We start from the raw sequence: 57671 nt of genomic DNA, 5'->3' as shown, positions 1-57671 counted from the left end.
CGTGCTTCATAATTCTTGCTTTGTCTAATTTCCACTCACGTTCGCGGATGTCATCGCGTTTGTCGTGTTCTTTCTTACCTTTGGCAATGCCGATTTTGACTTTACACCAGGCGTTTTTCCAGTACAGCGACAGTGCGACCACGGTGTGTCCGTCACGGTTGATTTTGCCGTACAGACTGTCCAGTTCACGCTGGTTGAGCAGCAATTTGCGTGTCCGGGTCGGGTCGCAAACAACGTGGGATGATGCCACGCTGAGCGGTGTGAAGTTGGCACCAAACAGGAAAGCTTCGCCGTCACGGAGGATGACGTAGCTGTCCCCCAGGTTGGCTTTACCTGCGCGTAATGATTTGACTTCCCAGCCCTGCAGCGCCAGACCGGCCTCTATCTCTTCTTCGATAAAGTAGTCGTGGCGGGCGCGTTTGTTCAGCGCGATGGTGGCAGAGCCTGGTTTGTGAGCTTTTTTCTTTGTCATAATGTTCACTATTATACGTTATGCACACCCGAAATAAATTGCTTATTTATCCGTCGCACAGTAAATGCTGATATTTTAAGCGCCGTTACGGGTTTTCTGTCCCTGTACGCTGTTTTTAACATGTCAGCGGGATTTGGCAAGTGCTTTTTGTGACAAACATCTTTGTTGTCATTAAGATACATTCTGTCATCAGCACACGCCGTATTGTGCATTTATCTCCGCGCCGGAGCACAGTATAATAGGATTTGACAGGCGGCGATAATTTCCGCCGTTTCGTGATTTTTGACCGCAGGATATGTTATGCCGCAAATTAGCCGCTCCGCACTGGTTCCGTTCAGTGTGGAACAGATGTACAACCTTGTGAATGATGTCCGTGCGTATCCGGAGTTTTTACCCGGTTGCGTGGGAAGCCGTATTATCAGCCTCGATCAGGATGAAATGACCGCGTCCGTGGATGTGTCCAAAGCCGGTATCAGTAAAACCTTTGTGACCCGTAATCAGCTGACCAGTAATGAGCATATCCGTATGCAGTTAGTGGAAGGTCCGTTCCGTAAACTGATGGGCGGCTGGTCGTTTATTCCGCTGAGCCGGGATGCGTGCAAAGTTGAGCTGAATCTGGATTTTGAATTCACCAATAAGCTGGTTGAACTGGCTTTCGGCCGTATATTTAAAGAGCTGGCCGGTAATATGGTGATGGCATTTACCAAACGGGCAAAAGAGGTTTACCGTGTCTGATATTTCCGCTGAAGTCTGTTATGCCCTGCCGGATAAACAGTTTCTGATCCCGGTAAAAATACGTGAAGGTGCCACCGTGGAGGCCGTTATTCTTGCCTCCGGTATTTTGTCGTTACGGGATGATGTGGATTTAACAAAGAATAAAGTCGGGATTTTCAGCCGCCCGGCGAAACTGACCGATATTGTCAGTGATGGTGATCGCGTGGAAATATACCGTCCGCTGATCGCTGACCCGAAAGAAATGCGCCGCAAACGGGCAGAAGACGCCAGCCGCAAAAAGAAAGAAGGCTGATTGCATACCTCCCGGGTAAATCACGCCGGGAGGCAATACAAATACCCGCTGCCACTATATCAGTCAAAGCGGATAATATATTCCGCTGTTCCCGAGAACGCTCCCGGTTCAACCTGACTTTTCAGTTTATAAATGTAGGCGGTTACAGACGCACTTAACTGTTTTTGCATATCGCCGATATACGTCTTATTCTTCGCGGTAATCTGTTCATTATCATGATAAAGCACAAACCCGATAGACGGATTCGTTGAGGCGATAACCGCTTTATCTGCATGCGCGAAACGGGTTGCCCCGCTCAGTGTGATCGAAACGCTTTTGGTGGTTTGAGCATTCGTGCAGCTGACTGAAAGCACATTCGTGGCGTGAATTGTTGTTTTGCCTGTTTCTTCAGGAAAATCAGCAAGCTCCAGATTACCGAAATTATAAACTATCTGAGGGACATCAATGGTACAGGTTTCAACAGTATCAATATTGGCTGATAATTTAAGCCTTGCGACTGTTTCGTACCGGTCATTCTTTATCAACCCGACCTGTGATGAGGATAATCTCAGCGGCTCCGGATTATCTTTTGCCGCATAAACGGAAATAGTGACACGGGGAATGTACATCACGCCATTCCGGTTTTCCGCAGAGAACGGAATACCCTTTGATGAAGAAGGCTGTACGCCGTCCAGACGGACAGAATAAGCATAATCCTTGTTAAGGTAATAGGCAGGCGCCCCGTTTATCATCCTGAAAAAATCAGGGGATGCATCACTGTTCCGCTGCGTCGCTACCAGTAATAACTCCTCATACACACTGTTACTACAGGCGGAAATATCATCAACCTGTAATATATCCGTCGCCATCAACGTACCGGCGCTGATTTTACCCTCAACACGTGCCAGAAGATGTGATTCTGCTGTTTTCAGCACTGCTGTACTTTTACCGCAATCCGCTGCTGCCGCCGGTATTGAAAACATGAGTAATGTCAGCATCAGCCATTTATTTTGACTCTTCAGTATCATGATAACCCCACTAAATGCTAATTACCGGCTGCCTCCGCCGATAGGGTAATATGCCGGTCAGTGACAAGCTGCATCGAAAAGATAAAATCCGTTTACTTTCCGTTTTCCGTCAATGTCGTAAGAAAAACTGCACTGATATTGATTTTCGTCTCCCCAGGTGATCCTGACAGTATCTTTATCTTTTGCCCCGGTGAGATAAAGCCGCCCGTGATTACTGACATACACACGTTCCTGTTCACCGTCACCGCCGGTTTCCGCATACGCACCAAACGGGATCAGCTGGCCATCTTTTCCGCGCAGTGTAACCAGAATTTTTGTTCCGATCGTTGTGGCGTAATCAATTAACACAATGGCACCGCGGGTCGGGTATATTTCTTTTATCGTGGCGCCAATTTCCGCATTTTCCGGAAGCGTCAGGTCATTAATCCGGACACTGTTATTACGGTAAGGAATAAGATTAGACACGATAGCCAGGCCGGAACCATCCGTTGCCACACCGGGACTATTAAGAATATGGATACCTTCAGCGCCCGGCGTGTATATCAGTCCGTTAGTATTACCGAGCGGTCGTGCCAGTGTAACGCCGTAACCGCTGGCAACCAGGGAACCGTTCAGACCATAAGAAAGCTGGTGGTTATCTTTCTTATAAGAATACCCGGCATTCACATCGCCGTACTGCCCTTTATATTTACCGTATGCGCTACCGTAGTAGCCATTTCCCTTGTTGCCATATCCCTGCTGAACGTTCCACGTGAGATTTTTTTCATCCAGAAGGAGGCCGCCGACCCCGGCGTAATTATCAAAGTTACCGTCCTTATTATAAGAGGCCCCGTAGGTTACCCACTGGTCTTTAAAGCGACCCTGTAAGGGAATACTGATATTCAGGGAAATAACATGGTCATTATTACGGTCTGTATCAAAAAGTTCAGATGAATTATTTTTCCGGTTGAGTGAATTTTTATAATAAGCATAGTTGACACTCATCGTTGCCCCGTAAAATACATTGCTATAGCCGATATTATAGGATTCAGTACTTTTTTCTTCATTATTATAATAGGTGTTGTACATCTGACGGGATACCGACGCATTTAATATCCCCAGTCCATCCGGTAAACTCTGGGTCATTGATAAATCAAGCTGACCTTTACGCATCAGATAAGCCGATGTATCCGCCCGTCCGCTGTAATAATCAAACATATCGGTCATGGTGAGATAATCACCACTCATATAGCGATACCCGGCAAAGCTGATACTCGTACCCGTCTCTTCCAGTGACTTGGAGTAGCGGAGACGAAATGCCCTGCCATTCATATCATTAAAAGAATCCGGTTGCGCCCGGGTGAACATAATATCCGTTGCTATCGCACCAACAACCGGAATATTGATACCGATACCGGCGTCATAGGCCTGATAGCGGGATGCAACCTGAACACCACCGAAGATAGTGGTATTACCGGTTAATCCGTAAAATGTATCTGCCTGAACAAATTTTGTTTTATTACCGGTATTCTCTGAAGATCCGTAATCATTCATTCTGTATTGACCAGCTGTAATACTGTATTTATAGCGATCCTTGCGCTGCATGAAATTAAGAGATGAAAAAGGAACAACAGAACGGAACTCACTGCCATCAATGCCTTTACGGACAACGTATAAATTTTCCCCGCTGTTCAGCGGAATAACATCGGTTAATTCATAAGGCCCGGCGGGGACATTAGTCCGGTAAATAACATAACCGTTCTGATATATCTCAATAGTGGAGTCTGTTGTGGCCACGCCACTGATAACAGGAGCATATAAACTGGCATATTGCGGATACATCTGATCATCTGACCATAGTTTTATTCCGCGAAATGCGACGTTATCAAAAATATCAGAATCAGAAAAATTATCGCCAACTAAAAAGTTACTTTTAATTGACCGCAGAGGACGTTCAATATAATTCAGCTGACTTTCCCATTTTTGCTGACCATCCGAACTTCTGTTCCAGGTACTGTTGTTACGGTAACGCCAGCTGCCGAGATTCACACCGGAACGCAGATTCAGATAAAAGGAATCGTCGGTATGATTATTTTTGCTGTCAACAAGATGCAGGCCTGAAAAACTATAATCAGTAAAAACAGAAGGAATACCGTCATCCCACAGTAACTCCTGCCGCGCATCCAGCGCTTTCTGATCAAACGTCACCTGCGGCATACTGAGATATAACCGGTTCTGATTCCCTTTAAATTCAGCATCAGCCCCCTGAATTCCGCTTAAATTGACGCAATTCCCGGATTTATCTAATAATGAATAATATTCCGGTTTTATACCGTAGTCCGCTAACTCTGTATCTGTAAAGCAAGGCCGCAATTTATGGGTATTTTTGTCCGTGTAGAACAAAATTTCCTGTGTATTGACATACTTATCATTCAGATAGATATCAACCCGGTAAGTCCCGGGTATAAAAGATGATTTTTCAAATGCGGTTAAATCGATATTAAGCGCTTTACCAGACGGGCTGGTAAGAAAATCAGGATCAAAATAGTCATCAGCACCTGCCGTGCTGATACCTGATAATGCAGCTATCAGAATTGAACTGTAACACAATGTTCTTTCTGATGATTTCATAATAATATCTCCATGAAAATCCCTATCATGAAAAGAAAATTTTATTTAAAAATCACAAATCAGCCTTAAATAGATTCAGCTTCCCTAAATCATCAATAAATGCATAGTTTACCGTTGATGGTTTTTTATTATTCTTTAACAAAATAAATTCCGATGATTCAGGTTTTATATAGCTTGGTGATTTCAAAACATCATCATTCACCTTAACCTCACTAATATTAATGAAATATTTTGTCGGGTTTTTAAACTCTATTTTTCCGTCAACATACCGGATGCTTACTTTTTTAAAAATATCCACAGGATCTGTAAAAGATAACGATTTTGGTCTGTAAATTATTTTAATTCTGTTGTTAACCGCAAAAGTAAGCTTGTTTATTTTCAGATTTTTATCCGTTGACGGAATAAATTTCACATTCAGCCAATACAGAGATTCGCGATCCGCAGGTGGTTCGCCGACCATCACCACCCGGATGCTGCTCGATGTATTACCCTCAAGCTTGAATAACGGGGGGGTTATTACAACATCATTGGTTTCCTGATCATTTTCATCCAGTACCCAGCTTTGGATAAGATAATTTAACTTATCCTTATTATGTATACTTGTACTACCTTCATTTTTATCGTCACTGATAACAACCCGGGTTGCTCCCAGGTATGTCTCGGCAACACTATGACTTATAAAAATACATGAAAATATAAATATAATTATCTTAATAAATTTAATCATGACCCCACCTGACAATAATTAACAGGGCAGACGAACCTGCCCTGTTATACATATATTTATTAGTTATACGTAATGGTATAATCTACTGCCGCATTAATTGTACCAGGTTGTAACGGATCTGCAGTTCTGAGCAGACGTGGTACATATTTAAATGTTGTTTCACCACCGGTAATCCGTTGTGTTGAGATTTCCGTACCATCTACCTTACGAACCTGATTTGATGACTTGTCATTTAAAACAATAACCAGGCCAGTGGCAGAAGTTGGTGTTACTTTTAAGCCAATCTGGTCTTCAGCACCGGCAACAAGATTCTGAGCCAGTAATGATACGTTTGCATTCTTACCGGTACATTCTGTCAGTTTCAGTTCGAATTCCGGCCCTATACTTGAGTCGCCGGCATTCGCAAATTCACTTGCATCGTGAGTACCCATATTAACATAAATATTTCTGGCACCATTATTCACTTTACAGGTCGATGCATTAATCTTTCCTTTAAAGAAAATGGTACCTGTATTGTCAGCGAATGATGCAGCACTGAATAATAAAGCAAGCGCAGTTGGTAAAACAGCATGTTTCAGTTTCATAATACTTCCTTTTATAGAAATTAACAGTAGTAATTTACAACTCCATTTTTAATTCCGGCTAACCGCCGCAAACTAATCATTAGCTATGCGCATAGGAATATTAACATCAGGCATATATTACCTGATAACATCAAATAACCATTTTTTATATTTATTCAAATTTTATTTTACGTTGTTGATTCTTTCACTCCGGATACAACCCTATTATAAAAGCACTGACCACCTGAGAAAAATGAACACTATCATCTATTTTCCGTTTCAGTCCAGAATAATTTCAGCGGTAATATCAAATCAGTATTCATACTTTGCCATTTAACCAATGTTAAATTAATTTAATGTGGGACACATATAACAAGACAGAATGCTGTTTATTATTAATACATGAGTTTTTATTAAATAAGATACAATCAAACACACTTACCAGGCAGAAATAAACGCGATAATGCCGTGATTAATAAAGCAAAATGCATTACACCATTAGATTTATGACGATAAACAACCCGTAAATCGAACGTGATAATAATTAAAAATCACATAAAAAATTGAAATGAACATTAATAGCCATAAAATAGGAATGGGCTTAATTCATTACATTTAATTTCATCTTGTCCGGATAATAATCGCCGGGATATTCTCTGTATCAGACAGTTTCGTGAACACATTGTAAAATACAGAAAAACCACATCCATTATTAAGATTTATCTCACCCAAAGAAAAATCATCATTAAGTCGTCAGTTCATAATAAATACGTAATTTTTCATCGTAATATCTCCATCTCCGGACCGGTTCTTTTAGCCCTCTTATCTGACAGAAAAAAACAACCTTCATTAATATTTACGGGAAGGCAGGAAAGTGAACCGCAAGACTCAGGAATAATAATCTTTCAGATTGTTCAACCCTTGTTTCTCCTGAGAAAACGCAACACTGATTTCCTTTTCCCCTCTGACAATATTCAGTACCCACAGGCTGTCAAAATCATCACGCGGCCAGGCCGGCATACCGGAATAATCTCCGCCGGTTTCTTTCAGAATATCCCTTACCACCTTCACCAGATTGTCATGTTCCCAGACCACAAACACCGTATGCCGGTGATGTGTTTTATCCAGCAATGCATCGCGCAGTGCTTTGGTTTCTTTGGCGTGAAATTCCAGGTGAACCGGCAGAGATAAGCGGATAGCCACCGGCGTGATGGTCTGAAGAGAACGCAGGGAATGACCAAGCTTACTTTGTTTTGGTGCCGCGGCGTACAGCGCATCCGCCCTGCCGTAACGGGAAATAAGAAGATCCGCCAGAGCCAGCGCGCGGTTTAATCCTTTGCCGGTTAACTGGCCGCTGTCATTATCCGGTTTTTCGCCGTGACGCAGAAAAACCAGTGTCTGTACTGAATGAGTCATCCGGCTGATACCTGATTTACGGAACACGGATTTAAGAAACCGGTTGTCCATGACAATCCCTTTTGTTTCCGGAAAGATTAAGTGTAATCGCCCGCCGGCGGTTAGCCTACTTTTTTGCGTAAATTTTTACTTTTCAGAGAAACCGTACTTTCCGTCTTATGTCAGTATGTTACCCCGCCTGTTTTACCGCCGTCTTTCATTCTCAGTCAGTTTGATCCGTGAAAAAGAAAATAACAGGGAAAAACACGGTGACTTCATTTTCGCTTTCCCGCTCAGGCTTTTTGTCACGTTGACGGATACACTGTATCGGTGCCATTAATAAGGAAATATAATCGTATTACACAAGGGATATTATTTATGCGTCAAATCACCATCCGTTTAGCCGAGCCGTCGGATGCCGCAGTACTGTTTGATATGCATCAGGATTTTACAGCGTATGCCAATACCTTACAGATGCCGTATACCTCACGGAAATTCTGGGAACAACGAATGAGTCAGAGTGATCAGTCCGCGACCCGTTTGGTGGCGATTATTGACGGTGCCGTAGCCGGGCTGCTGGTCATTAATCAGAACAGTAATCCCCGCCGCCGCCATGTGGTGAATTTTGGTATTACGGTAGATAAAAGCTACCGGCGCCAGGGGGTCGGCAGTGCATTAATGCAGGCGATGATTGATTACTGCGATAACTGGCTGGGTATCCGCCGTATTGAATTAGAGGTATTTGCCAATAATCCTGACGGTCTGTCTTTGTATGAAAAATTCGGTTTTCAGCGCGAAGGCATTGCCCGTGATTATGCATTCCGCGACGGACGTTATGTGGATGCGGTTCTGATGAGCAGGATAAACAATCAGCCCAAATAACCGGGTAACCCGGAAAGATTAAAACGGAAATACGTTATGGAACAAAAATGGGTTTGTATTCAGTGCGGGGAAAAAGAGATACCGCAGTACGCGGAATATTGTGATGAGTGCGCGGAAAAACGGATGTCGCGGATCGGCGGCTGGCTGTGGCTGCCGTTAATCACCCTATTTTTATCACTGGGTGCAGGTGGTTACTCGCTGAGTGAGTGGTATGATTTATATCAGCAAAATGCGGGGTTTATTCCTGACCGCGTATTGCAGGTCATGTATATTAATATTGCTTTTACCATACTGACCATGCTGCTGATACTGACAACGCTGTATTATTTCTTCAGGCTCTCCCGTTATCTGCCGAAGCTGTTTATTGCCTTTATTCTTTTTGCTATCGCCTCGGAAGCCATTCAGGAAATAGTGCTGGTTAATCTGCTGGATGTTAATGTGGACTTCACTCTCTATTATCCGCTGATAAGATTGGTCATTTACGCTATCATCTGGATCTCGTATTTCCTGGTATCTGAGCGGGTCAAAAGAACCTTTATTCATTAAATTAAAGGAAACAGCATGAATAAGTTTATTTTTCCGGCCATATTATGTGCCGCCACGCTGGTTACACTGCCTGCCAATGCAGGCAAATTGCCGGATAATCCTTATTTATCGACTGCGGTGCTCAGTAGTGCGGGCAGTGTCTACAGTTCGGTGATGATAAGCGGTGCAATTTTATCACCGATCATTTTACCGGCTCAGCTGAGTGCGGAGTCTGTGGAAAATAATAAGAAAGAAAAAGTCACCACAATCACCGGTAAAACTGATAAAAATGAAGATGTCGCCCTGCTGGTCGCCACCGAAAAACTGGAGAAAAACCCGGTGAATCCGGGTGATAAGCTGACTCTGGAACCGGCGGAAAAAGGCCCGGGGGCTTATCTGAAAAAGGACGGGAAGATTATTTCCCATATGGTGACACAGGACGATCGTGAATTAACCCATCAGGAGAAGATGCCTTAATATGCGACTGCTGAAAACCGTTTTTGCAGCTGCCCTGCTTACTGCGTCCGGCCTTGCATACAGCGGCAGTCAGAACTGTGCGGATAAATCCCCGCCCTCGCCGCAGGAAGCCGCACAACGTACCGCACAAGCTAAAGTGCTGAATGACTGGCTGGAGAAACAGGGCGACCGGGTCGTCCTGCTGGTTCGTCAGGGTCAGGCGCTGAGTGACTACGGGCTGAGTTTTTCCCATGCCGGTTATGCCGTACGGGAAAGAAATGGTACCTGGCGGGTGTATCATAATCTCAACACCTGTGGTACCGCACAGTCTGAACTGTGGATCCAGGGGCTTTATCAGTTTATTGATGATGATCTCGCCGGAAATACCATCGCCACCCTGCATTTTCCGCCTGCATTGCAATCGCAGCTGCTGAAAGTTCTGCGTGATCCGGAACTGCGCAAAGCCCTGCATAATCCGGATTACAATATGGTGGCACATCCGTTTGCAACCGACAGCCAGAACTCCAACGGCTGGGTGCTGATGGTGTTTGCCGCCGCCCGCTCTCCGGGCGTGAATTCGTTTTCTGCCGGGGTAAACTGGCTGAAATCAGAATTCTATATCGGCTCTTCCGCCGAAGCCGGCCTGGTCAAACGGGCACTGGCGGACAGTCTGATGCCGCACATGTCCACTGACGGGCAGCCGGTGACCGGGATTGTCACGTTTAACTCCGGCGACAGCCTGCTCGGGTTTCTCAGCCGTTACGGAAAATTCCGTGTCGAGTGCAGTCACGGCAGCTTCGGCAGTGCCGTTTGTATGGTGCCGCTGCCGGAATAATTACCACACCGCTTATTTTATATCCTGCTGTCATCACTTCCGGTGACAGCATTTTTCGTCGTTTTTTTGTTCACCCTCCCGTTTATATGATTTTCTTCCCCGTTTTTGCCGTCAACCTGTCCGTTATATTAAAATTTCTTTTCCTTTTATTTTCATTAATTTAGTTGCCAATAATTACTTTATCAGGCTAATAATAAATCATAACAAGAGCATGGCCTTTTATTTTAATAATACATTCAGCGGCAACTGCCAACACCACGCAAGACAGGGGAAATACCATGAGCAAACACGAAACGTCATCCGCGCCACCGGCGCATGACCATGATTTTATGTTTACGCCCATACCGATGACACACCGCCGCGAGACCTGGAAACAGGTACTTGTCTGGATAGGCTTCGGTTATGTGGCAACAGGATTATTTATCGGCGGCGCACTGGCCGGTGCCAACGGCGGGCCGGGAATGTCATTCCCGATGGCACTGCTGGCTATCGCCATTGGTATGGGATTGCTGTTTATTCTCACCTCGCTGCTCGGCATTATGGCGCAGCGCACGGGGCTGAGCCTGGCGCTGATCAGCCGGTTTTCTTATGGCCGATTCGGTGCGAACCTGCCGATGATAGCGATGGGACTGCTGACGCTCGGCTGGTTTGCCGCGATCACCGGTATGGTCGGAGATATCTGGGGAACGTTCCTGGGAAATCCCAGCGGGATCATCGTGTTTAACCCGGCAGAACACGGCTATAACGGTGTGCCGATCACCCTGGAAGTATTCCTTTCCTGTGTCGTCGCCGGTCTGCTGTTTACTTACACCTCATTGCACGGCATGAAAGGACTGGAAATTATCGCCATTCCGGTTTCCCCGATTATTATGATCATCGCCGTGATCACCGGTTATGCCATGTTGCAGGAAGGCGGCGGGTTATCTGTTTTTATCGAAAACTCTAACCGTAATGAAGGGCTGATGTTGTCCACGGCCATCACCATGGTCGTCGGCAGCTGGATTGCCGGGGCGGTGATGGGCGTGGATCTGTTCCGCTTTAATAAAAGTATCTCTGCGGTATTCTGGGGATCGGCCGCCTGTTTTATCTTTACCAATCCGCTGCTCAACGTGGTCGGTTATATCGGCACCATGACGGTCGGAATGCCGAACTATATTACCTGGATGATTGAGAAAAGTTTCCTGCTGGCTCTGCTCGGCGTGATCACCTGGACTCTGTCACTGTGGACCACCAATGATGCGGAACTCTACTGTAACTCACTCTATACCGGACCGGTGCTGGATTCCGCGGGTATAAAAGTCAACAAAAACGTCCTTATTCTGACTACCGGGATTATCGGTACTATTCTCGGCGCTATCGGTTTCTATCAGATCTTCTTTGCTGATTTTATTAACTATCTCGGCATTATGGCGCCACCGCTGGCCGGGCCGTTACTGGCGGATTACTACATCACCCGCAGATGCCGCTACGATATCACGCAGATCAACCATCAGCCGAAATACAACTATGCCGGGGTGATCAGTGCGCTGGCCGGGATGGCGTCCGGTCTGATCATGGCACTGAATAATATTCTGTCTGACTGGCCGACCGGTCTGCTGGCATTAGTTCTTACCGTTATTATTTATCTGATATTGCATCCGCTGCTGGCGGCAAAAGCCACCTCACCGGCAACAGGGAGATCATAATGAAAAAAGTCTATCTGAATGAATTCACCACCGAAGAGCTGAAAAATCTGTTTGATAAGGGCGGGATTGACAGCGCCATTACGATTTTCGGCAGCTGCGAGAGCCACGGACCACACCTGCCGCTCGGGCCGGATCTGTTTGTGCCGGAAGCCGTTGCCCGCCGGGCGGCACAGCGGCTGTCCCGCACTATTGTGGTGCCGGGTGTGCCGTTCGGCACCTCTGCACACTATAACGGCACGCCGATGGCGATTAATATCCGCTTTGAAACGGTGATTGCCATTGCGGAAGATATGTTTGAAAGTCTGATTCAGTACGGCATCAAACATATTTTTGTCTTCAATGGTCATGACGGAAACATTCCGTCACTGGATATCGCGCAGCGGAATGTCAAAGCGCGTCATAAAGATGTGGTCTTTGCATTCCTGCCGGCCTGGTGGTCAGTGCTCGGCAGCCGTCTCGGGGAGAATTTCTTCCGTGAATGGAACGGCCTGGGACACGGTGGTGAGGGCGAATCCTCGATTACCGCCGCCGTGTGTCCTGATCTGTGTGATCTGAGCAAAGCCGTGCGCCAGATGCCGGAAGACAGTATCCGCCACGGTGATAACGTGCAGATTATGTGGGATATTACAGAGGTTTCTGTCACCGGTGCCACCGGCGACCCGACTTACGCCAGTATTGAGAAAGGTGAAAAAATGCTGAATGCACTGACCGACCTGGTCGTGGAAAGCATTGAAGCGCTGGAAAAAACCAACTGGAATTACGATTTACGCGCTAAGTAAACAGTAAAAAGCCCCGCAATGCGGGGCGTTTTTCAGAGTCCGGCAAATTCAGGGATCGGCGGGCGTCCGTGTGATTCCAGGAAATCCAGCACCCGGCGCGGTGTGACATTCAGGATACGCGCTTCCGGAAACTCAATTTCCCGCAGCATAGTCACCACCCGCTCAAAGTTACCCAGATATCCGGCGTAGTGGGAATCCGATCCCAGAGAAATCCGGCCGCCGTGGTCACGCACCGCTTCGGCAATCGCGCGGCAATTTTTCTCACTGCCCGCCCGTGAGTGCAGAAATGAGGAGTTATTCATCTCCAGTGCCACATTACACTCTTTCGCTGCCTGCACCACTGCCTGAATATCCAGCGGGTATTTCGGGTTTCCCGGGTGGGTGATAATCTGCACTTTTCCGCTGCGGATAGTGGCAATCATGGCTTCGGTATTGGCCGCCTGTCCCTGCGGCGGCAAGACCGGTTCGTGAAAACCGGCGAGAATAATATCCAGCTGCTGCGCCATTTTATCTGTGCAGTCAGTTTCTCCGGCCTGATTTTTAATATTAGCCTCAATACCGTACAGCAGCCCGGCACCGTTAATCATACGCGGCAGAACCGGCATATTGGAAAAATGCCACGGATGCGGCCCGTCAGCCATGTCAGGGCCGTGATCGGTGATCGCAAACAGGGTTATGCCTTTTTCCGCGGCTTCCGTAAAATATTCACGCACGGTACTGTAAGCATGAGTACTGGCAACTGTATGGGCATGTAAATCAACCGGATATATCACTCTGCTCTCCTTTTCTGCGGCTAAACGCCTCTTAACCCTATCAGATTCTGAAACGGATCTTCAACCTGACACATCCGTAATCCGCTCTCAATGCTTATCGGCCCCCGGTATAAGCGGGCACCAAGGGATTCAAAATGCGACAGCGCCTGTGTGAGGGAGTCTGTCTGCCAGTACAGTACCGAGCCCCTCTTCCCGTTACTGACTTTGTCATCTGCCTGTACAATTTCGAGGTTAAAACCGGGCAGGCATAACAGGGTGAAATCAAATTCCGGCAGGTAGCGAACCTCTGCCTGAGGAAAAGCCAGCTGATACCAGGCCAGCCCTGCGGCCACATCCGGAACGTGAATTAACACGCTGGCGGGCGTCAGGGTTATCATCCGTTATTACCGTTCTGCAGCAGTTGTCCGATCAGTCCGGACAGCGCCGGGTGGTCTTCATGCCAGACGGTGATCCCGTTTGCCTCAAACAGTGCGGTTGCCACACCGTTACCGGATTTCAGTGAGCCGTCAAATGCACCACTGTAGATCCGGCCGCTGCCGCAGGACGGACTGTCAGCTTTCAGAATCACATGCGTGATATTCCGCTGTTTCAGATACTCAAGCGCCCGCAGTGCCCCCTGCTTAAAGGCATCAGTGACATCTTCGCCGTCGCTGCCGGTAACCCGGGCGGTCCCCGCCCAGACATCACAACCCTCACCGCCGGTGATTTCCGCCGGAGCGCGGGGTACCGGCAGGCCGCCGAGGATTTCCGGGCATACCGGAACGGCCATGCCGCTGTTCTGCAGGGCTTTCAGCGGGGCATATAATTTATGGCTGCCGTCGTAACGGACGGCTTCACCTGCCAGGCAGGCACTGATTGCAATCATCGTGCTCTCTCAGAGGTTACCGGTATAATTCAGATAGTGATAATCAATCACCTGATAGTAAATAATTTATGAAAACGGAACAAGCCGGGCAGATATCTCCTTTTGCCTGAAAAAATGCTAAACTCTGCACGATCACCTATTTAACCGGAGTATACCCCGTTATGCACGCACCATCCCCGTCAGAAAAACCGGTCTTATCCGTTTTTGATTTTGACGGCACACTGACCCGCCGGGACAGCTTTGTTCCTTTCCTGCGTTTTGCGTTCGGGAAACGTGTGTTTTCCCTGCGGATGCTGCGTCTGGTGCTGCCGACGCTGCGTTGCTTTTCACGCAAACTGACCCGCGATGAACTGAAAGAAGTGCTGATCACCACCTTTCTGACCGGTACTGATGCCCGCTGGGTGGAAAAGAAAGCACAGGAATTTTGTGAGCGTTACTGGCATAAGATGATGCGTCCGGAAGGTTTGCAGGCGGTGGCGGCAGAGATTGCATCGGGTGCGGAAGTCACTCTTTGTTCCGCATCACCTGAGCTGGTGCTGCGGCCGTTTACTGAACGGTTGGGGATCAAACTTATCGGTACTCAGCTGGAAGAGAAAGACGGCATTCTGACCGGGAAAATCAACGGCAATAACTGCCGTTGCGGACAGAAAATTGCCCGGCTGCAACAGGTTTACGGTGATTTATCTGCCTACCATATGCGGGCCTGGGGGGATTCACGCGGGGATTATGAATTGCTGTATGCCGCCGGAGAGCCTCACTGGCGTCATTTTCACCGCAATCCGGCGAAATATGAAAAACGCCGCAAACAGTTTTCATCCCGCTGAAAGCAAAAACGGGCTGTATCATACAGCCCGTCAAAAATAACAGCGGCTGTTATTTTGCCATTTGCTGTTCCATCATTGTCTTAGCCTGCGCTAACGCATCAAGACCCTGCTTACAGGCTGTATCCTGAGCATCCGCAGGTAATTGCATAAACTGTTTTTTAGAATCAGCATACTGCTGTTTCATGGTATCAATCTGACCTTTCATTGCATCATTTTTGGATAACAGGTCAACATACTCATCAACCTGTTTAAAGTAATCTTCACAGGCGGAAGATAACTGAGCAGAAAATGCAACTGAAGAAAGTGATAATAACCCGGCAGCCATAATTAACTTTTTCATTAAAAATCCCTTTAATCCATTGTTATTGAGCCTGTAATGTAATCATTAACAATTTTGCGGACTATCAGTTTTCTCTTAATTAGCATTACCATAAAGAGGATAATATATACGGTGAAATAGTTTACACATCAATAATAATTAATATCATTGATGATTAGTCATTTTCTCTGTTCAGCCTGAGGAAATAAAATAATTCCGGATCATCGTCATCGAGGTTATCCACCTGACCGCTGAGCACAAACCCCTGACGCAACAACAGCGCCTGCATACCGGTATTCGAGGCATTCACCGAGGTAAACAGTTTTTCTGTCCGGCACTGCTGCTGCAATGCCGCCAGTAATGAGCTGCCGATCCCCAGCCCGCGCAGTGCGGGATCGACCATCAGTAACTCAATAAATCCGCAGCCGAAAAAGTGATAATGCAGCACGCCATAACCGGCAATTTTCCCTTCATGCCGTGTCACAAAACAAACGTTCTGTTCAATCCAGCCGCCGATTGCCTCACGACGCTGCGACTCCCGTGCTGCAATAGTGTCAAGGGCGATCAGCTGCGCAAGATCCTGTTCTGTTGCCGGGACAACAGCCCCGGCAGTTCTGTTATGTGTCATGATGATTTTCAGCTGTTCTCCGCTGCGGTATCTGTTTTTTCCTGCTCCTGCTTTTGTGAAGCCAGCAGTTCCAGCAGCGCATACTGTTTTACCGTCCGCTGTTCTGCTTTTTCTGCCAGAATGGCAGCTCTCGCAGGGTCACTGCTGTTCAGCCGGTTAAACCGCTGCTCCTGATTCATCACTTCTGCCAGTGATTGTGACGGCGGACGGGAATCCAGTACCAGCGGTGCTTTGCCGGTTCCTTCCCTGCGCGGGTCAAACCGGTACAGCGGCCAGAATCCGCTGGCGGTCAGGGCTTTCATCTGATCATAGCTGAATGCAAGGTCATAACCATGCTCCTCACACGGGCTGTAGGCAATAATCAGGGACGGACCGGGATAGGATTCTGCCTCCTGAATCGCTTTTACCGTCTGATTCATCTGTGCACCAATCGCAATTTGTGCCACATACACGTTGCCGTACATCATCATGGATACGCCCAGATCCTTGCGGGATTTGCCTTTACCCTCCTCACCGAATTTGGTGACCGCCCCCATCGGCGTGGCTTTTGACTGCTGGCCGCCGGTGTTGGAGTAGCATTGGGTATCGAGTACCAGTACATTCACATTCTCACCGCTGCTCAGTACATGATCCAGCCCGCCGAAGCCGATATCATAAGCCCAGCCGTCACCGCCAATCAGCCAGACGGATTTCGGCAGCAGATAATGTGCGTCCTCTGACAACTCACGTGCACGCGGGTCAGGATTATCCGCCAGTAACGCCCGCAATTCAGTGATGGCCGCACGTTTCTCATCCGCGGACAGCGCCTCATCCGCCAGCCGCTGCTGTAATTCATCCGGCAGCTGAGTGGCAAACGTCATCAGCAGCCGCCGTACCCGTTTTTTATGCTGATCTGCCATCAGGCGGAATCCCAGACCGAATTCAGCATTATCCTCGAACAGCGAGTTCGCCCAGGCCGGGCCGCGTCCCTCTTTGGTGGTGGTGTACGGCGTGGTCGGCAGGTTACCGCCGTATATAGAAGAACACCCGGTGGCATTGGCGATCAGTAACTGCTCACCGTACAGCTGGGTCAGCAGTTTGATATACGGTGTTTCCCCGCAGCCCGCACAGGCGCCGGAGAATTCAAACAGTGGTGTGATAAGTTGTGATGTCCGGATATCAATGCGCTCAAGCTGCGATGCCGGGAGGTCCGGCAGTTGCAGGAAGAAATCAAAGTTGGCTTTTTCCTCTGCCAGATGTGCCAGCCGCGGCTGCATATTTATCGCGCGGACAGCCGGGTCTTCCCGGTCTTTCGCCGGACAGACCTCATAACAGAGATTACAGCCGGTACAATCCTCCGGGGCGACCTGAAGGACATAATCCATCCCTTTCATATCGCGGGCTTTGACCGGCAGGCGCTGCAATGTGTCCGGCGCGCCGCTGAAATCGGCGGGATCAGCCACTTTGGCACGGATAGCCGCGTGAGGACAGGCCGCGACACAGTAGTTGCACTGGGTACAGAGGGACGGTTTCCAGACGGGGATCATCTCCGCGATATTGCGTTTTTCCCAGCGGGTGGTGCCGGAAGGCCAGGTACCGTCCGGCGGGAATGCCGATACCGGCAGAGCATCGCCGCGTCCGGCCAGCATCATGGCAGTGACAGTTTTGACAAAGTCCGGCGCGTTATCCGGCACGACCGGCGGACGCGGCAGGCTTTGCGGATCGACTGCCTGCAACGGCACGCGATGCAGGGCTTCCGGGGTACGGGCTATCGCCATCAGGTTATCCTGAACGACACTTTCCCCTTTTTTACTGTAGCTGCGGATAATCGCCTGCTGTAAATAAGACTGAATTTCAGCCGCCGGCAGCAGTGCCGTCAGATGGAAAAAGGCCATCTGCATCACCGTGTTAATCCGCGCACCGAGGCGGCATGCACGGGCAATACGGTACGCGTTGATGACATACAACTGAGCCTGTTTCTCTGCCAGAATCGCCTGAACATCCTGCGGAATATGGTGCCAGACCTCATCCGCCGGATACGGACTGTTCAGCAGGAAAATCCCGCCCGGCGCCAGTTTTTCCGCCATTTCATATTTATCGAGGAACTGCCACTGATGACAGGCAATAAAATCCGCCTGCCTGATCAGATACGTGGCGCGGATCGGCTGTTCACTGATGCGCAGATGAGAAACGGTCAGGCCGCCCGCTTTTTTCGAGTCATAAACAAAAAAGCCCTGAGCATAGTTATCCGTATGACTTCCGAGGATCTGAATAGCATTTTTGGCCGCCGAAACGGTACCGTCGCTGCCCAGCCCGTAAAACAGTGCAGTGAGACGATGTGTGACCGGCAGTTCCGCCGGAACCGGTGTCAGGGAAAGCCCGGTAACATCGTCAATAATCCCGGCAGTAAAGCGCCGTTTCGGCGATGTTAGTGTCAGTTCACGGAAAATAGCCATCACGCAATCCGGATCGAATTCTTTGGATGACAGCCCGTAGCGTCCGCCGATAATGCGCGGCAGTTGTGCCCGCTCACCGTTCTGATACGCTTCGGCAAAGGCAGTCATCACGTCCAGATACAGCGGCTCCGCCTGCGCACCCGCTTCTTTGGTGCGGTCAAGCACAGCAATGTGCTGCACGCTTTCCGGAATAGCATCAAGGAAATGCTGTGCGGAGAACGGCCGGTAGAGATGCACTTCCAGCACGCCGACTTTTTCGCCCTGCGCCATCAGTTTGTCCGCCACTTCCTCTGCCGGGCCAGCGGCCGATCCCATCAGGATAATCAAGCGCTCTGCCTGCGGATGTCCGTAATACGTAAACGGCTGATAATAACGGCCAGTAACATCACCAAACGCCGCCATGGCATCAGTGACATGCTGATAAACCGCGTCATACCACGGATTCGTGGCTTCGCGGGACTGGAAATAGGTGTCCGGATTTGCGGATGTACCGCGTATCACCGGATGTTCCGGCGACAGTGCTCTGTCACGGTGAGCGCGGATCGCCTCCGCAGGGATCAGTTTACTCAGTTCGGCACGGCTGACCGAGATGATCTTGTTCATCTCATGGGAAGTACGGAAACCATCAAAGAAATGAATAAACGGCACGCGGCTGTTCAGCGTGGCTATCTGTGAAATCACAGCAAAGTCCTGAGCCTGCTGGACGCTGTTGGCGCACAGCAGTGCACAGCCGGTCTGACGCACCGCCATCACATCCGAGTGATCACCGAAAATAGAGAGCGCGTGGGTCGCGACTGTCCGCGCCGCCACATGCAGGACAAACGGGATCAGCTGTCCGGCGATTTTATACAGCGACGGGATCATCAGCAGCAATCCCTGGGACGATGTGAACGTGGTGGACAGTGCACCGGTCTGAAGTGCACCGTGGACAGTGGCGATGGCCCCGCCCTCCGACTGCATTTCCATCATGCGCGGCACGTCGCCCCACAAATTCGGTTCCCCGGTTGCGGACCAGTGATCGGCATATTCAGCCATGCCGGAGCTCGGGGTAATAGGATAGATGGCGATCACTTCATTCAGCTGATACGCCATCCGGGCCACCGCCTGATTCGCATCAGTGGTGATCATGCTATGTATTTTTTTGCTCACAATAAGACCCTGCATTTTTTATTATTTTTTACAACATAGCAGAATAAAAAATGCCGGATTATCGTGATTGTGGTTTGTTATACGTGTGTAAGGCGCGTTTACTGTGTCACTGTCAGCACATAGTCTTCCGCCTCACAGCGGTATATTTCACTGACCTGCGGGCATCCCCGCAGTGCCGGAAGGCGATCATCACTGACACTGAGCCGTATCCCCAGACCACAGGCTTTACCGAGTGACGGCGGGATATCCGTCACCGTAAAAGGCTGCCCGGCTGCCGTGAGATGTTTGCGCATCGCCACCACACCGAGCATATTTTCAAATAAAATCAGATAGTCATTCATAAACGGAGATCCCTGCCGGTACCGCTGCCTGTTTCTGTAACTGACGGATACCGTAAATGGCCGCGCCGATAGCACCGGCAAACTGTCCGTCCGGATGCGTGATCACCTCAGTTCCCAGATGCTGCGACAGCCGCTCACAGAATACCTGACTGCGGCTGACTCCGCCGCTGAACAGTACTGACGGTACAGTGCTCAGCCGCTTGGCAAAACCGGCAGTACGTTGTGCCATGGAATTAACAATTCCCGACAGAATTGACTCAGGCTCCACCCCGGCGGAACGCAGGCTGATCACTTCAGATTCAGCAAAAACGGTACACATGCTGGAGATAGCATGCGGCTCAATCCCGCGGATGGTGTTATCCACCGCAGTGATGTCGGTACCGAGTGTCCGGCTGATCACATCCAGAAAACGACCAGTTCCGGCGGCACATTTGTCATTCATCAGAAAATCCGTGAGATGTCCCTGCTCATCGAGCCGGATCACCTTACTGTCCTGGCCGCCGATATCAATCACTGTGCGGGTCTGCGGATGCAGCCAGCGCGCCCCGATACCGTGACAGGAGATTTCTGTGACCTGTTTGTCAGCAAAATCCGCCAGTTTGCGGCCATAGCCGGTGAGAGTCAGATACGGTTTGGTGTCACATTCACCGCAGAGGGTTTCCCAAGCTTCCAGAATCGCCGATTGCGGCCGGAACGGTGTCGGGATCAGAAAGCGGCGCAGGATCACGCCGCCGTCTTCATCACTGAATAAAACCCCTTTGGTGGCAGTCGAGCCGGAGTCAATACCAATACTCAGCATGACGCCTCCTTATAACATCTCAATAAAGGCGGCAATGCGGGTCGCAAGCTGACCGGTGTCAGACGTGGAATAATCTGTCTCAATAGCCATATACGGAATATCGTGTTTTTCACGGATGTGCCGGTTTATCAGCAGCGATTCCACCGCATAGGTGTGACAGGCCTGGAGGATCACATCAATCACCCCGTCCACCTGATAGTCCTGCACCATCTCACTGAGCATATTCAGGCGCTGTGTGTTCGGTGAAATACAGGAACAACCGATAGCGAGGTATTTTTCGGTCAGGGCGTCATAAACATCGGCCTGCGGATTTTCATCCACACACTGCTCGGTTGCTTTCGCACCGGTGCAGTTTTCATAACCGACAACCCAACCGCCGTTTTCTTCGATAATCCGCACCACTTTTTCCGCCGCACCGCCAATCGGACAGCCGGTGATCAAAATACGCGGACGCGGGTCAAGCCGTTTACCTGCGGCATATTCCGCCCGTACTTTGGCGGTCAGTGTTTCCAGTTCGCCAATCAGCGCGCGTTTATCAAATTTGAAGGTAGCGCCATACACCACACTCAGAATTTCACGGCCGGTCATTGCAGGTGGATTGAGCTGCCCGAGGCGGTAGAATTCCGTCAATGCACGGCGTTCGCGGTTACGCAGATCGATAGCATCGCGTATCCCCTGCTCCGTGATTTCACAACCGAACTGTTCTTCCAGCCGTTTCTGAAAACGGATAATTTCCGAACGCCAGAGTGCGACAGATTCCGCACTTTCACTGTTATTCGGTAACTGCATCACATGGACAGGTTTGAATTCCGCCATGTATTCATACATTTTCTTTTTGCCGTCGCAGGTGGTTTCACCGACCACGATGTCAGAAAAATAGAAGTAGGGGCATTTATCGGTTTTACCGAATCCGTAGCTGCTTTTGATCAGGGGACATAAGTTGCGGGGTAAGGTTTTTTCCGCTTCTTCAATGGTTTCATCACTGGTTGAACAGAGAGAGACAACCGCGGCACCGGCAGCCATGGCAATTTCCTGCGGCATAAAGGTGCAATAGGTTCCCACCAGTGGGATACCCTGCTCTTTCAGTTCCATAACAGTGAGAAAGCCCTGTTGGCGGGCATCGGAGAAATCAGAAAAGATCGACGGAAGTTCTGTGACTAATGACATAAGTAGACCTACCATTATCATTATTAAAGTGTGGCGCCAGAGTAGACCTATTAATAATAAGGATAATTGAGGTAAATCATATTCAGGGTGAATATCCCTGACGGAACTAAATTAACGTGATCTTAAATCACAACGCCCGGCAACGGAATTATCTGGCACCCTGCGTTGTCAGTCAGTAAGCTTCAGGGTAATCATAAACCTGACTGATACTTTTCCCTGAGAGCTTCCCGATAATGTTAACCGGAATAAATCATCTGACCCTCGCGGTCGCCGATTTGGATCGCAGCCTGCATTTTTATCACGGCATTCTGGAAATGACTCTGCATGCCCGCTGGAAATACGGAGCGTACCTGACCTGCGGGGAGCTGTGGATCTGTTTATCCGCAGACCCTGAAATCATTCACCGCCCCGTTCATCAGGGTTATACCCATTACGCTTTTACGCTTCCTCCTGAACGGTTCCCGGCCTTTCGCGCACTTCTGGCCTCTCATCAGATAACGCTCTGGAAACATAACCGCAGTGAGGGGGATTCCGTCTATTTTCTCGACCCAGACGGCCACCAGCTGGAAGCGCATTCCGGCGGGATAACGCAGCGGCTGAATGCCTGCCGCGAGGCTCCGTATGAAGAGATGATATTTCCGCCATCCGGGCAGATAAATGTGTAAGATGGGGAAAACCTTATCTTACGGAGATACTGCTATGTCTGATTATCCTGCCGTTCCCGGTGTGCTGTTTGTCGCCGGTTTTGGTCCGGTGACCCGCGAGCCCGCCCGCAGCAAACACTTTTTTGCAGATACTGTCGGCCTGCCGCTCACTGAATCTGAAGGCGCGCCCGATTACCTGACAGCGGATCACAGTCTGCACGGTGTGAAGCACTTCGCACTCTGGCCGCTCAGCCAGGCAGCCGTCTCCTGTTTCGGGCAGGACACCTGGCCGTCGTCACATCCGGTGCCGCAGGCCTGGGTCGAATTTGAAGTGAACGACCTGGCAGCGGCCACGGAATTTTTACAGTCACGGGGCTATCCGCTGCTGGTGGCAAACAGAACCGAGCCGTGGGGGCAGTCCGTCACCCGTCTGCTCAGCCCGGAGGGTTTACTTGTCGGGCTGACTATCACGCCATGGCTGCGGGATAACACCGGCGAATAACCGCCGGTGCCGGGGTTGCCGTTATCCGCTACTGACGCAGACTGACAGCAACCCGGTTAAACGCATTCATCAGGCCGGCAGCGATAGTCAGGTCACTCATTTCCTCATCGGAAAAATGTGCCTTCACACGCTGCCAGACAGCATCATCCGTATTTTGTGCAGATAATAACGTGACGGACTCTGTCCATTCCAGCGCCGCCCGTTCACGATCGCTGAAGCGCTCACTCACACGCCAGCCTGCCAGTGCGTCGAGTTTTTCCTGAGCCGTTCCCCGCTTACGCAGCGCTGCCGAGTGCATTTCCAGACAAAATGCACAGCCGTTAATCTGTGATGTTCTCAGATAAACCAGCTCAACCAGTTCAGATGATAATGAACTGGTTTCCAATGCATTTTTACAGGCAATCAGTCCCGCATACGCCGCCGGACTGAGTTTCGGATAAGATAAACGAAGTAATGACATAACGGACCTGCCTTTGTCAGAAGTGAAAACGTGTCTCCCGGACACCGGGAATAATACCTGGTGATATAACCAGTCATGCCGTTATGTTATGGATAAATTTACAGTATCGTTATCGACATTGTGTGATGCCGGTTAAAACGGTCCCTTAAAAATAAAGAACGCACCGGCAGCAATAAACCCGAAACCGATAAGGTGATTCAGCGTGATACTCTCACCGAGGTAAGCCACTGAGAACACCATAAAAACACACAGAGTGATCACTTCCTGCATCGTTTTCAGTTCAGCCGCACTGTAATACTGATGTCCCAGCCGGTTAGCCGGTACCGCCAGACAATATTCCGCCAGGGCAATCAGCCAGCTGAAAAAAAATAACCGCAATAAGCGGTTTACCGGTAAATTTCAGGTGTCCGTACCAGGCAAACATCATAAAAATATTCGAGATAACAAGCAGAAAAATCGGGAGAAACTTCGCCAGCATGGGGTGTCCGTCAGTAAGAAAATGATATCGGCCGCTATTTTACGCCTGTATCAGATAAACGGATATATGATCCGGATAATAGTTTCAGAAACTGAATTTCTCGTCATCTGCTTATAAAATTTGAATTTTACGCGTATTCAGCCCTTTATTCTTTCCGCTGATTTCCGGAAGATTGAACTGAACTGATTGTGCGGATAACTGCATCCGTTTACACTTAATATTTGTAGAAACCATTATCGTGTTTATGCGTTTATTAACTTTCTTATTATCATCATCGTTCTGCATATCCGGCTACGCCGCCGGAGGAGCACTGAACGGTTATTACAATTGCGATATTCCATCCGCCAGTTATCAGCGAAAACAGGGCGCGATGCGTGATTTTTATTTTCCGGATAAACAGCGCAAGGCTGTCGTTTTGTTTCACGATGACCGTTTTACAGTGCTTGATACGAAACCAACCCCTTACCACTCTCCGGTGCTGACACCGATTACGCAGTTTGCCACCATGTCAAAGCAGGATTTGCAGGAGATCGGCGAAGATACGCTGGTTTATGCCGGGATCAGTAACGGGCTGGCCTATTTCACCCCGTCAAAACAGCGATTTGTCTTCGGACTGAACAAACGCGGCGGCGGCAATAACGGCTCTTTTCTGCTGGAACTGCAAAACTGCCGCCGGACAGCACACTGAGCCGCCCGTCAGTCACACACCTGCATTACCGCTTCCCGCAGCCAGCCTAATGCCGGGTCACCCTCACTGCGCTGGTGCCATAACATCTGAAAACTGAGCGGTGCGATAGTCAGCGGCGGTTCAAACACCTGTAATGACGGGCTGAGTATTTCCGGCAGTGCCCGTTGTGCCACTGTCAGGATCAGGTCAGTTCCTTCCGGCAGCTGTGAGGCTATCTGCCAGTAAGGCACAGAAACCGCAATACGCCGCCGGTAATTCAGCAACTGTAACTGCCGGTCAATCTCATTGGCTTCATACGGTTTCATACTCGCCAGAATATGCGGGTGTGAGAGCCAGTCCGCCATCGGCATCGTGCCGTTGGTGCAGTACTGTTTATCCGCAACACTGACCATGGTATCCGTAAATACGGTCTTCGTCCGCAGAGTGTAATCCGTGGCATTAAACACCCCGAACGCCAGGTCAAGACTGCCTTCCTGTAATTTTCCCTGCATCTCTTCACGGCTGCCCTGCCAGATTTGCAGATCAACCTGCGGAGCCGCATTGCGCAGATAACGGATTAATTTTGCACTGAAAATAGCCGCTCCGTAATCGGACATCGCAATATTAAAACGCCGGTTGCAGTTTTCCGGACGGAAATCCTGTTGTGCTATCAGGTCATCAAGCTGGCCCAGCGCCTGTGTCAGCGGTGCATACAGCGCTTCCGCTTTGCCGGACAGGTGATAGCGCCCCTGCCTGCGGATAAGCAGCGGATCCTGAAATAAATCCCGCAACTGATTCAGCGTATGGCTGACCGCGGGCTGACTGCGGTGCAGCGCCGTCGCCGCCCGGCTGACATGGCGTTCACGCAGCAACGCATGCAGAGTAACCAGCTGATTTAAATCCAGTTTCTTTATATTATTCATCATACGAATAGTGCTCTATAAAATTGTTCATTTCCTGTTCTTCCGGAAATCACCTATGATTGATGTTAATAAAACGTTAACCGGGGAGGTCACTATGTCAACCTTATCATTATCTGCTATTGCATTGATTGTTTGTGCTTTTTTTGCCGGTGCTATTGTACCGGTACAGGCGGTCAGTAATGCGGTATTAGCACGCCATCTGGGTCATCCGTTATGGGCCAGTCTTGTATCATTATTAATCAGTATTATTGTTTTAGCACCGTTATTATTTATTTTTAAAGTTCCTAAGCCGGTACTGAGTGCTGATTTGCTTCATCAGCCGTTCTGGATTTGGCTCGGCGGTATTGCCGGGATGCTGTACCTGACGTCTGCCCTGATCCTGGTACCGAAAATCGGCAGTATTACTTTTTTCGTTATGGTGATTGCCGGTCAGCTGGTCATTTCCGCACTGATTGAACACTTCGGTCTGTTCGGAATGCCAAAGCAGCCGGTTCAGATAGCAAAACTCGCCGGTATCGGTCTGGTGGTGGCAGGTGTCCTGGTGATGCAGTTTGCGGGTGAAAAAAAAGCCCGCGACAGTGACGGCGGGGCAGGAAATGCAACTCAAATCGAACAGACAATAAAAAGATAGGTTTGGTATCCCGGAATATTACTGCACAGCGTCAGCTTCCTTCTCCGCTTCCGGGCGGCGCGAAGGTCGCTGTAATAAGAATACTCCGCTCATAATCAGCACCATCGACAGAATCTCTGTCACGCCAAGCTGCTCATTGGCCGCGAGGAATCCGACAATCAGAGCCACTACCGGCGGAATATAGGTTACAGAGGATGCCACCACTGCCCCCAGGTTCAGGATCAGGTAGTAATATGTCAGATAGGCCACCCCGGTGCCGAGCAATCCCAGCCCGATGATCAGTCCGAGACTGGCAGTGCTGTCCTGCGCAATCGCGGTAATCCCGGTAAACGGCGTGATACAGGCCAGGATCAGCAGCGCAAGACCAATCTGATAAGTCGTCAGTGCCAGCGGGGCTATCTGTTTGTCGGCCAGGAATTTTTTGGCATACACAAATGAAATCCCCACACTCAGTGACCCCATGATCATATAACCCACCCCGGCGAGGCTGATACTCTCTCCGCTGACCTGCCAGGGTTTGGCGATCAGAATCACACCGGCAAAACCGAGCATCAGCCCGCACAGACGTACCAGCGTGATTTTTTCCTGCCGCAGAAAAATTGCCGCAACAATAAACGAGAACAACGGAATCGCGCCGCTGAGCACACCGGACACGCCGGAGAGCAGCAGTGAAGTCCCGGAGGCAAATGCCCAGTAATAAATCACCGTTGCCAGCAGTGCCATGACCAGAAAATGCCCGGTATATTTCAGGTGTTCGCGGCGCACGGCTTTCTGCATCCACGCCATCACCGCGATCGGCACAAAACCGCATAACACCCGTAAAAAGACAATCTGCACCGGTGAGATCCACTCACTCGCCTGGCGCATAAAAATAAAGTTGGTGCCCCAGATAATCCCGAGGAACGCAAACGCTGCTGCCGTTTTACTGTTCATACTATTGATACCCCTTTTTTCTGATGGGGCTATTGTTCTGAATCCGGGGCTGTGCTACAACCGATTTAAATTACCTTATGAAAGAGAAAAACTATTTCATGGATCGTTATCCGCCGATAAAAGCCCTTCTGGCCTTTGAAGCCAGTGTCCGGCTGGGGAGCTTTATCAAAGCCGCAGAGTCTCTGCATGTCACGCCGGGAGCGGTCAGTCAGCAGATAAAAAAGCTGGAGGAGGAATTGGGGGTGATGCTGTTTTTGCGGGAGATCCGCAAACTGACGGTGACAGAGACAGGACAGAAATACTATCGCTTAATTCAGCCTGCGCTGGCACAAATCCGGGCTGCCGGTGAGGCGATCCGCTATGCGGCACACCATACGCTGACCCTTTCCATGCCGCCCGGGCTGGCATCCAAGTGGTTTTCCCCCAGGATGAGTGACTTTGTCCGCACCTTTCCGGGGCTGGATCTCCACCTGAATGCCACGGCGGCACTGATCTCGCTGGAAAAAGATAATGTGGATCTGGCCGTCCGCTATACGGATTTGTCCCGTGCGCAACCGTCCCGGGTACTGTTATCCGATGCTCCCTGCCGTCTGTTCTGTCACCCCGCTTATGCTGAGCAGCAGTCACTTCACCACCCGGCAGATCTGAAAAACGCCGTGCTGCTGCATACCACGCTCTATCCATACTGGGATGCCTGGCTGGAACAGTATGCGGGGATAGCGCCCGGCAGCACACTGCCCGCCGCCGGGTTGCATTTTGATCAGTTTTTACTGGCGATTGATGCGGCGGTACATCAGCAGGGTATTCTGATTGCCAATGATTTTCTGCTGGAACACGAACTGACACAACAGACGCTTATTCCGCTGTTCCCGGCACTGACACTGCATTCGGGGAAAGGATTTTATCTGCTGCATAACCGCCACAGCACCGATCAGGCGATGATCAGCGCCGTCAGTGACTGGTTTTGTCATGCATTTGCTCACACTGCGGAGAATAAATAATGAGATACCTCACCGGATAACACCGCGCCGCAGTTGTTACACCGGACGCCCGGGTTTACCGGAACCGAACGGATGATCTTTTACTGTCAGCCACTCGCGCCACTGCTGCTGCCAGAGAAGCGGTAACTCACGCCGCCAGATCATACCCATTTTCCAGGAGGCTTGTGCAAAGCCGGTCAGCGGGTAAAACGTGACATCCGGATGCCCCGGATCACCGGCTCCGCCGGGCAGCAGTGCAATACCGGCACCGGCCGCGACCAGGGCAATCAGAGTCCGGATATCGTTGCTGTAGTGCACGGCCTGCGGGGTAACATGATTAGCATCCAGAAATGCCGTTATCTGGTGATACAGCCCGGCCCCCCGGTTTTCATGCAATGTCAGCAGCGGATTACGGGTGAGCAGTGACAATTCCTGACCGGACTGCACCACCGTTCCGGCAGGTACCGCAAGTGATAATGTTTCCTGCTTAAAGGTAACGGCTTCCAGCCGGTGAACTGTATTCTTCGGCAGAGGCAGACGCATAAAGGCGATATCCAGTTCACCGGAAAGTAATTTTTCAGTCATTATCTGAGAGGGGAAGTCATCCAGAGACACCTGCACATCCGGCAGTATTTTCTGCAGCCGGCTGACAAATTCAGCCGCTTCTTTAAATGCCGAAATACCAAACCCGGTATTCAGCCGCGCCGGTAACTGACGGCTCAGCCGGGCCGCATAATGCATAAACTCCCGGCTCTGTAGCACCAGTGCCGTGGCCGCGGGCAATAATTCAGCGCCCTCCGCCGTCAGTTGAGCACCTTGTCGTCCGCGCACAAACAGTATCAGCCCGAGTCTGTTCTCCAGCAGTTTTATCTGTTTGGTCAGTGCGGGCTGGGTAATACAAAGGGCAGATGCCGCCTCATGATAATGTCCGCAACCGGCCAGAGTCACAAATGCCCGCAGTAAACGCAGATCCATGCTGATTATCCTGTCTGAGATGCCGGTCATGAGCATAACCTGACCGGCATCACCGGGCAATCATCCTTTCGGCCGGAGTTCCGGCGGTACGACCGCCACAGCGTCTTCCGAAAACCGGACTGTCCGCGCATCCCGTTCATAACCCTGACGCTGTGTCAGGATCTGATACAGCTCCGGACGGCGGCCGGTTATCCAGCGCCGCCCGGTGGATAACGGCAGCAGAGTCAGGTCGAGATCAGCCACCACCATATCATCCTCAACAGCCTGACTTTCCGCCACAATCCGTCCGTAAGGATCAATCACCATGGCATTACCGGTGCGGACTTCATCATCATCCTGTCCCACGCCGTTACTGAACAGATAAAATACCCCGTTATCATGCGCCCTTGCCGGCAGCCAGCGCATCAGCCAGCCGCGCCCGTGCTCTCCCTGAAAAGCCGTACGTAACGCTTCCGGATGTTTATCCCGTTCTTCCCACAATGTCAGCGGAACCGGTTTCATTCCGTACGGGCTGCGTGAACAGGTGCCGCCGGTCTGGTGCGGAGCCAGAATAATATCAGCCCCCATCAGTGCGCAGGCACGCGGGTTTTCTGTCAGATTATTGTCCCAGCAGATAAGAATGGCGGCTTTGACACCCCACGGTGTATCAAATACGGTGTATTGATTACCGCTGCGGATAACCGGATGTTCAAAGGCATGCAGTTTGCGGTGCGCATGATAAGTGCTATCCGGCATACAGGCCACATAGGTGTTATAGCAATAGCCGTCACCACCGTCTTCAATCAGCCCCGCCCCGATAATCATACCGGTTTCCCGGGCGCGGGTGCAGAGATACCGCAGTGACGGACTGTCCGCCAGCGGCTCGCTGAGTGCACGGACATCCTCATCCGGCAGTTTTGTCACATGCCAGTAGCCGGTGATGCACATTTCCGGCAGCACCAGAATCTGTACCTGCTCCGTGCGGGCGCGCTCAATAAACTGATCGATACAGGCAAGGTTGTATTCTTTGTCGCCGGGGCGGTGCTGAAACTGCACAGTGGCGACCCGCAGTGCGGAAGGCGTGTTAACAGGCATCATCATGTCCTCATCAGATTGAACTCTCTGCCGCTATCACACCACAGCACAGAGAGTCCGTATAATGAGTTATCTGATTCGTCCGATAACCAACAGGAATGGAAAGTGAGGATTTATTCAGCTGCCGGGCGTTTCTGCTCCGCGATCCGCTCCATCATCTCCGCCTGACGTTCTGCCAGACCACGGATTTGTTCCTCATAGCATGCGGTAAAGTCCGCAGGCAGCCGGGTAATTTCACCTTCCGCCACCTCAACCGGGGTGCCTGATTTATCCAGACCCCAGATAATATTGCCGTCACCGGCCACTTTCATCAGCGGCAGCACACCGGTGACTTCGTAATCCGCCAGCCGCTCACAGGCCGCCGTGACGGATGCCCACTCCGGCAGATCGGGGGTATCAAATCCGAGCAATACCACACCGCGCCAGAACGTCCATGCAGGTCCCACAGAATAGAGTTCCGCTTCCGGCCAGAATTCCTCCCGTGCCATCAAGCACAGACCGTTGGTGCGCTGACAGAATGCAGAGTAATACTCCGGTACCGGCACACCGGTCAGTGTCTCTGCTGCTGCGATAGCCTGCGGTTCCGGTGCCGGGGCGGCAACCACCTGAAAATAGTCGCTGTTGAGATCTTCCAGAATTTCCCATATACGCTGATGAAACTGTTCTGCTGTCATTGTCCTTCTCCCTGCTGATGGCGGATAACGCAGGCATACACACGCTGGTGTCCGCTGTCATCCTGTTCAATATACGCCCCCTGCAATTCCGGCACGAAGCCCGGAAAGCGATCGGCGGTCTCTTCCAGCGCGAGGAAATAGCGCTGAACCGGGGCTTCCCAGACTTCACCCGGTACCACACACAATACGCCCGGCGGATACGGCAGTGCCCCTTCCGCCGCGATACGTCCGGCAATCTCCGACACCGCGACCCGTTCCGTATTGCCGCGGACAAATTCGGTATGTGCCGCTTTCGGTGACATCCGCACCGCTGGGAAACAGCGGCGGCGGAACATCTCTTTCTGGCGCTGTTTGACGTTGTGTTTCACAAACAGGTCATGCATTTCCTGACACAGCTGCCGCAGTGTATATCCCGCATAACGTGCCGGATACGTACGGCACAGTGACGGTAAAACGGTTTCCAGTGCTGCGTCGCTGTCCAGCAGTTGCTCAAACCGGGCAATCTGCCGGATCAGCCTCTGCATTTTTTCCGGGGTTTCTGCCGGCGTCAGTAAAAACAGGATCGAGTTCAGATCGCATTTTTCCGCGACAATCTGATTTTCGCGCAGGTAATACGCCAGAATCGTTGCCGGAACGCCGAAATCTTCATATTCCCCGCTGCTGACATCCACCCCCGGTGTGGTCAGCAATAATTTGCAGGGATCGACAAAATACTGATCGTCCGCATAGCCCTCAAAACCGTGCCAGCGCTCTCCCGGCACAAAGTTGAAAAAGCGCCGGTCTGAAGCGATCACCTCCGTTTCCGCTTCTGCCCACGGACGGCCGTCCACGGTATCCGGGATAAAGGGCCGGATATGCTGACAGGTTTTCAGCAGCAGTTTACGGGCGTCAATCCCGGTTCTGACACATTCAGCCCACAGACGCCTCCCGGATTCGCCCTCATGCATTTTTGCATTCACATCCAGTGCGGCAAACAGCGGATAAAACGGGCTGGTGGAGGCATGCATCATAAAAGCATTATTCATCTGCCGGAAGGAAACATAGCGATCCTGCCCTTTGATATGTTTATCTTTTTTATGGATCTGAGAAGCCTGAGAGAAACCGGCCATCTGTTTGTGAACTGACTGCGTCACCAGAATGCCGGGATCGTTTTCATTCAGTTCAAGCAGCATCGGCGAGCACATCTGCATCACCGGAATAAACTGCTCATAGCCGACCCAGGCGGAATCAAACAAAATGTAATCACACAGCGGACCAATACTGTCCACCACCTGACGGGCGTTATACACCGTACCGTCATACGTTCCCAGCTGGATCACCGCCAGCCGGAACGGACGTTTATCCCCAGCTTTCTCCGGTGCGGCTTCTGCCGCCAGTGCCCGCAGATAGTCCTCATCAAAACAGTGTGCGTCAATACCGCCGATAAACCCGGACGGGTTACGTGCCGCTTCCAGATAAACCGGCGTGGCACCGGCCTGGATCAGTGCGCCGTGGTGGTTGGATTTGTGATTATTGCGATCGAATAACACCAGATCTCCCGGTGTCAGCAGCGCATTCAGTACCACTTTGTTGGATGAGGATGTGCCGTTGAGAACAAACCAGGTTTTGTCGGCATGAAAAACGTTTGCCGCGTGCTGCTGTGCGGCCAGTGCGGCTCCCTCGTGGATCAGGAGATCACCCAGTGCGGTGTCCGCATTGCAGAGGTCAGCCCGGAACAGGGCATCACCGAAATAATCCGTAAATTGCTGTCCGGCCGGATGACGGCGGAAAAACTCACCGCCCTGGTGCCCGGGACAGGCGAAGGAGATGTTCTGCTGTTCCGTATACTGTTTTAAGCGCCCGAAAAACGGCGGCAGCAGGCTCTCTTCATAAGCCTGCACTGCGCGCAGAAGTGTGTCACAGACTGTGCGGCTGTCATCACGGCTGAGATCGATAATCCCGCTGATACCGTCAGGCAGCGCCGCAGTTTCACCGTCGCGGATCACCATAAAAACCGGCTGACCGAACCCCTGCTGCCGGATCCGTGCCGGCTGTCCGTTGCCGGCATCCTCCGGTGTCACCAGACACACAGACACCGCAGCGAAATCACATTCACTGAGAGGAACTGTTTCGAACGGGAGATCAGTCATACCGCAGAGCGGCGCGCTGACAGCACATTTTTTCTTGTTCATGACAACCCTGCAAAGTCAGTCTCCGCAGACAATCGCTGTCAGCAGAGTACAGTACGGAGACCGGCGGACAGACCGCCGGAAAAGCGGCCATCATAACATGCGGGGAGTCAGGCGCTACAACAGATTTTCCGGCATAATCCGGCGGATAAGAAAGTCGTTAAATTGCTGATATTCTTCCGGATTAATAACCTGCGGATAACTCAGGATCACCAGTTCGTGCGGCGGGAATTCCGGGCGGTAAGCCGGATGATGGTGAACGTAATCATTAACGGCAAAACCGCAGTGCTGATAAAAACGCAGACGGCGGCGGGCCACCTCATCCGTCAGCGGGTCTATTTCCAGAACAACCCGCTGTTTCTCCTGACAAAAAAGTGACAGCGCACGCTGCCCGACACCACTGCCGCGCATTTCCGGTGCAATGGCAATGTGCTCAATATAAAACAGTGTGCCAATCTGCCAGCATCCGGTAAATCCGGCAAAGCGGTCATTATCCCTTATCTGATACAGATGATATCCGGGCTGTGAAAACAGTTTATCCCGCCCTGCCCGCGTGCGTTGTTCATGCAGCGGGAAAGCGGATTCATACAGCGGACGAATATCATCAAGAACCGGGTCAGCCGGTGAGGTAACCGGAAGTAATTGCAGCATAAAAAGGTATCCAGCCTGAAAAATAAGAGTTACCTCACACTATCAGCAAAACCGGGGGACAGCAATCATCCCGGCACACCGCTGCTCCTATGGCGTAATATTCTGATTTGACCGGCTGTTTTCCGCATGCGGAAACCGGGTATCGGCCAGCTGAAAGCGGAAGTCATCGCGATCAATCATGCCGGTGATACTGTCAGCGTCATACAGCGCAAGCGCGAATTCCGCCATTTCCTCACTGGTGTGATAACGCGCAAAAGCACGATCATAATCATAAGAATCCGTATTATTCGCCACCTGACCAAATTCGGTCTGTGTGGCCGCCGGTGCCAGCACTTTTGCCCGCAATTTTGCCCCGCTGCGGATAAGCTCACGCGCCAGTCCTTCCGTATAGGCACTGACAAAAAACTTCGTCGCGCAGTAAGTCACCGCCGAGGGAACAATCGTATATCCGCCCGCCGAACTGATGTTGATCAGCTGCGCGCCTTCCGTATGCTGATAATCCTGCACATACAGGGCGGATAACACCATCAGGGCATTCACATTCAGAGCCAGCATTTTCTCCGCTTCCGCCACCGGCTGATCTGCCACCGGACCGTAATAGCCAAAACCGGCATTATTAATCCATGCAATAATATTCAGTGCGGACAACGAGTGATACAGTGCCGCCGCATTGCCGGGCACTGACAAATCACACACACGGATTTCTGCGGTGATATCCGGGTTCAGTTGCATCAGCTCCGCTTTCAGCGCCAGTAATACCGTTTCACGCCTGGCCACCAGCACCACATTGTTACCCCGGCGCACAAAAGCAGCCGCAATAGCCCGTCCTATTCCGGAACTGGCCCCGGTGATCACCACATAATTCTGACTGTTCATACAAACCTCCTTTGACATTAGTCTGCGGAGCGTAAAAGATAGAGTTCACTCGAGGTCAAGAGGTTTCTTGTATGCATTATTCCATCAGTGCGTTTTCTGCCTTAACCGGTTTCAGTATCCATACCCTGCGGTTTTATGAAAAAGAAGGTATTCTGATCCCGCAGCGCCGGGCAAATAATCACCGCAGTTACTCCGACCGCGATGCAGAGTGGGTCACCTTTATCACACGACTGAAAGAAACCGGGATGCCGCTGAAATCGATTAAACATTATGCGGATTTACGGGCTCAGGGAGAGGAAACGGCGCAGGCACGTATGGATTTACTGCTGGCGCACAGCGGGGTATTACAGCAGCAAATAGCGGTGCTGAACGATCATTTTCAGCACCTGGAGAAAAAAATAGATTACTACCGTGATTTACTCACCACGGCAGTCATCTGAGTGATATCAGTCTGCGGCACTCAGCCGGAATTTTTGTACTGAGCGTTGCAGTCCCTGTGTCTGCAACTCCAGTCCGGCGGCGGTTTCAGAAACACTGCTGACCAGCGAGGCATTCTGCTGGGTAACCGTATCCATCTGAGTAATCGCCGTACCGACCTGTAAGATACCTTTGGTCTGCTCTTCTGACGCGATGGCAATTTCTTTCATGATAGCGGTCACTTCACCGGAAGCGCGGACAATCTCCTCCATCGTTTCCCCGCCGCCGGCCACCTGTTTAATGCCCTGATCGACGCGGGAGACCGCATTGGCTATCAGCCGTTCAATCTCTTTGGCCGCATCCGCACTGTTGCTGGCCAGTGTCCGCACCTCACCGGCCACCACCATAAAGCCGCGTCCGTGAACTCCGGCCCGTGCCGCTTCAATCGACGCATTCAGCGCCAGAATATTGGTCTGGAATGCAATGCTGTTGATCACATTGGTGATCTCCGCGATTTTCCGTGAACTATCAGAAATTTCGTCCATTGTGCGGATAACAGAGGCGATCATCTCATGCCCCTGATGTGCGGTTGAGGAAGTCACTTCCGCCAGTTCGCTGGCATGATGCGCATGATCCGCATTCAGTTTCACCGTCGCGGTGATCTCTTCCATACTGGCGGCGGTTTCTTCCAGCGCGGCGGCCTGCTGCTCAGTACGGGAAGAGAGATCCGTATTACCGCGCGCAATCTCCGAGGCACTTGCGCGCAGGGTATCACTGCCTTCACGGATAGAACTGACCGCATCCCGCAGGCTGCCCTGCATTTCACTGAGTAACGGGAATAATTTACCGACACAGTTACGTCCGGCTGCATCATTTTCCACCGGCTGACTCAGATCACCGGCGGCAATACGCCGGAAATGCTGACGAACATTGTTCAGCGGGCGCTGCATCATGGTGACCAGATAACGATCCGCAAAAATCAGGATCAGCAGACCAAACAGTGCGCCGCTGATAATCACGATCCGTGTGGTCGTCATCAGGCCGTCCACCAGTATGCGGGTCTGTTCAATCTGCGCTTCCGCCACCTGCGTGAACGCCAGACTGACAGTACCGAACTCTTTGCTCAGCTGCGGCGTGACATCGTGGGACTGTTTACGGTAACCCGCCTGATCCCCCTGCTCTGCCAGCTGCATCTGAATTTTGACCCCCTCATCATAGAGCGCCTGCCAGCGGGCGATCACCCTTTCTGACATCTGCACATCCATCGGTCCCGGAGAAATACGTTTCATCTCTGCCAGATGCAGCCCCATGTTCTCCATCGCTTCCGCAGACGGTTTGAAATCCGGTACTTCACCTTCCGCTTTTTTCTGCATCTCACGGTTCAGCCGGGAGATAAAACGAAAATACTGGTCATTTCCCTGATTCAGTACTGTCAGCTGCCGGACTAACTGACGATCGGTCGTATTGCCGTCAGATACTCTCGACAGTGACCAGTCACTGTAAAAACTGACACATCCGAGTGTCAGACACAAAATACCGAGTATCGACAGCATGACGAACCGGATGGATAAGTTTCGAAGTAACTGCATACAGTTTCCTTTAAGGGGCGACAAATGGTATGACGAAGCCATACGAATACAGTTATCGGCAAAAAAACCAAAAGTTATAATTTTTTGTTATTTTTTAAAATTTTGTTGTTTTTCAGATTAATAGCTACGCGATTTTTGCCGTTTCAAGATATTTTTCTGTTTGTATGTCTCAAAATCACAAAAAAAAAGACAATTACTGATAAAAAAATACAAACCGCCGCACGAAACATACAGATATTTACACTCCTTGCGGATATAAAAGGTAAATTCATTTAATATTATGAAGTTAACTTTTGTATCGCCCGATAACTGAGCGATATCACTCCTGACCGGTAATAAGAAGAATGAACATAGACGGGCTTCGCGGAAGCATTATCCAGAGTCTGGTTTTGTGGATTGAGCAAAATCTGGAATCTGATTTATCGCTGGATATCATTGCTGCACGGGCGGGTTATTCCAAATGGCATTTACAGCGTTTATTTAAAGAGCATACCGGGGTGGTTATCGGCAAATATATCCGTGCCCGCCGCTTATCCTGTGCGGCGAAAGCATTGCGGATCACCAGCAGCAGTATTCTTGATATTTCCGTGAAATACCGTTTTGACTCACAACAGACATTCTGCCGCGCCTTTAAATCACAGTTTAATACCACGCCATCCGCCTACCGCAAAAAAACGGGCTGGGACAGCAACGGGTTTTGTTTCCCGTTACAGGCTGAGAACCGGATTGCTTTTGAGGCTGAACTGACCGAATTACCGGAAATACAATTAGCAGGCTCACACCATTATCACCGGAAAAACCTGTCAGACTGGCAGACAGAAAACCGGCAGTTCCGGCGGGAATTCTGGACGCTGTTTTTTAAGGAAGTGGATATTATCCCGGCAGATTTATATGCTGTACATGCCCCGTATGAATCCACCGCAGACGATATCAGTTATGCCTATACGACCGCAGTTATTCCGTCAGTATTATCACCTGAAGGGCTCCGCAGGGCTTCACTGATCCCGGTGACCTTACCGGGCGGGTCTTATCTGCGAATCACCATTGACCCGGCCACACTGAAAGAGCTGCCCGCTGATTACCACAACATCATTCATGCCGCCTATTCCGGCACACTGGCCGAAATGAACCTGCTCCGCAGACGCGGCCCGGATATTGAGCACTATAAACTGCTGTCCGCAGACCGCCATGACGATTTTATTGCCAATGGCATGCAGTATGTGGAAGAGATTAATTACTACATCCCGGTCATGTTATAACAATGCATTATGTACGGCTTCCCCGAATACGGAAGCCGGCTGCGGCCCGGAAATACGGGCAAATTCCTGACCATCCTTAAAGATCAGAACAACCGGTAATCCCCATACCGCGTATTTGGCTGCCAGTACCGGAGCCTGCATTACATTGATTTTTCCGGCCCGGACTGCAGCGGGAAAATGTGTTGCAGCCTCATCAAACTGATTCTCACTCCGGCGGCACGGTTCACACCACGGTGCATGAAAACGGATCACCGCAACACCGCTGCCGTGTTCAATACCGGCAAAATTGCTTTCTGTATAGTCCGGTATCATGCATTTTTCCCCTGTCAGAATGAAAATGATGGCTCTCATCAGAGCCTGTTTTTATAACGTAGCCACCGAAAAAACTAAAGTCTTCCGGATAACAGCCGATAATAACCTCTATCTCCATTACATCACACCAGACAACGCCATGATTAACATCATATTTTTATGTATGGCAATATATTCTGTCTTTTTTATCGGATAAATTATTATTCAGCCTAAATTTACTCACAATATGTGTTATTTTGCATTTACACTTTAAACTTGTGAACAGGCATATTGTGGCAATAATTTGTAATATTTCAGTCTCTTCGCATTTAAATCATTATAACACAATGAAGTATAATGATTTTTTTAATTTTACATTATGAAATACATGTTTTTATTGTGTTTATTTTATGTTTACAAACGCACGAAAACCTATAGTTTTAACCATTACAACTCATTTTTTATGTAAACACTTCATTTTTGTTAAAACACCAACCATTAAAATGGAATTTAAATCTATATATTTACAATATACTGGTTTATTAGTTTTAAATAATCATCGTTTGCGTTATTTTTTTACAATGAGACATTTTTGATTAAATATTGAATTGATTTTTTAATCATTAAGTATCAACATGTTACATATAATTTAATGATAAATAGATAGTATTGCAGAATACAACGTGGTAACTTATACTTATTAAACAAGTAAAAGTAACAACTGAATTCAATCTCTTTAATTATCAATGAATTAAAAGCAACCTCAAAAATAAAGATATATGTTTTTAAATATTATAAAAATTGTTAATATTTTAAAAAGATTACAACGATCAAAAAATCGTTATTGATAGTCTTTGCCTTTCAATAACAGATCTTTGATCGTTATAACTAACTTTACTTAAAATCTGTAAGCGCTAATACTTAATCGCGAAATGCAACCACACCTTTCTGCCATATTTTATAACGACAGAATCTGTGTCTGTATTATCTGATTAGTTATTCAGAATACCTTGCATATTATTCCCATAAGAAACCCGGTAATTTTTGAGTACGACTCATGATGAATATAAATAAAATTGTTGGAGAACAAATCAGAGCACGCAGAAAAGAACAGGGATTATCCGGTTCAGAATTAGGTGATAAATTAAAATTAAGTCAGCAACAGGTTTCGCGCTATGAGCGCGGGGAATGCAACATTCCGCTTGATATGCTGTTTACTATTTCACTGGTTCTGGAAGTTCCTTTTGTAAAGCTATTCGGTGATCTGGATAAAAACCGGGATTACATATATTAATTTTTATTATTTTTTCGTTTTTTCTTTTTTTCATTTCTGATACACACAACACTTAAATTGTGTCTGAAGGTTACATTCTTCAGATGTAGTGGTTTACTATTCTTTTAAGATAGTAAAATTTGAAGATGGCGTTTATTTTTTAGGAATTCAGTATTATGAAATTAAATATCATTGGTGCATCTGTTGTATCCGCTTTATTATTCTCCGCTGCTGCTTCTGCTGCAGATCCGGTTATTGTAAACGGCGGTAATGTTCATTTTACCGGGGAACTGGTTAACGCAGCATGTGCAGTCAGCACCGAAAGCAGCAATCAGACTGTGGAATTAGGTCAGTACCGTACGGCTAAATTAGCCGCTTCAGGCGACATGACTACTCCGGTTCCGTTCAAAATCAAACTGGTTGACTGTGACCCGGCTGTATCTGCAACTGCAGCTGTTGCCTTCGCCGGTCAGAGCATGGATGGTGATGCAACCTTATTAGCAGTAAGTTCAGGTACAAACGCACCGGCTGCACAGAATGTCGGTATTCAGATTTCTGACAGCACCTCTGCGATTTTATCACCAAACGGCAGCAAATTCTCAGCAGCTAAAACACTGAATGAAGGTACTAACGTATTAGATTTCTCTGCCCGTTATGTTGCCAAAGGTGCAACCACTCCGGGTCAGGCAAATGCTGATGCCACTTTCGTTGTTAAATACGAATAATCAATTACTGAACGTAATTAATTAAATAAATAAAAACTTTCTCTGTACAGAATTATTTTCTCTTAATTCTGACGATGGATTGTGCCTGTAACAGGGAGCAGAGAAAGTTTTATATATCACTACCTGTATTATAAGCCACCCCGGAAAATGAAATACCATACTCTATGCGTTATTTCTGACAGAGAATATTAAGAGGTACTTTTGTGATTTCTGATTATTTTAAAAATAGTGCATTGATATTGTTTTTCACACTGATGTCAGGGTTTGCTTATTCAGCATCAAATCAAAACTCAGGAATTGCTCTGGGTGCCACCCGGATTATTTATCCTCAGGATGCCAAACAAACCTCACTGTCTGTGATTAACCACAGCCTGAAAGAACGTTTTCTTATCAACTCATGGGTTGATAACGAAAATGGCAAAGAGAAAGATTTTGTTATCACGCCACCGTTATTTGTAATGGAGCCTGCCAGCGAAAATATTCTGCGGATTGTTAACCTGGCTCAGGATTTACCGAAAGACAGAGAATCCATTTTCTGGCTGAACGTAAAAGCCATTCCGTCTGTGGATAAAAACTCGCTGGAAGGAAAAAACGTTCTCCAGCTGGCGATTCTTTCGCGGATTAAGTTATTTGTCAGACCGGTGAATTTACCGATCCAGACAGAAGATGCGGCCGAAAAAATTATCATCACGCAGAAAAGCGGCGCGATTACGATTGATAACCCGACACCGTATTACACCACTTTCGTCAATCTCATTTTAGACGGGCGTCCGCTTGATAATGTCATGGTTGCACCATTCAGTACCCATCAGATTGCCGGTAAAAGCGGCCGTAAACTGACCTATCAGACAATTAATGATTACGGCGGACTGCGCAAACAGCGCGAAGTGAATCTGAATTAAGGCATTCATTATTTTATTGTTGTCATGCAGGGAACAGGGTGAAATGAGTAACATCAAAAAGGTTTTCACACATACGCCGGTTTATTTTGCTGTGCTTGCGGCCGTGACGTGTTTTTTGCCTGCGGGAACCGCCGGTGCGAAACCTTCCTTTAACGCCGCGTTTTTAACCGACGACCTGTCTGATGCGGATGTCTCTGATTTATCCCGCTTTGAATCGGGCGGTTATCAGCCGCCCGGTAATTACCTGGTTGAACTGTCCGTTAATAATGATTTTGTCTCCTCTTCTGAAATCACCTTTACCGAACTGAAAAATAAAGAGGGTGAGCCTTATTTATTCCCCTGCTTCAGTGCGGAGACCATTATGGGTTTCGGGGTGAATATCGCCCGGCCTGAAGAATTAACCGCTCAGGATAAACAGTGCTTCCCGTTTACCGAAAAAATTCCCGGTTCCGAATATCACTTTGATTTTCAGAAACAGCGGCTGATGCTCAGCTTCCCTCAGGCCAGCCTTTCCGGGCAGGCCCGCGGTTATATTCCGCCGGACAGATGGGAATCCGGTATCCCGGCGCTGTTTATGAACTATTTCGCGTCAGGGAATAATAACTCGGATAATACCAGCAGCTACTACGTGAGCATGAACTCAGGGTTTAACCTCGGTGCATGGCAGTTCCGTCAGTCCAGCTCCTGGAATTACAACAAAAGTAAAAATTCCAGCAACAGCCAGTGGCGCAGCCTGATGAACTATGTTCAGCGGCCGATCATTGCCCTGAAAAGTCAGCTGGTTATCGGTGACGGCAACTCGGACGGCAGCGTGTTTGACTCTGCCGGGTTCCGTGGTGTGCGGCTGTTTTCTGTCGATAATATGTATCCGGACAGCCAGCAGGGTTATGCCCCGACCGTACGCGGTATGGCGAAAACCGATGCCAAAGTGGTTATCCGCCAGAACGGTTATGTCATTTATCAGGTGTATGTCCCGCCGGGTCCGTTTGTCATTAATGACTTAAACCCGGCCACTTCCAGTGGTGACTTACAGGTTACCATCGAGGAGAAAGACGGTACTCAGCAGCAGTATGTTGTGCCCTACTCCACACTGCCGGTACTCCAGCGTGAGGGCCGCGTGAAATATGATGTGATGGCCGGTGAATTCCGCAGCGGTAACAGTAACCAGGATAAACCGAAGTTTGTCCAGGCGACGCTGCTCGCCGGTCTGACACGGGATATCTCTGTTTATACCGGGACTCAGCTGGCGGACAAATATAAATCTGTACTGGTGGGTGTCGGTCAGAATATCGGCCGTTTTGGTGCGTTCTCCTTCGATATCACCCATGCAAACAGTGAACTGGCGGACGGTTCAAACCACAGCGGGCAGTCATTCCGTTTCCTGTATGCGAAATCCCTGAACACCACCGGAACCACGTTCCAGTTATTAGGTTACCGTTACTCAACCAAAGGCTTCTATACCTTAAATGATGTCGCCTACAAGCAGATGTCCGGGTATGAATATGCCCCGGACGGTGAAGATGGTGATAGCAGCAAACCGATCATTATTAATTATCACAATCTGCTCTATAACAAAAAAGGGCGTTTCCAGGTCAATATTTCGCAGTCATTTGATCAGTACGGTTCGCTCTATTTATCCGGTAACCAGCAGTCTTACTGGAACCGCAGCGGTAAGGATGAATGGTATCAGGCCGGGTATTCCAACAGCCGGAACGGGATAAACTATTCCGTTTCCCTGAGTACCACCAAGGCTCTGGAACTCAAAGAGCGCGATAACATGCTGTCGGTGAATGTGTCCGTGCCGTTCTCATCATTCTCGTCGCGTAACGCGCGCAGTAATGATGCCTTTAATAACGCGTATGCCACGTTCTCCGCCACCAGTAACTCCGGCGGCCGGGATGCTTACCGCGTCGGTGTGAACGGTACATTGCTGGAAGACAGAAACCTGAGCTATTCCGTATCACAGGGTCATGTCAGCCAGCAGGGCTATAACGGCTCTGCGGGGCTGGATTATCAGGGGACTTACGGTGATTTCGGGATCAGTTATAACTACGATCCGGATCAGAATCAGCTGAACTACCGGGCTTCCGGGGCGGTGCTGCTGCATGAAAACGGATTTACATTCGGCCAGTCAATCAATGACACCACCGTGCTGGTCAAAGCACCGGGTGCCGCTGGTGTGGCGGTGGAAAACTATACCGGTGTGAAAACGGACTGGCGCGGTTACGCCATTATTCCTTATGCCTCCGCCTACCGGAACAACCGTATCGCACTGAATCCGGACTCATTTAATGACAATACGGAAATAAAAAATAACGTACAGAACGTAGTGCCGATCAGCGGTGCGGTCGCCCGTGCCACGTTTGATACCAGTATCGGTATCCGGGCGCTGCTCACCCTGACACACAACGGTAAACCGATCCGCTTCGGCAGTATGGTGCAGGAAACCGGCTCGCAGATCAGCAGCATCGCTGATGATGACGGGCGTGTATATTTAACCGGCCTGCCGCTGACCGGAAAATTACTGGTGCAGTGGGGAAATCAGCCGGGTGACCAGTGTACAACCGACTACGATTTTACCCGTCAGGAAATCAAAGGACCGTTACTGCGGACCGCGCTTGAATGTAAATAGAGAGTTAATGATGAAAAAGAGATATGCAATCCCGTTATTAATGGCATTTTTACCTCTTCCGGCGCTGGCAGTGGTGTGCAGTAATGCCTCCGGCGGGGTCAGTGAAGTGTATTATGATCTGACGGACAGCTTTACGTCCGCCAATAACCAGGTGGGTCAGGTAAAAGTATTAACCAAAAACTTCAGTGAACGGGTTGAAGGGATCTGCCCTGTCCACTCCGGTAATAACCGGACAATGCGAAGCTATGTCGCCAATATGCCGGTGGTGGAAACGGAAGGAGCTTATAAATACCTCCAGCTGAATGATTACCTGCGCGGAGCGATGAGTATTATTGACAGCTCCGCCGGTACTTTTTATCCGCCTCAGGACTATGTTCTGATGGGAACACACCCTAACGTTACCAAGGGCAAGCCGTTCGGCATCATGGACAGTAATTTTACGTTCCGTCTGAAAGTTACCCGGCGTTTTGTTGACCAGGTGGTGATCCCGAAAAAAACACTGTTTACCGTATATGTCACCACGGCGAATAACGACCCGTTAAGCACACCGGTTTATACCATCAGCTACAGCGGCGTGATTAATGTGCCGCAGCAATGCAAAGTCGGCGTTAATGATATTGTGGTCATTAACTTCGGTAAAATCGGCTCACAGTTATTCAGCCAGGCCGGTGCCGGAAATAAACCCGCCACGGTGAATAAAAAGCTCGAAAATATCGCAATACAGTGTACCAACGTAGAAGCCAAAGCTTATCTGACACTGCGTATCGAAGCCGAAAAAGTCAGCGGCAATATGATTGTCTCTGATAACCCGGATGTCGGTTTTATGGTTGGTGATAAAGACGGCAACGCATTAACACCGAATAATATCGGCAGTGTTATTCCGTTCCAGCTTGATGGTGCCGGATCGGCCCGTACTGCAATTACCGCCTGGCCTGTCAGTGTGACAGGAAATAAACCGAAAGAAGGTGTTTTCCAATCCCGCGGATATTTACGCGTAGACTACGAATAACAGGCACGGCAATGAAAAAAAGAATATCACAGGCTCTGTTTCCCCTGCTGTCCGGCTGGCTGCTGATCCATTCCGCCGCCGCCTATGAACTTGGCCGGGTGAATATTGAGCTGTCCGGTGAAATTGTGGCTTACAGCTGCGGGGTCGAAGTCTCTCAGGCAAATAAAAAAGTGGAGCTGGGACGCTGGGCACTGAAGAATTTCCGTGCCGCCGGAGATAAAACACAATCAATGCCGTTCAGTTTTCAGTTACAGAATTGCCCGCCCTCTTCTGCTGTCACTTTTGTTTTCAGCGGTAAGAAAGATAAAACGGACAGCTCATTGCTGGCCATAAATGAAGGTGCGAGTGCGGCGGGATCTGTGGCGGTCGAAATTCTCGACAGTCAGAAAAAGCGGATTCCCATGGAGACCAAAAGCCCGAAAATCGCCATGGATATTAACGGTAACGGTCAGGCACAATTTTATGCCAATTATATCGCCACCGCTGACCGCCCGACACCCGGCATTGCCGATGCGGACGCCACTTTTATGATTACCTACGACTAATCAGAATATATTCCCCGGGGTTCCGTCTCTGCAAAACAACCGCAGAGACGGACAACGGATTAAAAATGATACCGGATACCGGCGTACAGCAAATGTAATTTCACATCTGTATTGGTATACCCTGTTGCGGTATTAAGACCGTTATGTGCCGTAATTCTGTTTTCCGCCGAGCCGGCATCCGTATAGGAATAACCGGTATCCAGTGAAATATTGTCATTAATATTCCACGAAATTCCCGCCCCCGCAGACCAGGCCAGATTAGTCACACTTTTTGATGCCCCGGCACTGAGTGCCTGCCCTGCCACATTAGTATCCCAGGAAACCTCATTGCGGATAAATGCCGCACCGGCACCGGCCATCAGATAAGCACTGATCTCATTATTGACCGGAATGTCATAATACACATTCACCATCAGCGTATCCGCTTTCGTTTTCATATACAGCGAAGACTTTGACGGCAGCGGAAAGGTATTATTTTTCTGATTATGCCAGTATCCGGAAACGGAAGGTGAAAAAGACATATTATCATCCTGCTTCCCGTAATGCTGAAATGCGAGTTCAACACGGACAGGCTGATAAGTATCACCGGTGAACTGATACCCGACCGCGATCCCCGGAGAAAAAACTGTCTCCGTTATATTTTTCAGATTTTCTTTTTCAATATTATAGGACAGAGCCCCCGCCGTCATGCCGGAACCCTGTAATGAATTATCCGTTGTTTTTAATAGCCCGGCCCCGGCTTTGGCTGAAATATAAAAACCCGGTTGTGATGCGGAAAATGCGTGTGCGGAAGCCAGAACCAGCAGACCGCCTGTCAGTAATTTACTCTTTATCATTTATAGTGTTCCTGAAAATTAAATATCAGAGATATTCCAGCGTAAAGGTTGCCTGAGAATTTGCAGTGCCCGCACCGACCGGGTTACCGGTGGCAACATATTGTGCATAAAATTCCAGCGGAATATTTGTTGCATCCGGATAAAGCGGATACACGATGGTTTCTGTATTGGGTTTTACAGTATTCTTATTTCTGTCAAGAACAGAAATCCCGAGATTTGTGGCTGTACTGCCGGCATCAAGTTTAAACAGCGTATTATTTACAGAATCCGCCGTACCTGAAAACGTCACTTTTACCCCTGCTGCCAAAGGCCCGCAATCAATCAGGTTTATCGTAAACCGCTTTGGCGGCACGCCCCGCGGCGTTTCCTGAAATTGCTTTACTGCCCACGTTCCCAGGTCAACTGTCTGATTCATTGTGCCCGGCGTAATGGTACAGGCATTGGAAACCAGATTGGCTTTCATAATTAAGTTAATACTGCCGATATCCGAAACAGCAGCAGGACTGAATATGGCCGCCAGTAAAACAGCCAGAATTCCTTTTCTGCGCCCGGCTCCGGAAAAATTATTATCTGTACTTTTCATCATCAGTATCCTCCGGAGAATTACGGGAAATCAATCCGCAAATAAGCCTGCGATGTTACCGGGCCTTCATCAGGCCTGACACCTGTAACACTGGCCGGATACACCCGGATGCGTGCATTCGCCCGTGTATTTCCGTCAAGATAAAAAGGAATAAAACTCGACAGATTATTTGGTGTCAGTTCTTTATCACTGCTGTCAGTAACAATAAACCCGACATCACTGTTGTTGGAAATCACAATATTCCCGGCGACGTTATTCGCCTGCAAACGCATATTCAGGTTTGTTCCGGCAGCGATATTATCGCAGGTCACCGATAACGTGCTTTCCTTCGGATTCACGCCCTGAGCCCTTGCACCCGCCGCTTTAAATGCACCGGTTGACACATTACCAAAATCCACCATTACGGTTTGTCCGGCATTAATTGAGCATGTCTGCGGAACGGTAATATTCAGAGATAAATAAATATTCTGCACTACCTGGGGTGAAGCACAGTTATCCGGCTGGCAAAAACCGAACTGACCAATCAGAATATTTTTTGAATAGGTACCACTGACAATTTTCCTGTCAATGCGGATTCGGCTCTGCCAATCACGGGCAAATATAGTAATGTTCCCGCCATTATTATAATCTACCGGCGTACAGTTTCCGTTACCGTAAACCCGTTCATTAAAAGGCACATAGATTTTCCCGGTGCTTCCGATACAGGGAGAATCCCGCCCCAGTGCCACAGAAATATAATCATCAACCCGTTTGAATTGCCAGTTAGTTGCATGAGACTGCGGTGACGGAATTGTATCACCATTAAATTTCGCCCATTGCATAAGATAACCATTATGTGTTGCCTTCATGTGAACATCAGGCGATGTTATTGTGTTACTGTTAATCTGTGCACCGGTATTATTTTCATTTGATGCCAGATTTTGTTCTATTTTAAGATAGACATCATTACATCCTGAAGTACAGGTTACCGCATAGCTGTTTGCACAAAACAGAAGTAAACCTGATAACATTATTTTACGCATAATTAAAACTCACTTTACCAGATTAATGTTATAAACAGCGGGCACTGATATTGCTGATCGGGGTATTACTTCCGGCCGTTAAATGATATTCAGCCGTGCATTGTGAATCTGCACTATTTCCCCAGACAATATTCAGTTTTCCTGTTTCCGGCAGACCTGACATAAATGCGACACCATCGTCACCGACAATATTGGCTTTACCGGTATGCTCATCAGTAACAATCGCCCCGAACGGCACAGCTTTTCCGTTTTTCTGCAACAGCGTCACCATGGCTTTCAGACCAATACGGGATTTGAAATTCGCTTTCACAATAGCGCCCTGAACCGGAACCACATAATCAACAGCATTATCCAGTTCTGCATTATCCGGCAATGTGGTGATATCCAGCGCAACACGGTTATTCCGGTAAGCGGTGGCATTCGGAATAACGGCATAGCCGCGCCAGTCGGTGAAAACACCGGTTTCATTTTCAACAGACGTATCCTTAACACCCGGCGCTTCAACTAATATATTGGTCTGCCCGAGCGGCTGACTTAAGGTAATACCATTCTGATGTGCCAGAACACCACCACGAACGGTATAAGTCACCTGCTGCCAGTTCTTTCCGTAGTTATAACCGGCTCCCGCCTCACCATAGCCGCCCTGATAATTCACAGACGCACTGCCGGATGCACTCTCACCTTTATTCGCATATCCCTGCTGAATATTATAATTAAGATTATTGTCCTCAAGTAATGTGCCTGAAATACCCAGCTGCTGAGAGACTTTGTTGTTATCATCTCTTGTCAGCGTATAGGTGGAATAGATATTATTCCGGGATGCGGTAATATCTGCGGCATCCCCGCTGCCAAACCAGCGGCTTAATGGCACTGAAACATTAAATGCAATCCGTTTATCTTTATCCGATAACCCGGCAGATTTATTTTGTGACCAGTTCATACCATAGGTTATATCTTCCCAGTTACCGTTATAACCAAACTGAAGTGACTGATCAGTTTCATTTGTTCCCCAGTATGTCTGGTGGCTGCCGGTAATATAAACTGATCCGTAACCGTCAAACTGCTGACTGATATTAACCTGATACTGTCCCTGCTTGGTATAATAGAGGTTATGATAATCAATAATCTCGGCATCTTTATATTCAGCACCATCCTGGGTTCTGATATTATATCCGCTCATCTGCCTGTAGCTGGTTTCACTTAATGTATAATAACCTTTGGTAGAATAACGGTACCCCATCAGCTGAAAGTTTGTCCCCAGTTCGTTCAGCGATTTGGCATATAAAAAGCGGACGGACTGTCCCTGTTTATGCTCACCATTAGGTAACCGGCTGTTTGCCTGAGTAATATCCGCTGAAATAGCCCCCCATTCCCCCAGGTTTTTCCCGGCCCCCGCAGAGAAAGCCCGGTAATTATCAGATAACTGCGTTCCGCCATAAACGGTCACACCTTCGGATAAACCGTGGCTGATCGTTCCCTGCCAGAAATCCGGACTGTTTTGCATTGATGAACCGGAACGGAATTCCCCGGCTGTTACTTCATATTTTGTCCGGCCTTCACGCTGTAACATCGGTACAGCAGAATACGGCACGGTAAACTGCGTGATTGTGCCGTTATTTTCTTTAACTGTGACATCTAAATTACCGCTGCTGGACGTTGCATACAGATCTTTTATTTCGAACGCACCGGGTGAAACATATGACTGGTATATAACATAGCCATTCTGACGGATCGTGACCTGTGCATTACTGTTGGCAACGCCTCTGACTGTCGGTGCAAAACCCCGCATGCTGTCCGGCAGCATATTATCGTCAGACGCCAGTTTTACCCCTCTGAAACCCACACTGTCGAAAATATCATTTTCCGTAAAGCTGTCACCGATTGTCAGCTGACTTTTCAGCGGAATGATTGCTTTCTGCACATAAGTACGGATGTTATTCCACTGACTGTTATCTGTGCGCCGGTCAGATGTGTAATTCCAGGTACTGGCGTTTCTCAGTTGCCAGGAGCCAAGGTTAACGCCGCTGTCCAGATTTAAAAAATAGTTATTATATCTCTCATCATTTTTTGTATCTTTACTGTGGCTGCCGGTAAAACCATAGTTCAGTAACAGAGCATTAATACCGTTCTGCCATTCTGACGGCGGAATATATCCCCGGATATTATTGATAAACGATGCCTGCGGGATTTCTATATACAGTTTCTGATCTTCAAAATCAAAACGGGCCTGTGATTTATCATATGTTGATTGAAAATCCACACAACTGTCATTCAGTAATATGGCATTACTGATATCAATATTGTATTTTTTAAACCAGTCAGTGGTTAAACAGGGTATTAAGCCGGTATCATCACTGCCCGGTTTGACTTTTCCGTCTTTTTCAGTACTGACAAATAAGATATCCTGCGTTACCACATACTCACCATTGAGAAAAACCTCAACCCGGTAGTCACCCGCAGCCTGTCCCAGACCTTTATCAAAACGGCTCAGATCAGCAACCTCATTACCATTATCAGACAAGAATGCAGGGTTAAAAAACTCACCGGCATAGCTGTTTTTAATAATGGCTATATTGCCTGTTATCATTGCACATGAAAGCATTAACATTATCTTGTTAAATTTAAAGCATGGCAATCCTTTCAGCAGAGTTAACTTCTGCATAAAATGCGCTCCGTATAAAATAAGATAATAATGGTTAATATGAATTAACGCTGATTACCGGTGTATTAGCACCATAGTCATTAATGGTCTGATACGATATCCCGCCGGCAACCGGTTTTTCTGTGTTAATTATTTTTTCAGCGAACGGTGCGATCATAAAACTCTCTATTTTTTGATCAGCCGCTTTCATATTTACCACCGTCAGATAATAGGGTGACGGGTTAGTGATATTTATACCCCCGCTGACCTTATTAAACTTAAGCATTTTATATGCATCACCCACCTTTACCGGCAGACCTTCAGGGCGGACAAACATTTTTATCCTGGCCAGAACGGCTATCTGAAGTACGTTTTTATCTGCTATCTGTTCGCGATCAACGGACGGGATCGCTTTACTGTTCAGCCAGAATAAACTCTCTCTGTCTTTGGGTAAATTTGCGCCTGTATTAATAATTTTTATCGTATTTTCACTTTTTGGTTTACTGACAAATAAAGGAGGTGTAACCGTAAATTCCTTTGTTTTTTGATCAGAGGCATCATCTATCCAGGACTGAATCAAAAACCGGTTTTTCTCATCGGTATTCGTGACGGCCAGAGACACCTGTTTTGCCTCCATCGGATAAATAATCCGGGTTGCACCCAGTGCAATTCCGCCTGCCGATGCCACCGCCGGAAAAAGTAATGCGATGATAAAAGAAAATAATATTTTTCTCATATTGAATGCTGACCTGTACATTATTGAAATCCCCGCAGAGAGTATTTAATTATTATTTATATGTTAAATGAAACCATATTGATGCACTGGCTTTTCCGCCGGTTACCTGCATATCCGTTGCTCTGTATCTGGCATTAAAATGTAATACATTTTCACCTTCGTGAAAGTTGATCCATTTTGATGGCATATTGTCAGGAATGATAATATCCCCGTCACTATCCAGAATAGCTATCCCCACGCCTTTGGCCGTTTCATCACTATCTTCAAGTTTAATTATTTGCGGATCTTGTTCATTAATATAACCAAAGACAGAAAGCCCCACTTTGCTGCTTACCGCAGTGCTGCAATTGGTTATTATCAGTTTAAACGGAATATTGCCTGAATAACTGCCGGCTCCCTTAAACTGATTGGTTCTGAATTCACCCATATCAATAACATCATTTTCGCTGTTTGTTGAAAGGGTACATCCGGCTTCCACTAACCCGCCTCTTAAATGCACCATTCCCCCGTCAATAATGGTATGGGTGTTATTTCCGGCATAAGTACCGGCAGAAAAACCGCACAATAAAAATATCGTGCTGATTAATTTATGCATTTATCTCACTCCAATCGGCAAACAGTGACCCGGTCACCCGGGCCACTGATAACGCGCTAACGGGTTCGGCAATAAAAGGCGGTTTTATTGGTACTGCATTGTGAAGGTCGCATCCGCATCCGCGCCACCCGGTGTTACTGAGGCCTGCGTTGAAATATAGTTTGCGGAGAAATTCAGGACATTGACACCATCCACTAAACTTTGTGCCGTTGAGAAAGCAGAACCGTCCGGTTTCAGCACTTGTCCCAGATGGTCTGCGATCTGAATACCAACACCTTTGGCTGCCCCGGCAGAACCTCCGCCGATATTACTGGTCGAAAGTGCGGTCGGATCATCCGGAGACGTTAACCCTGAAAATGAAACGGATGCTTTGGTGGATACTTTGGTATCACAGTCTTCTAATTTAATAGAAAACGGCACATTACCGGATTTTTTCCCCTTGGCATCAAAAAATGCAGTGCGGTACTGTCCCATATTGACCGTCTGATCGGTAGAGTCAGCGCTGACAGCACATGCCGCGTTCACAATTCGTCCGGTAAAGTGAACAGTGCCGCCGGTAACCGTTGTCGCCGCCATGCTGAACTGACTTGCTGATAAAACGGTGAGAGCAACCACAGACATAACTAAACGTTGTTTATTCAACATACGCTTTATTCCTCATTGTTAATTTTATTTACTATTAAAATATTATTATTGACGACAGGCAGGTGACTTAGCCTGCAAAAGAATTATTTGCTCCATATTGTTATATTACCGGCCTTCCTCCTTTGTTTTTAATCGGTGGTATTTACTCATATTCAAATCAGAGTAAAACAATCCCAGTTCATTAAATATCCTGACAACTTCTTCCGGACTCATTTTTAGTGAAGAAAAAAATCGAAAAAGGATAACGATGTTAAAGTTTGTTAATCCGTTCTCATAACGTGATATTTGCTGTTGACTGATATTGAGTGTTGCGGATAATTCCTGTCCGCTTATGCCTAATTCTTTCCTTCTCAGTCGTAACAAAGCCCCCAAATACCGGTTGGCGTCATATTCGACAAAAAATCGCACAGTGTCTAATGATTGCATAAAAATACCTTGTGCTTTAGATAATATAAATTCTGTAAATACTCATGTTAGTAAATGCGATGATGCATTTGTTTATTTACCTGAGACTAATAATACTGAGATTCAAACATTTTAATCCAATAGTTATTTACGCCTTTAACGTTCATTAATGATAGATTCTGCCTATTGAATTGTATTAATCCAATAACTAATAATTATTTAAAATCAATAAAGACATAATTAATCACTACATATCATATGGTTACAAAAACACCCCGCATACAAATTGAAACATTTAGTTACAAGTGTTAAAACTATAAATTTAAGAGATAACAGATTTTACATCCTGAAAAACAGCAATTAACAATTAATTATTTCAATATTGTTTGATCTTGATTTAAATTAGATAAATAAAACCATGCGATAACCGATACGCAACATAAAATATTATTCACACTGATATTTTTCTATCTATTTATTCATAATATGTAATTATATCCTTTATTGTTGTTATTTTGTCCGGGTGAGATTAGATATTGAGTAATATATCTGTTTTTGCGTAAAATATAATCGCGCTTTAATTAAGAATAAGTCTCATCACGCAGATTTATACTTTTTTCTTTTTCACTCAATAGCATCACAATAATTAACCAATATGATTCATATTGTTTTAATAATTAATAATGCTAATACAACGTAAAATTTATCTGCACCGCTAATATGTATTATTCCCATGCCACCATTCCGGGGCCGGGATGTAAACGCACGAATAACCATGTAATAAACATGTGTAATTAACAGGTATGGTATTACGGCACGGTATTGGCAGGTATGGCATTGGCGGACATGACATTGGCTGACATAGTATTCGCCGACATAGTATTCACTGACATAGTATTCACTGACATAGTTCCCTGCCGGATTTTTTATCGCCAACGGGTAATTTGTGCTTTTTATCAAAGTTGCATCTAAAATACCTTTTAAAATTTGAAAAATATTTTAAGATTATATCTTAATCATTTGTTTGGTTTCAGGAGAGCACAGATGGATCGCATCATTATCCCGACAAACTACATCCATGTCCGGAGCACCCCGCTCTGGACCAAAGAAACAGCACCGAAGTCTATCTGGCAAAGGCATCTCGATAAAGGAACACGTCAGGGCGTTTACCCTAAACTCTCTGTTATGCAGGGCACGATTATTTACTATTCCTATGCGGATGAAACCAGCCCTGAGCCGACCGATACCCTGGTGATCGAAGCCGGACAGTTCGGTGTCTTTCCGCCGGAAACCTGGCACCGGATAGAAGCGGCTACTGACGATACTGTGTTTAATGTCGATTTTTATGTCGCCCCAGAGATTCTGACCGAGGAGTAACACAATCATGAACGACGAAAACAAAGGCTTTTTATTAACACTGAGCAATGAACGTAATCATCTGACAGCGGAAAAACGCTTTCTTAATCCGAAAAAATTATATATTCCTGAGATTGCAGCAGAAGAAATTGCATTGCTGGTCAGTGAATTAGACGGTAAAGAAAAGATTAATGATGCGGCACTGATGGTCACCATGACCAATAGCAATAATGGCGTTTCAGTGGATAAAGACGTGGATTCCGCCGCGGCGCTGGCTGACCCGGAAAATGCAGCGCAAATCGTCAAAGATCTGATTAATATCATCCGCGGCTATGATATGGATGAAGAAACCAATATCTGCGGATGGTAAGCGTTTATCCGCTCTGTGAGGGGAAAGCGGTTTCCCCTCACGAAGAGCGTATTACCCGGCGTGGCGGATATCGTCATACTCTCTGGTTTTATCAAACACACTTTTGGCAAACGGACAAAGCGGAATAATTTTCCGGTTTTCACGGCGCATTTTCTCAACCACTGCCGCGACCAGTTTATTACCGACTTTCTGCCCGCGCAGACTGTCATCGACCATGGTATGGTCAATAATCGCCAGATTATCTCCGGTATACACAAAGGTAATTTCCGCTATCCGGCGTTTACCGTCCTCAGAAAGAATATAAAAACTGGTTTCATCTTCACGAATATCCATCACTTATCTCCTCCGGCTTAAAATAATACTATATGCAAAACCGAGCGGATGAGAATACCGATCAATGCTGCCGGGATCACATAACGAAATAAGCGGACAAACCGCGAACTGATACCGAGAAAAATCCCGATACCCGGTAAATCAAATGTCTGGATCAGTAATCCGGCAGACGCATTAATCTGACCGGCCGTCACAGCCCCCTGTTGCACCAGGTCAGAAATCACCCCGAAATACGCAGTTCCCCCGGCCACACATTTCACCAGGGCAGGCAGGACAAAGCTGTCCGGAATATGCAGAATATTGAGCACCGGCATCAGAATATGATGCAGCCATTCAATAATCCCGGCGGCCTGCATTAATCCGACAATAGATAATGACAGGATCAGCATCGGAATGGCACCGAGTGCCAGACGGATAGCATCCGCTCCCGCGCTGTTGATCACTGCCAGAATCCCCTGATTATTCTGCTCCGCATCCGGCAGCGGTTCTGAACCGGCAGTCTCTGCCGCTGATAAACGCCGCCCGGTGACATACCAGGTAAACGCTGCCGCACACAATCCTCCGGCAATCGAAATAATAATAGAGGTTGTCCAGTGCAGACCGAACGGCATCAGCGGATAAAACACATTCCCCTGCCCCATGGCAAAACACATCGCCAGCGTTGCGGCCATATGGCGATCAGATACACCCCGTTTATCCATAATCGCGAGTGTCGCCAGCGGCGCGGCAAAACTGACAAAATTTATCTGGATCAGTGCAAATGCACTCATCCCGGTTAAGCCGAAGGGTTTAAGCAGCGGTGCCAGCCAGCGGACAATCACATCCAGTACGCCCCTGACAGAGAGATATTTCATTATGATCAGCATGACGACCATAATCGGTAATAAGGTATAAAGCGCGACATCAACGGATGCTTTACCCGCTGAAATGATAATACTGATAACATCCATGAAATGAATACAGAAAATAACGGAATAGGTTTTCCGGATTATAACCCTGATACTTCAGAAGTAATTCAATTTCTCGGATTATCTCAAATAAAGCAGATAAATATATCCAATCCTGTATTTTCGGATATTTTTTTCAGCCGGACGTCATCCTGCGGGATGAATGACCAAATAATAACCCCGCATGACAGTATGCGGTTACCCGCTGTTCCGATCCGGCTGATTTATCACATTATTCAGAAATATGACCAGAGCAGCGACATTGGCATCACCAATACCAGTGCCGGAAGCAGATTAATCACCGCAAACAGTTTAATACCGCAGATCCGAAGCCCGGTCGCAATTAATAATACTCCGCCCGCCGCAGTGAAATCCGCCATCATTGCCGGTGTGGTAAACGGCATTAATAATACGCCCCCGCCCGCCAGCATAAGCTGAATAATCAGCATCGGCGCAGCAATAACCGACACCGCAATGCCCAGTGAACAGGCAAATATCATCGCTGTGAAAAAGTCCATAAAGGCTTTGGTCAGCAACACGGTCGGGTCACCGGTCATTCCTTCATGCATCGCCCCGAAAATTCCGGTACCGCTGACACAGAACAGAAAAATCAGCACCACATAGTTTTCAATAAAACTTTCCTGCGCTCCGCCCCGCGCCGGAAGCCACATTTTTACTTTACCGGCGACGGTATTGATTTTATTTTCCAGGCAACACAGTTCACCGATAACCGCCCCGAGCAGCACCGACAACACCATCACCGGCATATTGGCACATTTGATAATCAGTAAAACCCCAATCCCGAGTGATGCCAGCCCGAATACTGACGGCATCGATGTCCGGATACGTTCCGGCAGCCGGTGGCTTAACCCCGCGCCGGCAATTCCGCCAATCAGTACCGCGGCGGCATTAATAAAAGGTCCGGTAACCAAAACTGACTCCTGCTGTTTTTATTTGAATCTCATTATTATACGGAACCGGTACAATACTGTACGTGTACCTGCCGGCAAAACAGGCGCAACAAAACAAAAAAATCGTGTATTGACTCTCACGTTACATAAGGCCGCAGCCTGTAAGCCGGACCGGTGCCGGTTACGCCTTCATAGCACGCAGGAAAATCCGGATGACACCGGAGACCGGATAATTTCTGCTTAACGCTATTCCGGCTGAATAACAGAAACAAATATATGGTTTTCTCAAAAGCTATCTGCTGAACCTGGTGGCTTATAACATCATTTGTTCAGGTTTATTTAATTAATCCTGCATATAGTAAAATATACCAATATATTATTTTATATATCGTATTTTTATCTTATCACTATTACTACGTATTGCTACGTGGTTCATTATAAGAACATTCCAGTATTTGGTATTTATAATGTGAGATACCTTATCGCAGATTAAATTTTACATTTTGATATTACAGGGATATTTGTAAATGTACGCAGTAAAAATAAAAGATGTTAATAAAAGTTATTACCTGGGAAAAATTCGTGAAACTGCCCTCAGAGATATTAACATTAATATATCACCACAATGTTTTACTGTTTTGTCCGGAAAATCAGGCAGCGGAAAAACCACATTGCTGAATCTTATCGGCGGGCTGGATACACCGGATAACGGAGAAATTATCATCTCCGGACAAAAAATGAATAATATGA

The 57671-nt window shown here is 48.2% G+C and carries 62 protein-coding genes and 1 pseudogene (2 of these 63 cut by a window edge); 25 read left to right on the top strand and 38 right to left on the bottom strand.

Annotated elements, in window-relative coordinates; genetic code table 11:
- On the bottom strand, positions 1 to 472 hold the 5' portion of the coding sequence (smpB, locus tag JC793_RS06585) for an SsrA-binding protein SmpB (protein WP_025153347.1). Its footprint begins 11 nt before the window's first position; only the first 472 of its 483 coding nucleotides appear in the window; it begins with the start codon at positions 470 to 472; its stop codon lies beyond the left edge, outside the window.
- Between the two features lie 300 nt (positions 473 to 772).
- Here smpB and JC793_RS06580 point away from each other — a divergent pair, with 300 nt between their 5' ends.
- Both JC793_RS06580 and JC793_RS06575 read left to right on the top strand, forming a co-directional pair.
- Positions 773 to 1207: a type II toxin-antitoxin system RatA family toxin gene (locus JC793_RS06580; protein ID WP_218427884.1), complete on the top strand. Its 435-nt coding sequence runs from the start codon at positions 773 to 775 to the stop codon at positions 1205 to 1207.
- Positions 1200 to 1499, top strand: coding sequence for an RnfH family protein (locus JC793_RS06575; protein WP_218427882.1), 300 nt, complete (start codon positions 1200 to 1202; stop codon positions 1497 to 1499). Before JC793_RS06580 ends, JC793_RS06575 begins: the two co-directional genes overlap by 8 nt.
- A 59-nt stretch (positions 1500 to 1558) precedes the next feature.
- On the opposite strand, the gene JC793_RS06570 is transcribed toward JC793_RS06575, so the two are convergent.
- The 5 genes from JC793_RS06570 to JC793_RS06550 all read right to left on the bottom strand — a co-directional run bounded on the left by JC793_RS06570 (position 1559) and on the right by JC793_RS06550 (position 7822).
- A complete protein-coding gene (locus JC793_RS06570) occupies positions 1559 to 2506 on the bottom strand; it encodes a fimbrial protein (protein WP_218427880.1) in 948 nt (315 codons plus the stop codon).
- Positions 2507 to 2563: 57 nt separating this feature from the next.
- A complete protein-coding gene (locus tag JC793_RS06565) occupies positions 2564 to 5116 on the bottom strand; it encodes a fimbria/pilus outer membrane usher protein (protein ID WP_218427878.1) in 2553 nt (850 codons plus the stop codon).
- A 52-nt stretch (positions 5117 to 5168) separates the two neighbouring features.
- Positions 5169 to 5843 (bottom strand): fimbrial biogenesis chaperone, encoded by a 675-nt coding sequence (locus JC793_RS06560; protein WP_218427876.1) that lies wholly within the window; start codon positions 5841 to 5843, stop codon positions 5169 to 5171.
- 59 nt (positions 5844 to 5902) lie between these two features.
- Entirely contained in the window at positions 5903 to 6427 is a 525-nt protein-coding gene (locus tag JC793_RS06555; protein WP_218427874.1) for a fimbrial protein, read from the bottom strand.
- 867 nt (positions 6428 to 7294) lie between these two features.
- Complete coding sequence (locus tag JC793_RS06550) at positions 7295 to 7822, bottom strand: histidine phosphatase family protein (RefSeq protein ID WP_247717333.1); 528 nt, start codon at positions 7820 to 7822, stop codon at positions 7295 to 7297.
- A 357-nt stretch (positions 7823 to 8179) separates the two neighbouring features.
- On the opposite strand from JC793_RS06550, the gene JC793_RS06545 reads away from it, so the two are divergent.
- The 6 genes from JC793_RS06545 (at position 8180) to JC793_RS06520 (ending at position 12963) form a co-directional block, all read left to right on the top strand.
- Entirely contained in the window at positions 8180 to 8683 is a 504-nt protein-coding gene (locus JC793_RS06545; RefSeq protein WP_218427871.1) for a GNAT family N-acetyltransferase, read from the top strand.
- Positions 8684 to 8719: 36 nt separating this feature from the next.
- The gene (locus tag JC793_RS06540; protein ID WP_107678307.1) at positions 8720 to 9229 is read left to right on the top strand and encodes a DUF2569 domain-containing protein; all 510 of its coding nucleotides are present in this window, start codon (positions 8720 to 8722) and stop codon (positions 9227 to 9229) included.
- 15 nt (positions 9230 to 9244) lie between these two features.
- Entirely contained in the window at positions 9245 to 9685 is a 441-nt protein-coding gene (locus JC793_RS06535; protein ID WP_052927254.1) for an STM0539 family protein, read from the top strand.
- 1 nt (position 9686) lies between these two features.
- Positions 9687 to 10499 (top strand): DUF2145 domain-containing protein, encoded by an 813-nt coding sequence (locus JC793_RS06530; protein ID WP_218427869.1) that lies wholly within the window; start codon positions 9687 to 9689, stop codon positions 10497 to 10499.
- A 278-nt stretch (positions 10500 to 10777) separates the two neighbouring features.
- A complete protein-coding gene (locus JC793_RS06525; protein WP_046892595.1) occupies positions 10778 to 12184 on the top strand; it encodes a purine-cytosine permease family protein in 1407 nt (468 codons plus the stop codon).
- Positions 12184 to 12963 carry a creatininase family protein gene (locus JC793_RS06520; RefSeq protein WP_218427867.1) on the top strand — a complete coding sequence of 260 codons (780 nt, stop codon included), beginning with the start codon at positions 12184 to 12186 and terminating at the stop codon, positions 12961 to 12963. The genes JC793_RS06525 and JC793_RS06520 overlap by 1 nt, the downstream gene beginning before the upstream one ends.
- 32 nt (positions 12964 to 12995) lie before the next feature.
- On the opposite strand, the gene JC793_RS06515 is transcribed toward JC793_RS06520, so the two are convergent.
- From JC793_RS06515 to JC793_RS06505, 3 genes are read right to left on the bottom strand one after another with little or no spacing between them, the layout of a single operon-like run.
- The gene (locus JC793_RS06515) at positions 12996 to 13733 is read right to left on the bottom strand and encodes a phosphatase (RefSeq protein ID WP_054426229.1); all 738 of its coding nucleotides are present in this window, start codon (positions 13731 to 13733) and stop codon (positions 12996 to 12998) included.
- A 23-nt stretch (positions 13734 to 13756) separates the two neighbouring features.
- Complete coding sequence (locus JC793_RS06510; RefSeq protein WP_208323144.1) at positions 13757 to 14113, bottom strand: VOC family protein; 357 nt, start codon at positions 14111 to 14113, stop codon at positions 13757 to 13759.
- Entirely contained in the window at positions 14110 to 14601 is a 492-nt protein-coding gene (locus JC793_RS06505; protein ID WP_166707388.1) for a 2-thiouracil desulfurase family protein, read from the bottom strand. The genes JC793_RS06510 and JC793_RS06505 overlap by 4 nt, the downstream gene beginning before the upstream one ends.
- Positions 14602 to 14762: 161 nt before the next feature.
- On the opposite strand from JC793_RS06505, the gene JC793_RS06500 reads away from it, so the two are divergent.
- A complete protein-coding gene (locus tag JC793_RS06500; protein WP_054426224.1) occupies positions 14763 to 15425 on the top strand; it encodes an HAD family hydrolase in 663 nt (220 codons plus the stop codon).
- Between the two features lie 49 nt (positions 15426 to 15474).
- Here JC793_RS06500 and JC793_RS06495 read toward each other — a convergent pair whose 3' ends face one another.
- From JC793_RS06495 to JC793_RS06470, 6 genes are all read right to left on the bottom strand, one after another.
- The gene (locus tag JC793_RS06495; protein WP_046892599.1) at positions 15475 to 15765 is read right to left on the bottom strand and encodes a DUF5339 domain-containing protein; all 291 of its coding nucleotides are present in this window, start codon (positions 15763 to 15765) and stop codon (positions 15475 to 15477) included.
- A gap of 154 nt (positions 15766 to 15919) precedes the next feature.
- Positions 15920 to 16372 (bottom strand): GNAT family N-acetyltransferase, encoded by a 453-nt coding sequence (locus JC793_RS06490; protein ID WP_218427865.1) that lies wholly within the window; start codon positions 16370 to 16372, stop codon positions 15920 to 15922.
- An 8-nt stretch (positions 16373 to 16380) separates the two neighbouring features.
- On the bottom strand, positions 16381 to 19935 hold the full coding sequence (nifJ, locus tag JC793_RS06485; protein WP_218428355.1) for a pyruvate:ferredoxin (flavodoxin) oxidoreductase: 3555 nt from the start codon (positions 19933 to 19935) through the stop codon (positions 16381 to 16383).
- Between the two features lie 119 nt (positions 19936 to 20054).
- Positions 20055 to 20297 carry a putative Se/S carrier-like protein gene (locus JC793_RS06480; RefSeq protein WP_218427864.1) on the bottom strand — a complete coding sequence of 81 codons (243 nt, stop codon included), beginning with the start codon at positions 20295 to 20297 and terminating at the stop codon, positions 20055 to 20057.
- Positions 20290 to 21096 (bottom strand): acyl-CoA dehydratase activase, encoded by an 807-nt coding sequence (locus JC793_RS06475; protein WP_218427862.1) that lies wholly within the window; start codon positions 21094 to 21096, stop codon positions 20290 to 20292. The genes JC793_RS06480 and JC793_RS06475 overlap by 8 nt, the downstream gene beginning before the upstream one ends.
- A gap of 9 nt (positions 21097 to 21105) precedes the next feature.
- Complete coding sequence (locus JC793_RS06470; protein ID WP_218427860.1) at positions 21106 to 22263, bottom strand: double-cubane-cluster-containing anaerobic reductase; 1158 nt, start codon at positions 22261 to 22263, stop codon at positions 21106 to 21108.
- Positions 22264 to 22496: 233 nt separating this feature from the next.
- Here JC793_RS06470 and fosA13 point away from each other — a divergent pair, with 233 nt between their 5' ends.
- On the top strand, positions 22497 to 22928 hold the full coding sequence (gene fosA13 / locus JC793_RS06465) for a FosA13 family fosfomycin resistance glutathione transferase (protein WP_218427858.1): 432 nt from the start codon (positions 22497 to 22499) through the stop codon (positions 22926 to 22928).
- Between the two features lie 34 nt (positions 22929 to 22962).
- Positions 22963 to 23409, top strand: coding sequence for a VOC family protein (locus tag JC793_RS06460; RefSeq protein ID WP_218427856.1), 447 nt, complete (start codon positions 22963 to 22965; stop codon positions 23407 to 23409).
- Between the two features lie 28 nt (positions 23410 to 23437).
- Here JC793_RS06460 and JC793_RS06455 read toward each other — a convergent pair whose 3' ends face one another.
- Both JC793_RS06455 and JC793_RS06450 read right to left on the bottom strand, forming a co-directional pair.
- A complete protein-coding gene (locus tag JC793_RS06455) occupies positions 23438 to 23869 on the bottom strand; it encodes a carboxymuconolactone decarboxylase family protein (protein WP_166707381.1) in 432 nt (143 codons plus the stop codon).
- Between the two features lie 132 nt (positions 23870 to 24001).
- Positions 24002 to 24347 (bottom strand): annotated as a pseudogene (locus JC793_RS06450) (DMT family protein).
- A gap of 244 nt (positions 24348 to 24591) precedes the next feature.
- Between JC793_RS06450 and JC793_RS06445 the strand changes: the two are divergent.
- On the top strand, positions 24592 to 25035 hold the full coding sequence (locus JC793_RS06445) for a hypothetical protein (RefSeq protein ID WP_166707379.1): 444 nt from the start codon (positions 24592 to 24594) through the stop codon (positions 25033 to 25035).
- An 8-nt stretch (positions 25036 to 25043) separates the two neighbouring features.
- Here the strand turns inward: JC793_RS06445 and JC793_RS06440 are convergent, their stop codons facing one another.
- Positions 25044 to 25940 carry a LysR family transcriptional regulator gene (locus JC793_RS06440; RefSeq protein WP_243846739.1) on the bottom strand — a complete coding sequence of 299 codons (897 nt, stop codon included), beginning with the start codon at positions 25938 to 25940 and terminating at the stop codon, positions 25044 to 25046.
- Positions 25941 to 26031: 91 nt separating this feature from the next.
- Here JC793_RS06440 and JC793_RS06435 point away from each other — a divergent pair, with 91 nt between their 5' ends.
- Complete coding sequence (locus JC793_RS06435; RefSeq protein ID WP_218427854.1) at positions 26032 to 26568, top strand: DMT family transporter; 537 nt, start codon at positions 26032 to 26034, stop codon at positions 26566 to 26568.
- A gap of 18 nt (positions 26569 to 26586) precedes the next feature.
- Here the strand turns inward: JC793_RS06435 and JC793_RS06430 are convergent, their stop codons facing one another.
- Positions 26587 to 27501, bottom strand: a complete 915-nt coding sequence (locus JC793_RS06430; RefSeq protein WP_052927243.1) for a DMT family transporter — start codon at positions 27499 to 27501, stop codon at positions 26587 to 26589.
- Positions 27502 to 27599: 98 nt separating this feature from the next.
- Here JC793_RS06430 and JC793_RS06425 point away from each other — a divergent pair, with 98 nt between their 5' ends.
- Positions 27600 to 28502, top strand: coding sequence for a LysR substrate-binding domain-containing protein (locus tag JC793_RS06425; RefSeq protein WP_247717332.1), 903 nt, complete (start codon positions 27600 to 27602; stop codon positions 28500 to 28502).
- Positions 28503 to 28538: 36 nt separating this feature from the next.
- Here the strand turns inward: JC793_RS06425 and JC793_RS06420 are convergent, their stop codons facing one another.
- The 6 genes from JC793_RS06420 to JC793_RS06395 form a co-directional block, all read right to left on the bottom strand.
- Positions 28539 to 29456, bottom strand: coding sequence for a LysR family transcriptional regulator (locus JC793_RS06420; RefSeq protein ID WP_218427851.1), 918 nt, complete (start codon positions 29454 to 29456; stop codon positions 28539 to 28541).
- A 60-nt stretch (positions 29457 to 29516) separates the two neighbouring features.
- On the bottom strand, positions 29517 to 30536 hold the full coding sequence (locus JC793_RS06415) for a nitrilase family protein (protein WP_218427849.1): 1020 nt from the start codon (positions 30534 to 30536) through the stop codon (positions 29517 to 29519).
- Positions 30537 to 30643: 107 nt separating this feature from the next.
- Entirely contained in the window at positions 30644 to 31204 is a 561-nt protein-coding gene (locus JC793_RS06410) for an SMI1/KNR4 family protein (RefSeq protein ID WP_218427847.1), read from the bottom strand.
- On the bottom strand, positions 31201 to 33375 hold the full coding sequence (speC, locus tag JC793_RS06405) for an ornithine decarboxylase (protein ID WP_218427845.1): 2175 nt from the start codon (positions 33373 to 33375) through the stop codon (positions 31201 to 31203). Before speC ends, JC793_RS06410 begins: the two co-directional genes overlap by 4 nt.
- Before the next feature lie 114 nt (positions 33376 to 33489).
- Positions 33490 to 34023 (bottom strand): GNAT family N-acetyltransferase, encoded by a 534-nt coding sequence (locus JC793_RS06400; protein ID WP_046892613.1) that lies wholly within the window; start codon positions 34021 to 34023, stop codon positions 33490 to 33492.
- An 87-nt stretch (positions 34024 to 34110) separates the two neighbouring features.
- On the bottom strand, positions 34111 to 34899 hold the full coding sequence (locus JC793_RS06395) for an SDR family NAD(P)-dependent oxidoreductase (RefSeq protein WP_054423555.1): 789 nt from the start codon (positions 34897 to 34899) through the stop codon (positions 34111 to 34113).
- Between the two features lie 71 nt (positions 34900 to 34970).
- Here JC793_RS06395 and JC793_RS06390 point away from each other — a divergent pair, with 71 nt between their 5' ends.
- Entirely contained in the window at positions 34971 to 35339 is a 369-nt protein-coding gene (locus tag JC793_RS06390) for a MerR family transcriptional regulator (protein ID WP_166707372.1), read from the top strand.
- Positions 35340 to 35345: 6 nt separating this feature from the next.
- Here the strand turns inward: JC793_RS06390 and JC793_RS06385 are convergent, their stop codons facing one another.
- Positions 35346 to 36905: a methyl-accepting chemotaxis protein gene (locus JC793_RS06385; RefSeq protein WP_218427843.1), complete on the bottom strand. Its 1560-nt coding sequence runs from the start codon at positions 36903 to 36905 to the stop codon at positions 35346 to 35348.
- Positions 36906 to 37249: 344 nt separating this feature from the next.
- Between JC793_RS06385 and JC793_RS06380 the strand changes: the two genes are divergently transcribed.
- A complete protein-coding gene (locus JC793_RS06380) occupies positions 37250 to 38164 on the top strand; it encodes an effector binding domain-containing protein (protein WP_166707370.1) in 915 nt (304 codons plus the stop codon).
- On the opposite strand, the gene JC793_RS06375 is transcribed toward JC793_RS06380, so the two are convergent.
- Positions 38159 to 38476 (bottom strand): thioredoxin family protein, encoded by a 318-nt coding sequence (locus JC793_RS06375; RefSeq protein ID WP_218427841.1) that lies wholly within the window; start codon positions 38474 to 38476, stop codon positions 38159 to 38161. The two genes, JC793_RS06380 and JC793_RS06375, sit on opposite strands and share 6 nt — an antisense overlap.
- A 1036-nt stretch (positions 38477 to 39512) precedes the next feature.
- Here JC793_RS06375 and JC793_RS06370 point away from each other — a divergent pair.
- The 6 genes from JC793_RS06370 to sfmF all read left to right on the top strand — a co-directional run bounded on the left by JC793_RS06370 (position 39513) and on the right by sfmF (position 45541).
- Positions 39513 to 39749 (top strand): helix-turn-helix domain-containing protein, encoded by a 237-nt coding sequence (locus tag JC793_RS06370; protein ID WP_166707368.1) that lies wholly within the window; start codon positions 39513 to 39515, stop codon positions 39747 to 39749.
- A gap of 155 nt (positions 39750 to 39904) precedes the next feature.
- Positions 39905 to 40453 carry a type 1 fimbrial major subunit FimA gene (gene fimA / locus JC793_RS06365; protein WP_218427839.1) on the top strand — a complete coding sequence of 183 codons (549 nt, stop codon included), beginning with the start codon at positions 39905 to 39907 and terminating at the stop codon, positions 40451 to 40453.
- A 254-nt stretch (positions 40454 to 40707) separates the two neighbouring features.
- Entirely contained in the window at positions 40708 to 41355 is a 648-nt protein-coding gene (locus tag JC793_RS06360; RefSeq protein WP_218428353.1) for a fimbria/pilus periplasmic chaperone, read from the top strand.
- A 43-nt stretch (positions 41356 to 41398) separates the two neighbouring features.
- Positions 41399 to 43987, top strand: a complete 2589-nt coding sequence (gene fimD / locus JC793_RS06355) for an outer membrane usher protein FimD (RefSeq protein WP_166707366.1) — start codon at positions 41399 to 41401, stop codon at positions 43985 to 43987.
- Between the two features lie 7 nt (positions 43988 to 43994).
- A complete protein-coding gene (locus JC793_RS06350) occupies positions 43995 to 44996 on the top strand; it encodes a fimbrial protein (protein ID WP_166707365.1) in 1002 nt (333 codons plus the stop codon).
- A gap of 11 nt (positions 44997 to 45007) precedes the next feature.
- Positions 45008 to 45541, top strand: coding sequence for a fimbria assembly protein (gene sfmF, locus JC793_RS06345; RefSeq protein ID WP_166707364.1), 534 nt, complete (start codon positions 45008 to 45010; stop codon positions 45539 to 45541).
- Between the two features lie 59 nt (positions 45542 to 45600).
- Here sfmF and JC793_RS06340 read toward each other — a convergent pair whose 3' ends face one another.
- The 8 genes from JC793_RS06340 to JC793_RS06305 form a co-directional block, all read right to left on the bottom strand.
- Positions 45601 to 46377, bottom strand: a complete 777-nt coding sequence (locus JC793_RS06340) for an outer membrane protein (protein WP_218427837.1) — start codon at positions 46375 to 46377, stop codon at positions 45601 to 45603.
- Between the two features lie 25 nt (positions 46378 to 46402).
- The gene (locus tag JC793_RS06335) at positions 46403 to 46963 is read right to left on the bottom strand and encodes a fimbrial protein (RefSeq protein ID WP_247717331.1); all 561 of its coding nucleotides are present in this window, start codon (positions 46961 to 46963) and stop codon (positions 46403 to 46405) included.
- 17 nt (positions 46964 to 46980) lie between these two features.
- Positions 46981 to 47808, bottom strand: a complete 828-nt coding sequence (locus tag JC793_RS06330; RefSeq protein WP_243846734.1) for a fimbrial protein — start codon at positions 47806 to 47808, stop codon at positions 46981 to 46983.
- Between the two features lie 202 nt (positions 47809 to 48010).
- A complete protein-coding gene (locus JC793_RS06325) occupies positions 48011 to 50644 on the bottom strand; it encodes a fimbrial biogenesis usher protein (RefSeq protein ID WP_218427833.1) in 2634 nt (877 codons plus the stop codon).
- 34 nt (positions 50645 to 50678) lie between these two features.
- Entirely contained in the window at positions 50679 to 51359 is a 681-nt protein-coding gene (locus JC793_RS06320; RefSeq protein ID WP_166707360.1) for a fimbria/pilus periplasmic chaperone, read from the bottom strand.
- Between the two features lie 52 nt (positions 51360 to 51411).
- Positions 51412 to 51837 (bottom strand): fimbrial protein, encoded by a 426-nt coding sequence (locus JC793_RS06315; protein ID WP_247717330.1) that lies wholly within the window; start codon positions 51835 to 51837, stop codon positions 51412 to 51414.
- Positions 51838 to 52038: 201 nt separating this feature from the next.
- On the bottom strand, positions 52039 to 52599 hold the full coding sequence (fimA, locus tag JC793_RS06310) for a type 1 fimbrial major subunit FimA (protein WP_107678275.1): 561 nt from the start codon (positions 52597 to 52599) through the stop codon (positions 52039 to 52041).
- Positions 52600 to 52704: 105 nt separating this feature from the next.
- Positions 52705 to 53025, bottom strand: a complete 321-nt coding sequence (locus tag JC793_RS06305; RefSeq protein WP_052926138.1) for a helix-turn-helix domain-containing protein — start codon at positions 53023 to 53025, stop codon at positions 52705 to 52707.
- A gap of 1023 nt (positions 53026 to 54048) precedes the next feature.
- Between JC793_RS06305 and JC793_RS06300 the strand changes: the two genes are divergently transcribed.
- The gene (locus tag JC793_RS06300; RefSeq protein ID WP_052926139.1) at positions 54049 to 54381 is read left to right on the top strand and encodes a TehB family protein; all 333 of its coding nucleotides are present in this window, start codon (positions 54049 to 54051) and stop codon (positions 54379 to 54381) included.
- Positions 54382 to 54388: 7 nt separating this feature from the next.
- On the top strand, positions 54389 to 54730 hold the full coding sequence (locus tag JC793_RS06295) for a DUF1869 domain-containing protein (RefSeq protein ID WP_046892630.1): 342 nt from the start codon (positions 54389 to 54391) through the stop codon (positions 54728 to 54730).
- 51 nt (positions 54731 to 54781) lie between these two features.
- Here JC793_RS06295 and JC793_RS06290 read toward each other — a convergent pair whose 3' ends face one another.
- From JC793_RS06290 to JC793_RS06280, 3 genes are all read right to left on the bottom strand, one after another.
- On the bottom strand, positions 54782 to 55063 hold the full coding sequence (locus JC793_RS06290) for a GNAT family N-acetyltransferase (protein ID WP_052926140.1): 282 nt from the start codon (positions 55061 to 55063) through the stop codon (positions 54782 to 54784).
- A 17-nt stretch (positions 55064 to 55080) separates the two neighbouring features.
- Positions 55081 to 56013, bottom strand: a complete 933-nt coding sequence (locus JC793_RS06285) for a nucleoside recognition domain-containing protein (protein ID WP_166707356.1) — start codon at positions 56011 to 56013, stop codon at positions 55081 to 55083.
- Between the two features lie 233 nt (positions 56014 to 56246).
- On the bottom strand, positions 56247 to 56942 hold the full coding sequence (locus tag JC793_RS06280; protein WP_046892633.1) for a DUF554 domain-containing protein: 696 nt from the start codon (positions 56940 to 56942) through the stop codon (positions 56247 to 56249).
- A gap of 617 nt (positions 56943 to 57559) precedes the next feature.
- Between JC793_RS06280 and JC793_RS06275 the strand changes: the two genes are divergently transcribed.
- On the top strand, positions 57560 to 57671 hold the start of the coding sequence (locus JC793_RS06275) for an ABC transporter ATP-binding protein (RefSeq protein WP_243846733.1). It continues 467 nt past the right edge of the window; only the first 112 of its 579 coding nucleotides appear in the window; it begins with the start codon at positions 57560 to 57562; its stop codon lies beyond the right edge, outside the window.

It is taken from the genome of Morganella morganii (genome assembly GCF_019242955.1).
Classification (GTDB): Bacteria; Pseudomonadota; Gammaproteobacteria; order Enterobacterales; family Enterobacteriaceae; genus Morganella; species Morganella sibonii.
This window is presented reverse-complemented; position numbering and strand designations above follow the sequence as displayed.

Coding starts and splice junctions, on each gene's coding strand:
- JC793_RS06580 (WP_218427884.1), top strand. CDS start 773: ATGCCGCAAATTAGCCGCTCCGCACTGGTTCCGTTCAGTGTGGAACAG.
- JC793_RS06570 (WP_218427880.1), bottom strand. CDS start 2,506: ATGATACTGAAGAGTCAAAATAAATGGCTGATGCTGACATTACTCATG.
- JC793_RS06565 (WP_218427878.1), bottom strand. CDS start 5,116: ATGAAATCATCAGAAAGAACATTGTGTTACAGTTCAATTCTGATAGCT.
- JC793_RS06560 (WP_218427876.1), bottom strand. CDS start 5,843: ATGATTAAATTTATTAAGATAATTATATTTATATTTTCATGTATTTTT.
- JC793_RS06555 (WP_218427874.1), bottom strand. CDS start 6,427: ATGAAACTGAAACATGCTGTTTTACCAACTGCGCTTGCTTTATTATTC.
- JC793_RS06550 (WP_247717333.1), bottom strand. CDS start 7,822: ATGACTCATTCAGTACAGACACTGGTTTTTCTGCGTCACGGCGAAAAA.
- JC793_RS06545 (WP_218427871.1), top strand. CDS start 8,180: ATGCGTCAAATCACCATCCGTTTAGCCGAGCCGTCGGATGCCGCAGTA.
- JC793_RS06540 (WP_107678307.1), top strand. CDS start 8,720: ATGGAACAAAAATGGGTTTGTATTCAGTGCGGGGAAAAAGAGATACCG.
- JC793_RS06535 (WP_052927254.1), top strand. CDS start 9,245: ATGAATAAGTTTATTTTTCCGGCCATATTATGTGCCGCCACGCTGGTT.
- JC793_RS06530 (WP_218427869.1), top strand. CDS start 9,687: ATGCGACTGCTGAAAACCGTTTTTGCAGCTGCCCTGCTTACTGCGTCC.
- JC793_RS06525 (WP_046892595.1), top strand. CDS start 10,778: ATGAGCAAACACGAAACGTCATCCGCGCCACCGGCGCATGACCATGAT.
- JC793_RS06520 (WP_218427867.1), top strand. CDS start 12,184: ATGAAAAAAGTCTATCTGAATGAATTCACCACCGAAGAGCTGAAAAAT.
- JC793_RS06510 (WP_208323144.1), bottom strand. CDS start 14,113: ATGATAACCCTGACGCCCGCCAGCGTGTTAATTCACGTTCCGGATGTG.
- JC793_RS06505 (WP_166707388.1), bottom strand. CDS start 14,601: ATGATTGCAATCAGTGCCTGCCTGGCAGGTGAAGCCGTCCGTTACGAC.
- JC793_RS06500 (WP_054426224.1), top strand. CDS start 14,763: ATGCACGCACCATCCCCGTCAGAAAAACCGGTCTTATCCGTTTTTGAT.
- JC793_RS06495 (WP_046892599.1), bottom strand. CDS start 15,765: ATGAAAAAGTTAATTATGGCTGCCGGGTTATTATCACTTTCTTCAGTT.
- JC793_RS06490 (WP_218427865.1), bottom strand. CDS start 16,372: ATGACACATAACAGAACTGCCGGGGCTGTTGTCCCGGCAACAGAACAG.
- nifJ (WP_218428355.1), bottom strand. CDS start 19,935: ATGATCACCACTGATGCGAATCAGGCGGTGGCCCGGATGGCGTATCAG.
- JC793_RS06480 (WP_218427864.1), bottom strand. CDS start 20,297: ATGAATGACTATCTGATTTTATTTGAAAATATGCTCGGTGTGGTGGCG.
- JC793_RS06475 (WP_218427862.1), bottom strand. CDS start 21,096: ATGCTGAGTATTGGTATTGACTCCGGCTCGACTGCCACCAAAGGGGTT.
- JC793_RS06470 (WP_218427860.1), bottom strand. CDS start 22,263: ATGTCATTAGTCACAGAACTTCCGTCGATCTTTTCTGATTTCTCCGAT.
- fosA13 (WP_218427858.1), top strand. CDS start 22,497: ATGTTAACCGGAATAAATCATCTGACCCTCGCGGTCGCCGATTTGGAT.
- JC793_RS06460 (WP_218427856.1), top strand. CDS start 22,963: ATGTCTGATTATCCTGCCGTTCCCGGTGTGCTGTTTGTCGCCGGTTTT.
- JC793_RS06455 (WP_166707381.1), bottom strand. CDS start 23,869: ATGTCATTACTTCGTTTATCTTATCCGAAACTCAGTCCGGCGGCGTAT.
- JC793_RS06445 (WP_166707379.1), top strand. CDS start 24,592: ATGCGTTTATTAACTTTCTTATTATCATCATCGTTCTGCATATCCGGC.
- JC793_RS06440 (WP_243846739.1), bottom strand. CDS start 25,940: ATGATGAATAATATAAAGAAACTGGATTTAAATCAGCTGGTTACTCTG.
- JC793_RS06435 (WP_218427854.1), top strand. CDS start 26,032: ATGTCAACCTTATCATTATCTGCTATTGCATTGATTGTTTGTGCTTTT.
- JC793_RS06430 (WP_052927243.1), bottom strand. CDS start 27,501: ATGAACAGTAAAACGGCAGCAGCGTTTGCGTTCCTCGGGATTATCTGG.
- JC793_RS06425 (WP_247717332.1), top strand. CDS start 27,600: ATGGATCGTTATCCGCCGATAAAAGCCCTTCTGGCCTTTGAAGCCAGT.
- JC793_RS06420 (WP_218427851.1), bottom strand. CDS start 29,456: ATGGATCTGCGTTTACTGCGGGCATTTGTGACTCTGGCCGGTTGCGGA.
- JC793_RS06415 (WP_218427849.1), bottom strand. CDS start 30,536: ATGATGATGCCTGTTAACACGCCTTCCGCACTGCGGGTCGCCACTGTG.
- JC793_RS06410 (WP_218427847.1), bottom strand. CDS start 31,204: ATGACAGCAGAACAGTTTCATCAGCGTATATGGGAAATTCTGGAAGAT.
- speC (WP_218427845.1), bottom strand. CDS start 33,375: ATGAACAAGAAAAAATGTGCTGTCAGCGCGCCGCTCTGCGGTATGACT.
- JC793_RS06400 (WP_046892613.1), bottom strand. CDS start 34,023: ATGCTGCAATTACTTCCGGTTACCTCACCGGCTGACCCGGTTCTTGAT.
- JC793_RS06395 (WP_054423555.1), bottom strand. CDS start 34,899: ATGAACAGTCAGAATTATGTGGTGATCACCGGGGCCAGTTCCGGAATA.
- JC793_RS06390 (WP_166707372.1), top strand. CDS start 34,971: ATGCATTATTCCATCAGTGCGTTTTCTGCCTTAACCGGTTTCAGTATC.
- JC793_RS06385 (WP_218427843.1), bottom strand. CDS start 36,905: ATGCAGTTACTTCGAAACTTATCCATCCGGTTCGTCATGCTGTCGATA.
- JC793_RS06380 (WP_166707370.1), top strand. CDS start 37,250: ATGAACATAGACGGGCTTCGCGGAAGCATTATCCAGAGTCTGGTTTTG.
- JC793_RS06375 (WP_218427841.1), bottom strand. CDS start 38,476: ATGATACCGGACTATACAGAAAGCAATTTTGCCGGTATTGAACACGGC.
- JC793_RS06370 (WP_166707368.1), top strand. CDS start 39,513: ATGATGAATATAAATAAAATTGTTGGAGAACAAATCAGAGCACGCAGA.
- fimA (WP_218427839.1), top strand. CDS start 39,905: ATGAAATTAAATATCATTGGTGCATCTGTTGTATCCGCTTTATTATTC.
- JC793_RS06360 (WP_218428353.1), top strand. CDS start 40,708: ATGTCAGGGTTTGCTTATTCAGCATCAAATCAAAACTCAGGAATTGCT.
- fimD (WP_166707366.1), top strand. CDS start 41,399: ATGAGTAACATCAAAAAGGTTTTCACACATACGCCGGTTTATTTTGCT.
- JC793_RS06350 (WP_166707365.1), top strand. CDS start 43,995: ATGATGAAAAAGAGATATGCAATCCCGTTATTAATGGCATTTTTACCT.
- sfmF (WP_166707364.1), top strand. CDS start 45,008: ATGAAAAAAAGAATATCACAGGCTCTGTTTCCCCTGCTGTCCGGCTGG.
- JC793_RS06340 (WP_218427837.1), bottom strand. CDS start 46,377: ATGATAAAGAGTAAATTACTGACAGGCGGTCTGCTGGTTCTGGCTTCC.
- JC793_RS06335 (WP_247717331.1), bottom strand. CDS start 46,963: ATGATGAAAAGTACAGATAATAATTTTTCCGGAGCCGGGCGCAGAAAA.
- JC793_RS06330 (WP_243846734.1), bottom strand. CDS start 47,808: ATGAAGGCAACACATAATGGTTATCTTATGCAATGGGCGAAATTTAAT.
- JC793_RS06325 (WP_218427833.1), bottom strand. CDS start 50,644: ATGCAGAAGTTAACTCTGCTGAAAGGATTGCCATGCTTTAAATTTAAC.
- JC793_RS06320 (WP_166707360.1), bottom strand. CDS start 51,359: ATGAGAAAAATATTATTTTCTTTTATCATCGCATTACTTTTTCCGGCG.
- fimA (WP_107678275.1), bottom strand. CDS start 52,599: ATGTTGAATAAACAACGTTTAGTTATGTCTGTGGTTGCTCTCACCGTT.
- JC793_RS06305 (WP_052926138.1), bottom strand. CDS start 53,025: ATGCAATCATTAGACACTGTGCGATTTTTTGTCGAATATGACGCCAAC.
- JC793_RS06300 (WP_052926139.1), top strand. CDS start 54,049: ATGGATCGCATCATTATCCCGACAAACTACATCCATGTCCGGAGCACC.
- JC793_RS06295 (WP_046892630.1), top strand. CDS start 54,389: ATGAACGACGAAAACAAAGGCTTTTTATTAACACTGAGCAATGAACGT.
- JC793_RS06290 (WP_052926140.1), bottom strand. CDS start 55,063: ATGGATATTCGTGAAGATGAAACCAGTTTTTATATTCTTTCTGAGGAC.
- JC793_RS06285 (WP_166707356.1), bottom strand. CDS start 56,013: ATGGATGTTATCAGTATTATCATTTCAGCGGGTAAAGCATCCGTTGAT.